Origin of the sequence: Bordetella petrii, assembly GCF_017356245.1 — a bacterium.
Classification (GTDB): Bacteria; Pseudomonadota; Gammaproteobacteria; order Burkholderiales; family Burkholderiaceae_B; genus Bordetella_A; species Bordetella_A petrii_D.
On the sequence record NZ_JAFMZZ010000001.1, the window covers coordinates 949,168 to 1,003,999 of the forward strand.

Annotated in this window: 54 protein-coding genes, 2 tRNA genes, 3 rRNA genes and 1 other RNA gene (2 of these 60 running past the window's edge); 27 read left to right on the plus strand and 33 right to left on the minus strand. The window is 65.8% G+C overall.

All coding sequences use genetic code 11. The annotated features are described in order from the left end of the window. Together ubiU and J2P76_RS04510 are read right to left on the minus strand one after the other, a co-directional pair. Positions 1-995: the 5' portion of a ubiquinone anaerobic biosynthesis protein UbiU gene (ubiU, locus tag J2P76_RS04505; RefSeq protein ID WP_207404799.1), read on the minus strand. The gene continues 22 nt to the left of window position 1, outside the view; 995 of the gene's 1,017 nt are visible here — the first part of the coding sequence; the start codon lies at positions 993-995; its stop codon lies beyond the left edge, outside the window. Positions 996-1,095: 100 nt separating this feature from the next. After that, positions 1,096-2,028 carry a 2-hydroxyacid dehydrogenase gene (locus J2P76_RS04510; protein WP_207404801.1) on the minus strand — a complete coding sequence of 311 codons (933 nt, stop codon included), beginning with the start codon at positions 2,026-2,028 and terminating at the stop codon, positions 1,096-1,098. A gap of 137 nt (positions 2,029-2,165) precedes the next feature. Between J2P76_RS04510 and J2P76_RS04515 the strand changes: the two genes are divergently transcribed. Continuing rightward, on the plus strand, positions 2,166-3,530 hold the full coding sequence (locus tag J2P76_RS04515; RefSeq protein ID WP_207404803.1) for an aspartate aminotransferase family protein: 1,365 nt from the start codon (positions 2,166-2,168) through the stop codon (positions 3,528-3,530). On the opposite strand, the gene J2P76_RS04520 is transcribed toward J2P76_RS04515, so the two are convergent. After that, complete coding sequence (locus J2P76_RS04520) at positions 3,527-5,056, minus strand: helicase HerA-like domain-containing protein (protein WP_207404805.1); 1,530 nt, start codon at positions 5,054-5,056, stop codon at positions 3,527-3,529. The two genes, J2P76_RS04515 and J2P76_RS04520, sit on opposite strands and share 4 nt — an antisense overlap. Positions 5,057-5,201: 145 nt before the next feature. Here J2P76_RS04520 and J2P76_RS04525 point away from each other — a divergent pair, with 145 nt between their 5' ends. From J2P76_RS04525 to J2P76_RS04555, 7 genes are all read left to right on the plus strand, one after another. Beyond that, positions 5,202-5,933 carry a YebC/PmpR family DNA-binding transcriptional regulator gene (locus tag J2P76_RS04525; RefSeq protein WP_207404807.1) on the plus strand — a complete coding sequence of 244 codons (732 nt, stop codon included), beginning with the start codon at positions 5,202-5,204 and terminating at the stop codon, positions 5,931-5,933. Between the two features lie 90 nt (positions 5,934-6,023). Next, positions 6,024-7,331 (plus strand): phosphoribosylamine--glycine ligase, encoded by a 1,308-nt coding sequence (gene purD, locus J2P76_RS04530; RefSeq protein ID WP_207404809.1) that lies wholly within the window; start codon positions 6,024-6,026, stop codon positions 7,329-7,331. Positions 7,332-7,347: 16 nt separating this feature from the next. Continuing rightward, on the plus strand, positions 7,348-8,259 hold the full coding sequence (gene hemF / locus J2P76_RS04535) for an oxygen-dependent coproporphyrinogen oxidase (RefSeq protein WP_207404811.1): 912 nt from the start codon (positions 7,348-7,350) through the stop codon (positions 8,257-8,259). After that, the gene (nadD, locus tag J2P76_RS04540; protein ID WP_207404813.1) at positions 8,256-8,843 is read left to right on the plus strand and encodes a nicotinate (nicotinamide) nucleotide adenylyltransferase; all 588 of its coding nucleotides are present in this window, start codon (positions 8,256-8,258) and stop codon (positions 8,841-8,843) included. The genes hemF and nadD overlap by 4 nt, the downstream gene beginning before the upstream one ends. Before the next feature lie 52 nt (positions 8,844-8,895). Further along, positions 8,896-9,300 carry a ribosome silencing factor gene (gene rsfS / locus J2P76_RS04545; protein ID WP_207404815.1) on the plus strand — a complete coding sequence of 135 codons (405 nt, stop codon included), beginning with the start codon at positions 8,896-8,898 and terminating at the stop codon, positions 9,298-9,300. Positions 9,301-9,306: 6 nt separating this feature from the next. Continuing rightward, complete coding sequence (gene rlmH, locus J2P76_RS04550) at positions 9,307-9,777, plus strand: 23S rRNA (pseudouridine(1915)-N(3))-methyltransferase RlmH (RefSeq protein ID WP_207404817.1); 471 nt, start codon at positions 9,307-9,309, stop codon at positions 9,775-9,777. A 9-nt stretch (positions 9,778-9,786) separates the two neighbouring features. Continuing rightward, positions 9,787-10,410, plus strand: a complete 624-nt coding sequence (locus J2P76_RS04555; RefSeq protein WP_207404819.1) for a Maf family protein — start codon at positions 9,787-9,789, stop codon at positions 10,408-10,410. Here J2P76_RS04555 and J2P76_RS04560 read toward each other — a convergent pair. The 7 genes from J2P76_RS04560 to J2P76_RS04590 all read right to left on the minus strand — a co-directional run bounded on the left by J2P76_RS04560 (position 10,360) and on the right by J2P76_RS04590 (position 18,001). After that, positions 10,360-11,355 (minus strand): glycosyltransferase family 9 protein, encoded by a 996-nt coding sequence (locus J2P76_RS04560; RefSeq protein ID WP_207404821.1) that lies wholly within the window; start codon positions 11,353-11,355, stop codon positions 10,360-10,362. The genes J2P76_RS04555 and J2P76_RS04560 overlap by 51 nt on opposite strands. Before the next feature lie 218 nt (positions 11,356-11,573). Further along, positions 11,574-11,687, minus strand: a 5S ribosomal RNA gene (rrf, locus tag J2P76_RS04565). A gap of 166 nt (positions 11,688-11,853) precedes the next feature. After that, positions 11,854-14,738, minus strand: a 23S ribosomal RNA gene (locus tag J2P76_RS04570). Positions 14,739-15,019: 281 nt separating this feature from the next. Further along, positions 15,020-15,095 (minus strand) — tRNA-Ala (locus J2P76_RS04575). A 34-nt stretch (positions 15,096-15,129) separates the two neighbouring features. Further along, a tRNA-Ile gene (locus J2P76_RS04580) sits at positions 15,130-15,206 on the minus strand. Positions 15,207-15,345: 139 nt separating this feature from the next. Then, positions 15,346-16,876: ribosomal RNA gene (locus J2P76_RS04585) — 16S ribosomal RNA — on the minus strand. The 16S, 23S and 5S rRNA genes sit together here with 2 tRNA genes alongside, the layout of an rRNA operon. Positions 16,877-17,524: 648 nt before the next feature. After that, the gene (locus J2P76_RS04590; RefSeq protein WP_012247700.1) at positions 17,525-18,001 is read right to left on the minus strand and encodes an Lrp/AsnC family transcriptional regulator; all 477 of its coding nucleotides are present in this window, start codon (positions 17,999-18,001) and stop codon (positions 17,525-17,527) included. Between the two features lie 156 nt (positions 18,002-18,157). Between J2P76_RS04590 and hppD the strand changes: the two genes are divergently transcribed. Beyond that, positions 18,158-19,270 (plus strand): 4-hydroxyphenylpyruvate dioxygenase, encoded by a 1,113-nt coding sequence (gene hppD, locus J2P76_RS04595; RefSeq protein WP_207404823.1) that lies wholly within the window; start codon positions 18,158-18,160, stop codon positions 19,268-19,270. Between the two features lie 18 nt (positions 19,271-19,288). Here the strand turns inward: hppD and J2P76_RS04600 are convergent, their stop codons facing one another. The 6 genes from J2P76_RS04600 to ilvD all read right to left on the minus strand — a co-directional run bounded on the left by J2P76_RS04600 (position 19,289) and on the right by ilvD (position 23,773). Beyond that, the gene (locus tag J2P76_RS04600; RefSeq protein WP_207404825.1) at positions 19,289-19,717 is read right to left on the minus strand and encodes a c-type cytochrome; all 429 of its coding nucleotides are present in this window, start codon (positions 19,715-19,717) and stop codon (positions 19,289-19,291) included. Then, positions 19,714-20,289 carry a ferritin-like domain-containing protein gene (locus J2P76_RS04605; protein ID WP_207404827.1) on the minus strand — a complete coding sequence of 192 codons (576 nt, stop codon included), beginning with the start codon at positions 20,287-20,289 and terminating at the stop codon, positions 19,714-19,716. The genes J2P76_RS04600 and J2P76_RS04605 overlap by 4 nt, the downstream gene beginning before the upstream one ends. Positions 20,290-20,314: 25 nt before the next feature. Beyond that, complete coding sequence (locus J2P76_RS04610) at positions 20,315-21,022, minus strand: RNA polymerase sigma factor (protein WP_207404829.1); 708 nt, start codon at positions 21,020-21,022, stop codon at positions 20,315-20,317. Positions 21,023-21,145: 123 nt separating this feature from the next. Next, positions 21,146-21,703 carry a peptide-methionine (S)-S-oxide reductase MsrA gene (gene msrA / locus J2P76_RS04615; RefSeq protein WP_207404831.1) on the minus strand — a complete coding sequence of 186 codons (558 nt, stop codon included), beginning with the start codon at positions 21,701-21,703 and terminating at the stop codon, positions 21,146-21,148. A gap of 47 nt (positions 21,704-21,750) precedes the next feature. Continuing rightward, positions 21,751-22,104, minus strand: coding sequence for a c-type cytochrome (locus J2P76_RS04620; RefSeq protein ID WP_207404833.1), 354 nt, complete (start codon positions 22,102-22,104; stop codon positions 21,751-21,753). After that, the gene (gene ilvD / locus J2P76_RS04625) at positions 22,088-23,773 is read right to left on the minus strand and encodes a dihydroxy-acid dehydratase (protein WP_207404835.1); all 1,686 of its coding nucleotides are present in this window, start codon (positions 23,771-23,773) and stop codon (positions 22,088-22,090) included. Before ilvD ends, J2P76_RS04620 begins: the two co-directional genes overlap by 17 nt. Positions 23,774-23,883: 110 nt before the next feature. Between ilvD and lgt the strand changes: the two genes are divergently transcribed. Further along, positions 23,884-24,672, plus strand: a complete 789-nt coding sequence (gene lgt, locus J2P76_RS04630; RefSeq protein ID WP_207404837.1) for a prolipoprotein diacylglyceryl transferase — start codon at positions 23,884-23,886, stop codon at positions 24,670-24,672. Here lgt and J2P76_RS04635 read toward each other — a convergent pair. From J2P76_RS04635 to J2P76_RS04650, 4 genes are all read right to left on the minus strand, one after another. Then, a complete protein-coding gene (locus tag J2P76_RS04635) occupies positions 24,647-25,405 on the minus strand; it encodes an SIMPL domain-containing protein (protein WP_207409114.1) in 759 nt (252 codons plus the stop codon). The genes lgt and J2P76_RS04635 overlap by 26 nt on opposite strands. A gap of 77 nt (positions 25,406-25,482) precedes the next feature. Next, a non-coding RNA gene (gene ssrS / locus J2P76_RS04640) (6S RNA) lies at positions 25,483-25,668 on the minus strand. Between the two features lie 44 nt (positions 25,669-25,712). Further along, on the minus strand, positions 25,713-26,024 hold the full coding sequence (locus tag J2P76_RS04645; RefSeq protein ID WP_207404838.1) for a cell division protein ZapA: 312 nt from the start codon (positions 26,022-26,024) through the stop codon (positions 25,713-25,715). Then, entirely contained in the window at positions 26,024-26,470 is a 447-nt protein-coding gene (locus J2P76_RS04650; protein ID WP_242697291.1) for a hypothetical protein, read from the minus strand. Before J2P76_RS04650 ends, J2P76_RS04645 begins: the two co-directional genes overlap by 1 nt. A 410-nt stretch (positions 26,471-26,880) precedes the next feature. On the opposite strand from J2P76_RS04650, the gene J2P76_RS04655 reads away from it, so the two are divergent. The 3 genes from J2P76_RS04655 (at position 26,881) to J2P76_RS04665 (ending at position 29,955) form a co-directional block, all read left to right on the plus strand. Next, entirely contained in the window at positions 26,881-27,345 is a 465-nt protein-coding gene (locus J2P76_RS04655; RefSeq protein ID WP_207404840.1) for a tripartite tricarboxylate transporter TctB family protein, read from the plus strand. A 13-nt stretch (positions 27,346-27,358) separates the two neighbouring features. Next, positions 27,359-28,864, plus strand: coding sequence for a tripartite tricarboxylate transporter permease (locus J2P76_RS04660; RefSeq protein WP_207404842.1), 1,506 nt, complete (start codon positions 27,359-27,361; stop codon positions 28,862-28,864). A gap of 185 nt (positions 28,865-29,049) precedes the next feature. Further along, the gene (locus J2P76_RS04665; protein ID WP_207404844.1) at positions 29,050-29,955 is read left to right on the plus strand and encodes an NAD(P)-dependent oxidoreductase; all 906 of its coding nucleotides are present in this window, start codon (positions 29,050-29,052) and stop codon (positions 29,953-29,955) included. A 74-nt stretch (positions 29,956-30,029) separates the two neighbouring features. Here the strand turns inward: J2P76_RS04665 and J2P76_RS04670 are convergent, their stop codons facing one another. Further along, positions 30,030-30,656, minus strand: a complete 627-nt coding sequence (locus J2P76_RS04670; protein ID WP_207404846.1) for an FMN-dependent NADH-azoreductase — start codon at positions 30,654-30,656, stop codon at positions 30,030-30,032. Between the two features lie 130 nt (positions 30,657-30,786). On the opposite strand from J2P76_RS04670, the gene J2P76_RS04675 reads away from it, so the two are divergent. Continuing rightward, complete coding sequence (locus tag J2P76_RS04675; protein ID WP_207404848.1) at positions 30,787-31,710, plus strand: LysR family transcriptional regulator; 924 nt, start codon at positions 30,787-30,789, stop codon at positions 31,708-31,710. Positions 31,711-31,726: 16 nt separating this feature from the next. Here J2P76_RS04675 and J2P76_RS04680 read toward each other — a convergent pair whose 3' ends face one another. From J2P76_RS04680 to J2P76_RS04690, 3 genes are read right to left on the minus strand one after another with little or no spacing between them, the layout of a single operon-like run. Further along, the gene (locus J2P76_RS04680) at positions 31,727-33,265 is read right to left on the minus strand and encodes a sensor histidine kinase (RefSeq protein WP_431603377.1); all 1,539 of its coding nucleotides are present in this window, start codon (positions 33,263-33,265) and stop codon (positions 31,727-31,729) included. Beyond that, on the minus strand, positions 33,246-33,932 hold the full coding sequence (locus J2P76_RS04685) for a response regulator (protein ID WP_207404850.1): 687 nt from the start codon (positions 33,930-33,932) through the stop codon (positions 33,246-33,248). The genes J2P76_RS04680 and J2P76_RS04685 overlap by 20 nt, the downstream gene beginning before the upstream one ends. Next, positions 33,913-34,488 carry an RNA pyrophosphohydrolase gene (locus J2P76_RS04690; RefSeq protein ID WP_207404852.1) on the minus strand — a complete coding sequence of 192 codons (576 nt, stop codon included), beginning with the start codon at positions 34,486-34,488 and terminating at the stop codon, positions 33,913-33,915. The genes J2P76_RS04685 and J2P76_RS04690 overlap by 20 nt, the downstream gene beginning before the upstream one ends. Before the next feature lie 65 nt (positions 34,489-34,553). On the opposite strand from J2P76_RS04690, the gene J2P76_RS04695 reads away from it, so the two are divergent. The 8 genes from J2P76_RS04695 to ybgF all read left to right on the plus strand — a co-directional run bounded on the left by J2P76_RS04695 (position 34,554) and on the right by ybgF (position 41,718). Beyond that, the gene (locus tag J2P76_RS04695; RefSeq protein WP_207404854.1) at positions 34,554-36,284 is read left to right on the plus strand and encodes a proline--tRNA ligase; all 1,731 of its coding nucleotides are present in this window, start codon (positions 34,554-34,556) and stop codon (positions 36,282-36,284) included. Positions 36,285-36,330: 46 nt separating this feature from the next. Next, positions 36,331-36,753, plus strand: coding sequence for a tol-pal system-associated acyl-CoA thioesterase (gene ybgC, locus J2P76_RS04700; protein ID WP_207404856.1), 423 nt, complete (start codon positions 36,331-36,333; stop codon positions 36,751-36,753). Positions 36,754-36,756: 3 nt separating this feature from the next. Continuing rightward, a complete protein-coding gene (gene tolQ / locus J2P76_RS04705; protein ID WP_207404858.1) occupies positions 36,757-37,437 on the plus strand; it encodes a protein TolQ in 681 nt (226 codons plus the stop codon). Beyond that, positions 37,437-37,898 carry a protein TolR gene (tolR, locus tag J2P76_RS04710; protein ID WP_207404860.1) on the plus strand — a complete coding sequence of 154 codons (462 nt, stop codon included), beginning with the start codon at positions 37,437-37,439 and terminating at the stop codon, positions 37,896-37,898. The genes tolQ and tolR overlap by 1 nt, the downstream gene beginning before the upstream one ends. A 31-nt stretch (positions 37,899-37,929) precedes the next feature. Next, the gene (gene tolA, locus J2P76_RS04715) at positions 37,930-39,084 is read left to right on the plus strand and encodes a cell envelope integrity protein TolA (protein WP_207404862.1); all 1,155 of its coding nucleotides are present in this window, start codon (positions 37,930-37,932) and stop codon (positions 39,082-39,084) included. A 16-nt stretch (positions 39,085-39,100) separates the two neighbouring features. Continuing rightward, entirely contained in the window at positions 39,101-40,420 is a 1,320-nt protein-coding gene (tolB, locus tag J2P76_RS04720) for a Tol-Pal system beta propeller repeat protein TolB (protein ID WP_242697292.1), read from the plus strand. 32 nt (positions 40,421-40,452) lie between these two features. Next, the gene (gene pal / locus J2P76_RS04725) at positions 40,453-40,956 is read left to right on the plus strand and encodes a peptidoglycan-associated lipoprotein Pal (RefSeq protein ID WP_207404864.1); all 504 of its coding nucleotides are present in this window, start codon (positions 40,453-40,455) and stop codon (positions 40,954-40,956) included. Positions 40,957-41,040: 84 nt separating this feature from the next. Then, the gene (gene ybgF, locus J2P76_RS04730) at positions 41,041-41,718 is read left to right on the plus strand and encodes a tol-pal system protein YbgF (protein ID WP_207404866.1); all 678 of its coding nucleotides are present in this window, start codon (positions 41,041-41,043) and stop codon (positions 41,716-41,718) included. A gap of 42 nt (positions 41,719-41,760) precedes the next feature. Here ybgF and J2P76_RS04735 read toward each other — a convergent pair whose 3' ends face one another. Both J2P76_RS04735 and J2P76_RS04740 read right to left on the minus strand, forming a co-directional pair. Beyond that, positions 41,761-42,663, minus strand: coding sequence for a DMT family transporter (locus J2P76_RS04735; RefSeq protein ID WP_207404868.1), 903 nt, complete (start codon positions 42,661-42,663; stop codon positions 41,761-41,763). A 27-nt stretch (positions 42,664-42,690) separates the two neighbouring features. Beyond that, positions 42,691-43,188: a YbaK/EbsC family protein gene (locus tag J2P76_RS04740; RefSeq protein WP_207404869.1), complete on the minus strand. Its 498-nt coding sequence runs from the start codon at positions 43,186-43,188 to the stop codon at positions 42,691-42,693. Between the two features lie 124 nt (positions 43,189-43,312). Here J2P76_RS04740 and J2P76_RS04745 point away from each other — a divergent pair, with 124 nt between their 5' ends. Next, entirely contained in the window at positions 43,313-44,116 is an 804-nt protein-coding gene (locus J2P76_RS04745) for an alpha/beta fold hydrolase (RefSeq protein WP_207404871.1), read from the plus strand. Positions 44,117-44,122: 6 nt separating this feature from the next. On the opposite strand, the gene J2P76_RS04750 is transcribed toward J2P76_RS04745, so the two are convergent. The 5 genes from J2P76_RS04750 to J2P76_RS04770 form a co-directional block, all read right to left on the minus strand. Next, a complete protein-coding gene (locus J2P76_RS04750) occupies positions 44,123-44,875 on the minus strand; it encodes a TerC family protein (protein WP_207404873.1) in 753 nt (250 codons plus the stop codon). Positions 44,876-44,948: 73 nt separating this feature from the next. Next, the gene (gene fusA, locus J2P76_RS04755) at positions 44,949-47,063 is read right to left on the minus strand and encodes an elongation factor G (protein ID WP_207404875.1); all 2,115 of its coding nucleotides are present in this window, start codon (positions 47,061-47,063) and stop codon (positions 44,949-44,951) included. A gap of 164 nt (positions 47,064-47,227) precedes the next feature. Continuing rightward, positions 47,228-47,698 (minus strand): universal stress protein, encoded by a 471-nt coding sequence (locus J2P76_RS04760; RefSeq protein WP_207404877.1) that lies wholly within the window; start codon positions 47,696-47,698, stop codon positions 47,228-47,230. Positions 47,699-47,791: 93 nt separating this feature from the next. Next, positions 47,792-48,139, minus strand: coding sequence for a TIGR01244 family sulfur transferase (locus J2P76_RS04765; protein ID WP_207404879.1), 348 nt, complete (start codon positions 48,137-48,139; stop codon positions 47,792-47,794). A 68-nt stretch (positions 48,140-48,207) separates the two neighbouring features. After that, positions 48,208-49,620 carry an aminotransferase class I/II-fold pyridoxal phosphate-dependent enzyme gene (locus J2P76_RS04770; RefSeq protein WP_207409118.1) on the minus strand — a complete coding sequence of 471 codons (1,413 nt, stop codon included), beginning with the start codon at positions 49,618-49,620 and terminating at the stop codon, positions 48,208-48,210. 166 nt (positions 49,621-49,786) lie between these two features. Here J2P76_RS04770 and J2P76_RS04775 point away from each other — a divergent pair, with 166 nt between their 5' ends. The 3 genes from J2P76_RS04775 to J2P76_RS04785 all read left to right on the plus strand — a co-directional run bounded on the left by J2P76_RS04775 (position 49,787) and on the right by J2P76_RS04785 (position 52,426). Continuing rightward, positions 49,787-50,698 carry a DMT family transporter gene (locus J2P76_RS04775; protein WP_207404881.1) on the plus strand — a complete coding sequence of 304 codons (912 nt, stop codon included), beginning with the start codon at positions 49,787-49,789 and terminating at the stop codon, positions 50,696-50,698. Continuing rightward, positions 50,695-51,327 (plus strand): LysE family translocator, encoded by a 633-nt coding sequence (locus J2P76_RS04780; RefSeq protein WP_207404883.1) that lies wholly within the window; start codon positions 50,695-50,697, stop codon positions 51,325-51,327. The genes J2P76_RS04775 and J2P76_RS04780 overlap by 4 nt, the downstream gene beginning before the upstream one ends. Before the next feature lie 187 nt (positions 51,328-51,514). Continuing rightward, complete coding sequence (locus J2P76_RS04785; protein ID WP_207404885.1) at positions 51,515-52,426, plus strand: alpha/beta hydrolase; 912 nt, start codon at positions 51,515-51,517, stop codon at positions 52,424-52,426. 11 nt (positions 52,427-52,437) lie between these two features. Here J2P76_RS04785 and J2P76_RS04790 read toward each other — a convergent pair whose 3' ends face one another. Continuing rightward, positions 52,438-53,208 (minus strand): ChbG/HpnK family deacetylase, encoded by a 771-nt coding sequence (locus J2P76_RS04790; RefSeq protein ID WP_347565287.1) that lies wholly within the window; start codon positions 53,206-53,208, stop codon positions 52,438-52,440. Between the two features lie 60 nt (positions 53,209-53,268). Between J2P76_RS04790 and J2P76_RS04795 the strand changes: the two genes are divergently transcribed. Then, positions 53,269-53,664, plus strand: a complete 396-nt coding sequence (locus tag J2P76_RS04795; protein WP_242697294.1) for a GtrA family protein — start codon at positions 53,269-53,271, stop codon at positions 53,662-53,664. Here J2P76_RS04795 and J2P76_RS04800 read toward each other — a convergent pair. Further along, positions 53,588-54,832: the 3' portion of an ArnT family glycosyltransferase gene (locus J2P76_RS04800; protein WP_207404891.1), read on the minus strand. The gene runs 375 nt beyond the window's last position; only the last 1,245 of its 1,620 coding nucleotides appear in the window; the start codon falls outside the window, past its right edge — the gene reads right to left on this strand; its stop codon occupies positions 53,588-53,590. The genes J2P76_RS04795 and J2P76_RS04800 overlap by 77 nt on opposite strands.

The window sequence follows — 54,832 nt, forward strand, 5'->3', positions numbered from 1 at the left end:
GCGCCTTGCGTGACCTGGGCCCCTTCGGCATGGCGGGCCAACGCGGCCAGCCAGTCGGGCTTGACCGAATAGCGCGCCGCGTCGGCGTGCACGGCGTCCAGCGCCGCGCGCAAGGTGGCAACCACCTGGCCGACATACGCGGGGCTGCGCTGGCGCCCTTCGATCTTGACGGCCGACACGCCCATGGCGTGAATGGCCGGCAGCAGCCCCAGCGCATTGAGGCTGGCGGGCTCTTCGATGGCATAGTCGGCCTGGCCCCCGACTTCGAAACGGCCCTTGCACAAGGTGGGATAGGCGGCTGGCTCGCCCTGCACATAACGGTCGATCAGGATGCCGTTCAGGCGGGCGTCAAGGCCGCTTTCGGTTTCGTACCAGCGCACGGCATGGGCCGGCGAACATACGCCCTTGTTGTTGGGCGAATCGCCCGTGGCATATGACGACAGCAGGCAACGGCCTTCGGCCATGACGCACAGGCTGCCGAAACCGAAGACTTCGATCTCGACCGAAGTCTGGGCGCAGATTTTGCCGATTTCGGCCATGGTGAGCACCCGCGGCAGCACGACGCGGCTGATGCCGAACTGCTCGCGCATCAGTTCGATGGCATCGACATGGGTGGCCGAGCCCTGTACCGACATGTGCAGGCGCAGGCCCGGATAGCGGTCGCGCGTGTAGGCCATGAGACCGGGGTCGGCCATGATGACGGCGTCGGCCTGCAGGGCGTGGGCCGCGTCGACGGCGGCGCGCCATTCGTGGGTGCGGCCGGCCTGCGGGAAGGTGTTGATGGCGAACAGAACCCGGCGCCCCATGGCATGGGCCAGGTCGATGCCGGCGCGGACGTCGGTTTCGGTGAAGTTCAGGCCGGCGAAGTTGCGGGCGTTTGTGGCGTTTTTCAGGCCCAGGTATACGGCGTCGGCGCCGGCGTTCAGGGCAGCTTTCAGGGCGGCCAGGCTGCCGGCGGGAGCCACCAGGTCTAGAGCAGAGGTGCGCGTTTCCATGCGGCAGTGTAGGAGTCAGTCCTACTCTTTCGCCTTGTCACAGATCAAGGCCTGCCGGCCGGCTCCGCCACGCCGCGGCCGGCCGCGAACCCCGGCCTGCTCAATAGCCGCGATCGCGCGCGACCATGCCCGTCAGCGGCTCACCGCGCATGAAACGGCTGATCTTGTCGGCCACCTGGGCGATTGTTTCGCGCCGCAGGCTCAGGGCCGCCACGTGGGGCGTGATAGTGACGCGCGGATGACGCCAGAATGGATGATCGGCGGGCAGCGGCTCCTGGCGGAATACATCCAGAGTGGCCCCGTGCATATGGCCGGATTCGAGCAGGGCCAGCAGGTCTTCTTCCACCAGGTGCTGGCCGCGGCCCATGTTCACCAGATAGGACTGCGGCTGCAATTGCTGCAGGGTGTCGCGGCGCAGAATGTCGCGGGTCTCTTCGGTAAGGGGCAAGGTATTGATCAGCACGCGAGTGCGCGCCAGGAATTCCGGCAGCCGCTCGACCCCGGCAAAGCCCTGCACGCCAGCCGGCACCTTGCCGCTGCGCGACCACCCGGCCACCGGGTAGTCCAGCGCCGCCAGCGTCTGCGCAACGCGTGTGCCCATCACCCCGGTGCCCAGCACACCGATGGGCCACTGCGTGCGGTCGAGTTCAGGCAAGGGTTGCCACACCCCCGCCCGTTGCTGCGCGGCATAGTCGTCCAGCTGCCGGCTGGCGCGCACCACGGCCCAGACAGCATATTCGGCCATCTGCACGGCCATGCCGGCGTCTTCCAGCCGCACAATGGGCAGGTCGGCGGGCAGCGAAGGCAGCTTGAACAGGGCATCGACGCCCGCGCCCAGATTGAACACCGCGCGCAACTTTCGCTCGCGCTCGAACAACTCGGCCGGGGGGCCCCACACCACTGCGACGTCCGCCTCCTGCACCGGCAGATCAGGCCTCCACAGCACGACCTCGGCGCCGGGCAGCGCCGCGGCCAGCGGGTCGATCCATTCGTGCGGCGTGATTTCGTGGCTGGAGGCAAAGACGATTTTCATGGCGGATGATGTCGGGTCTGTAGGGGTGAATACGGCCGGGCGGCGGACGGGCGGCCGCCTGCCGCGCTCTGATGATGATATAACAGGCTCAATCGGCGGCCGGCGCACTGCCTCCGCCCACTTTCCAGGCCAGGCCCATGACCACACTGAACGATACCCAGCTGCGCGATGTGCAATACCAGCTGCATCCCTACACCAATGCCGTGGCGCACCAGCGCACCGGCCCGATCGTGATCGACCGCGGCGAAGGCGTGTATGTCTACGATGACCAGGGCCGCCAGTACCTGGAAGGCATGGCCGGCCTGTGGAGCGTGGCGGTCGGCTTCGGCGAGCAGCGGCTGGTCGACGCGGCCGCGCGCCAGCTGCAGAAGCTGCCGTACTACCACACCTTCACGCACAAATCGCATGCGCCGGCCATCGAACTGGCCGAACGCCTGGTAGGCTACACGGGCGGACGCATGGCCAAGGCCTTTTTCACCAACTCCGGCTCGGAAGCCAACGATACCGTCATCAAGCTGGTGTGGTACTACAACAATGCGCTGGGCCGTCCCGACAAGAAAAAGATTATTGCGCGCCAGCGCGGCTATCACGGCGTGACGGTGGCGTCGGCCAGCCTGACCGGCCTGGCCGGCAACCATAAAGATTTCGACCTGCCGCTGGCGCGCATCCTGCACACGGCATGCCCCCACCACTACCGCAACGGGCTGCCCGGCGAATCCGAGGAAGACTACGCCACCCGGCTGGCCGGCGAGCTCGAGGCCCTGATCCTGAACGAAGGGCCGGACACGATCGCCGCCTTCATCGGCGAGCCGGTCATGGGTGCCGGCGGCGTGATCGTGCCGCCGCACACCTATTGGCAGAAAATCCAGGCCGTGTGCCGCAAATATGATGTGCTGGTCATTGCCGACGAGGTCATCACCGGCTTCGGGCGCCTGGGCCAGCGATTCGGCAGCGACGTCCTGGGCATCGAGCCCGACATCATGGTGCTGTCCAAGCAGATCACCTCGTCATACCAGCCACTGGGCGCGGTGCTGCTGAACGCCAAGGTGGCCGATGCCGTGGCCGCCCACAGCGGCCGGCTGGGCACTTTCGGGCACGGTTATACCGCCAGCGGCCACCCCGTAGCCACCGCCGTGGCCCTGGAAAACCTGGCCATCATCGATGAGCGCGGCCTGATCGAGCACGCAGCCGAGATGGGACAGCTGCTGCAACAGGAACTGCGCGCCCTGGCGGATCACCCGCTGGTCGGCGAGGTACGCGGCCTGGGCCTGATTGCCGGCGTCGAACTGGTGGCAGACAAGGCCAGCCGCCGCCCGTTCGACCCGCTGGGCAAGGCCGGCGCGCATGCCTACGAACGGGCGCACGCGCACGGCCTGATCGTGCGCGGCATCCAGGATACGGTGGCATTCTGCCCGCCGCTGATCATCGAAGCCGCCCAAGTCCGCGACATGGTGCGGCGCTTCGCCGCGACACTGGACGACGTCAGTGCCTTCGTGGGCTAGCGCCGCCGCGATCCCAGCAGCGAACCGAGCACGCCCCGCACGAGCTGGCGCGCCAGCGTGCGAACCGTGCTCTTGGCCACCGACTGCACCACGCCGTCGCGCCGGCCGCCTCGCGGGCCGGTAGACCCGAACAGCACATCGTTCAGCTCGCCCATCAGGCCGCCGGATTCCTCGGCGCCGGCAGAACCCTTGGACGAACCGTCCGCGGTTTTCGAGCGGCCGGCGGGCGCCGCTGCATCCGGCGCGTCGGCGGAGGCGCGGGCGCTCAGCACCTCGTAGGCAGACTCGCGGTCCACCGTCTGGGCGTACTTGCCCACCATGGCGGCGTCCTGCAGCGCCTTGCGCTCGGCGTCCGTGGCGGGGCCGATGCGGCTGCCCGGCGGCAGTATCCAGGCCCGCTCGGTGGGGGCCGGCCGCCCCTTGGCATCCAGCAGCGACACCAGCGCCTCGCCCACGCCCAGCTCGGTGATGGCGCCCTCGATGTCCAGGCCCGGGTTCGGCCGCATGGTCTGCGCCGCGGTCTTGACGGCTTTCTGGTCGCGCGGGGTGAACGCCCGCAGCGCGTGCTGGACCCGGTTGCCCAACTGGCCCAGCACCGAATCCGGGATGTCCAGGGGGTTCTGGGTCACGAAGTACACCCCTACCCCCTTGGAACGCACCAGCCGCACCACCTGCTCGATCTTGTCCAGCAAGGCCTTGGGCGCGTCGTCGAACAGCAGATGCGCCTCGTCGAAGAAAAACACCAGCTTGGGCTGTTCGCGGTCGCCGACTTCCGGCAGTTTCTCGTACAGGTCGGCCAGCAGCCACAGCAGGAACACGCCATACAGCCGCGGCGACTGCATCAGCTTGTCGGCCGCCAGAATATTGACAATGCCCCGGCCCTGCGCATCGGTGCGCATCAGGTCGTTGACATCGAGCATCGGCTCACCGAAAAACTGCTGGGCCCCCTGGGATTCCAGGGTCAGCAGGCTGCGCTGGATGGCGCCGACGGACGCCGAGGACACATTGCCATAGCGGGTCTTGAGCTCGGCCGCCCGGTCGGCCACGTTCTGCAGCATGGCGCGCAGGTCTTTCAGGTCCAGCAGCAACTGGCCTTCGTCGTCGGCCACCCGGAACACCAGCGTCAGCACCCCTTCCTGGGTGTCGTTGAGCTCCAGCATGCGCGACAGCAGCAAGGGCCCCATGTCGGATACCGTGGCCCGCACGGGCAGCCCCTGCTCGCCGAACACGTCCCACAATACCGTCGGGCTGGCGCCCCAGGCCGGCTCGGGCAGGGCCAGGGTCTGCAGGCGCTCCTGCAGCTTGGGCGAGGCGGCCCCTGCCTGGGAAATACCGGTCAGGTCGCCCTTGACGTCGGCCATGAATACGGGGGTGCCGATGCGCGAAAATGCCTCGGCCAGCACTTGTAACGTGACGGTCTTGCCCGTGCCCGTGGCGCCGGTAATGCATCCGTGGCGGTTGGCCAGCGCGGGCAGCAGGGCCAGCTGGGCCTTGGCGTTCTGGGCGACGATGATGGGATCGGGCATGGCGGCTCTCCAGGCGGCGCGAAAAATGGTGCCACAAGTGTATTGCGTGCGCTGCCGGTTGTGGACACAAACCCGCACATCCGAAAACGTAGCCCGCCCAACCACGGTAAAATGCCCGTTTTGCGTATATCACTTCTGGGACATCATGGCCGGACACAGCAAATGGGCCAATATCCAGCACCGCAAGGGCCGCCAGGACGCCAAGCGGGGCAAGCTCTGGACCAAAATCATTCGTGAGATCACCGTGGCGGCGCGAGCCGGCGGCCCCGACCCGGACAGCAATCCGCGGCTGCGCATGGCCTGGGACAAGGCCACCGACGCCAACATGCCCAAAGACAACGTCCAGCGCGCCATCCAGCGCGGCGCCGGTGGCGCCGATGGCGCCAACTATGAAGAAGTCCGCTACGAAGGCTATGGCGTGGGCGGCGCGGCGGTCATCGTCGACTGCATGACCGACAACCGCACCCGTACCGTGGCCGAAGTCCGGCACGCATTCGCCAAGAACGGCGGCAACCTGGGGCAGGAAGGCTCGGTGGCCTTCATGTTCAAGCACTGCGGCCAATTCGTGTTCGCGCCCGGCACCGCCGAAGACGCCGTCATGGAGGCCGCCCTGGAAGCCGGCGCCGAAGACGTCGCCACCGACGACGAAGGCGTCATCGAAGTCATCTGCGCGCCGACCGACTACGCCGCGGTGCGGCAGGCATTCGAGGCGGCCGGCCTGAAGGCCGAGGTCGAGGGCATCATCATGAAGCCCCAGAACGAAACCGAACTCACCGGCGAAGACGCCGTGAAAATGCAGAAACTGCTCGACGCCCTGGAAGGCCTGGACGACGTACAGGAAGTCTATACCACGGTCGTCTTCGACGAAGCGCAATGACCCCAGCGGCACGGCGGGCTCGCCGTGCCGGCCCCTCGTGCCATGCCTGCGGCGATACGGCGCCATGGCTACTTTAAGAAGCAATAGAACATGAAACTCCTGGTAATCGGCTCCGGCGGCCGCGAACACGCCCTGGCCTGGCGCCTGGCCCGCTCCCCCCGCGTCCACAAGGTTTTCGTGGCGCCGGGCAACGGCGGCACCGAACAAGGCGACCTGCTGCAGAACGTGCCGCTCACCAGCCCCGAAGAACTGGCCGATTTCGTCCAGCGCGAAGGCGTTTCGCTGACAGTAGTCGGCCCCGAGGCGCCCCTGGCGGCCGGCGTGGTCGATGTCTTCCGCGCGCGCGACCTGAAAATCTTCGGCCCCACCAAGGCGGCCGCGCAACTCGAAAGCTCGAAAGACTACGCCAAGTCGTTCATGGTGCGCCACCGCATTCCCACCGCGCGCTACGAAACCTTCACCGACCCGGCCAAGGCACACGCCTACATCGACCAGCAAGGCGCGCCCATCGTCATCAAGGCTGACGGCCTGGCCGCCGGCAAGGGCGTCGTGGTGGCCGCCGATCTCGAGCAGGCTCACGCCGCGGTCGATACCATGCTCGGCGACGGCAGCCTGGGCCAGGCCGGCGCCCGCGTGGTCATCGAAGAATGCCTGGTCGGCGAAGAAGCCAGCTTCATCGTCATGGTCGACGGCCGCAATGTCCTGGCGCTGGCCACCAGCCAGGACCACAAGCGCCTGCAAGACGGCGACGCCGGCCCCAACACGGGCGGCATGGGCGCCTACTCTCCGGCCCCCATCATCACGCCTGAACTGCACCACCGCATCATGCGCGAGATCATCCTGCCCACGGTGCAAGGCATGGCGCGCGACGGCATTCCCTACACCGGTTTCCTCTACGCGGGGCTGATGATCGCGCCCGGCGACGATCCCGACCGCTCCATCAAGACGCTCGAATTCAACTGCCGCATGGGAGACCCGGAAACCCAGCCCATCATGATGCGGGTCAAGAGCGACCTGCTCGATGCGCTGGAGCACGCCGTCGACGGCACGCTCGACCAGGCCGACATCGTCTGGGACCGCCGCACGGCGCTGGGCGTGGTACTGGCCGCGCACAACTATCCCGGCACGCCCCGCAGCGGAGACATCATTGCTCCGCTGCCCGCCGACACCGAAGAATGCGCCATCTTCCACGCCGGCACCCGGCGCGAAGACGACCAGCTCAAGACCTCCGGCGGCCGCGTGCTGTGCGTCACCGCGCTGGGCGATTCGGTGCGCATGGCGCGTGAACGCGCCTATGCCGCGGTCGACGCGGTCCAGTTCGACGGGCGTCAGTACCGCACCGACATCGGCTGGCGGGCGCTCAAGCCTTCGCAACAAAAAGCCAAGCCGCAGGCTTGAAATCGCAGGCGGCCCAATGAGCGCAGTTCCGGTTTCCGACGTCCACGCCTATCTCACGGGCCTGCAGGCAAGCATTGTCCAGGCGCTGGAGCAGGCCGGCGGTGAATCCTTTCGCACCGATACCTGGCAGCGCCCCGAAGGCGGAGGCGGAGTATCGCGGCTGATCGAAGGCGGCCAGTTGCTCGAGCGCGCCGGCGTGCTGTTCAGCCACGTGCACGGCACGCGCCTGCCGCCCTCGGCCAGCGCTCATCGGCCCGAACTCGCGGGCCGATCGTGGCAGGCCATGGGGGTGTCGCTGGTCCTGCATCCGCGCAACCCTCATGTGCCCACCACGCACATGAATGTGCGCATGTTCGTGGCGGCGGCGCGCCCCGGCCATGACGAAAACGATGTCTTCTGGTTCGGCGGCGGGCTCGACCTTACCCCTTATTACGCCTTCGAAGACGACGCCCGCCACTTCCACCAAACCTGCCGCGCGGCGCTCGATCCGCACGGGCCTTCGTATTACCCGCAATACAAGCGCTGGTGCGATGAATACTTCTACCTGAAGCATCGGCAAGAAATGCGCGGTATCGGCGGCATTTTCTTCGACGACCTCAACGAGCCCGGTTTCGACGCCTCGTTCGCCCTGCTGCGTTCGGTGGGCAACGCCTTCCTGCCGGCCTATCTGCCCATCGTGCAGCGCCGCCGCGACACTCCCTATACACAGGCGCAGCGCGATTTCCAGGCCTATCGGCGCGGCCGGTACGTTGAATTCAACCTGGTTTTCGATCGCGGCACATTGTTCGGCCTGCAATCGGGCGGCCGCACCGAGTCCATCCTGCTGTCGATGCCGCCCATGGCGCAGTGGCGCTACGATTGGCAGCCCGCGCCCGGCACCCCGGAAGCCGCGCTGGCGGGCTTCCTGCAACCACGGGATTGGGCGTGAAGCGCATCGGCCTGCTGGGCGGCAGCTTTGACCCGGTGCACCTGGCGCACCTGGCGCTGGCCCGCGCGGCGCTCGACGAACTGCGCCTGGACGCCGTGCAGTTCATTCCGGCGGCCAACCCGTGGCAGCGCGCGCCCCTGCGGGCGGCCGCCGAACACCGCCTGCGCATGATCGAACTGGCCATCGACGGCCACCCCGGACTGTCGGCCAACCCCATCGAACTCGAGCGCGGCGGCGCCACCTATACCATCGACACCCTGCGCGCCCTGCCCGCCGATGCCCGTTATGCGTGGCTGCTGGGCGCGGACCAACTGGCCAATTTCTGCACCTGGCACCAATGGCAGGCCATCGCCGAACGCGTCGACCTGGCGGTGGCAACCCGCCCCGGCGCTCCGCTGGCGCCGCCGGCCGAGCTTGCCGCCTGGCTGGCGGCGCATCGCCGCGGTCTGGCCCAGCTGCCGTTCGCTCCCATGGCGATATCGGCCTCCGACATCCGCAGCCGGCTGGCGCGCGGCGCTTCCACCGCCGGCCTGCTGCCGCCGGCGGTTGCCCGCTATATCGCCCGGCACGGCCTGTACCGCTAGCATCCGCTCTCTGAGCCCAAGCCGCCCTTCCCGGCGGGTTATATTTGCGAACATGGATATACAGAAACTACAACGTGCCGTCATCGACGCCCTGGAAGACGTGAAGGCGCAGGACATCAAGGTCTTCAATACGACCCATCTCACCAGCCTGTTCGACCGCGTGGTCATCGCCAGCGCGACCTCCAACCGGCAGACCCGCGCCCTGGCCGCCAGCGTGGCCGACCGCGGCCGCGCGCTCAAGCTCAGCGGCATCAAGGTCGAAGGCGAAGACACCGGCGAATGGGTGGTAGTCGACCTGGGCGATATCGTGGTGCACATCATGCAGCCGGCCATCCGCCAGTACTACAACCTGGAAGAGATCTGGGGCGACAAGCCGGTGCGCGTCAAGCTGCTGCCGGGCTCGGGCTCGGCGCCCGCCACGGGCGCCCTGGCTGATACCGACGACCCCGACGCCTGATACCGCGTGAAGCTGATCATCATCGCCGTAGGCAATCGCATGCCCGTCTGGGTCGAGACGGCCTGGGACGATTACGCCAAGCGCCTGCCTCCCGACTGCGCGCTGGAGCTGCGGGAAGTGAAACCCGAGCCTCGCACCACCGGCAAAACCCCCGCGCAGATGATGGCCGCCGAAGCACGCCGCATCGAAGCGGCCATTCCCGCGGGCTCGCTGCGGCTGGCCCTGGATGAGCGCGGCCGCGACCTGACCACCATGGCGCTGTCGCAACGGCTGGAGCAATGGCGCGCGGGCGGGCGCGATGTCGTCTTCCTGGTGGGTGGACCCGACGGCCTGGACGATGCCCTGAAACACGCCTGCGACGGCCAGATCCGCCTGTCCTCGCTGACGCTGCCCCATCCGATGGTGCGGGTAGTGCTGGCCGAACAGCTGTACCGAGCCTGGGCCATCCTGGCCAACCATCCCTATCACCGCGCCTGAGTCCCGCCCATGGCCCCTGCCCCAGATCCCGCCGGCGCGCCGCGCCTGTACCTGGCTTCGGCCAGCCCGCGCCGCCGCGAGCTACTGGCCCAGATCGGGCTGGCGCACACGGTGCTGCAAGTGCCGGCGCCTCCGGGCGACGACGAACCGCAGCATGCAGGCGAGGCCGCGGCCGACTATGTACGCCGCACAGCACGGGACAAGGCCGAACGCGGCCGCCTGTGGATGGCCGCGCAGCAATTGCCTGCCTTGCCCGTACTGGCTGCTGACACCACGGTGATCCTGCGGGGCGAGGTACTGGGCAAGCCGGCCGACCGCGCCGACGCCACGCGCATGCTGGCCCGCCTGTCGGGCGCCCTGCACTCCGTGCACACGGCGGTGGCGCTGTGGCATGCCGGGCAGTTGCACGAAGCTGTCTCCGTATCCGAAGTCCGCATGCGCGAACTCACCGCAGCAGACATCGCACGCTACTGCGACAGCGGCGAGCCCTATGGCAAGGCCGGCGCATACGGCATCCAGGGCCTGGCGGGCACCTTCATCGCCCACCTGGCCGGCAGCTACAGCGGCGTCATGGGGCTGCCGCTATACGAGACGGCCGGCCTGCTGCGCCGCGTAGGCATCCTGCTGCCCTGAACGGGCGGGCACCGCCGCCTGCAGTACCTGGAAGCACGCCTGGGCAACATCGCCGGGTGGCACTGCCTGGATATCGTTGCACCCCGACGGCGGACAAACATTTGCAGAATACGGGCGGGCCCAGAACCATTCGGGATTCGATTCATTGAATACCCCCACATAGGGTACGCACGCCCCTTGCCCGATATGTGACGGCCCGCAGTCGTTGGCGACGATCAGGCGGGCGCCCAGCATCAGCGCTGCCAATTCAGGAATCGAACGGCCGCTGGCCAGCTGGAAGTCGGCACGCGCAAGCGCCTGCAACTCGGCCTGCTCGGCGGACTCGGCCGGCCCCAGCACGAAAGTAAAACGGGTCTGCTCGCCCAGGCGGGCTTTCAGCATATCCGCCAGGGCGACGAAGTTCCTGATGCCCCATCGCTTGAAATCGCCGTCTCCGCCGCCGGGAATCAGGACAATATCGGCAGCGGCCGGCGCCTCAGGCGCCAATGCCGCAATTTCTTCAAAGCAGCGGCGCACCATCGGCTCGGCCTGTACCGGCTGGTATGTATTCAGCAGATACAAATTAGCCAGGCCGATATATTCATTGATGTTTTTGCGCCAGGCGTGGGTCCAGGCAAAATCAAGCACCCGGCTGTTGCTGAAACCCAGCCTAGCCTTGGGCTGGCGCAACAGGCTGATCAAGCCATAGCGTTCGCTGCTGTGGTGCAGGCATACCACCATGTCGGCCCGCCAGGGCGTGGCGCGCAATGCGGCCGACAGGCTCTTGGCTTCGATGCAGTCATCCACCCAGGGCAGCAGCCGGTAATAAGCGGAAACCTCATGCTGAGCCACCACCCGCAGCCTCGCTTGCGGCCACCATTGCTTCAACTGATAGAGCGTAGGAAAAGAAACGATCTGGTCGCCGAATTTTGGCCGGCTGCGGATATGGACAACGATGTCTTGCATAGGCGCGGGCATATCCCCAGCGGGGCAGTCAGAACGAAGGCAATTCTAGCCTCCCGCCATGTCGAATTTCCGTTGAATATGAACAAACGGTTAGATTTCTGCACTAGCGCAAACCGTTGAACATGGACAAACCGTTAGATTTCCTGCGCCGCGGGCAATTCGTCCCCGCAAAGACAAAACCCCAGCACGGGTGGGTGCTGGGGTTTTGCGGGATAAGAGCCTGACGATGACCTACTTTCACAGACGGGAAGTCCACTATCATCGGCGCGAAGGCGTTTCACTGTCCTGTTCGGGATGGGAAGGAGTGGGTCCACCTTGCTATGGTCGTCAAGCGTAGCTGGCTGGGCGGGCTGCGAAGGGCAGCGCGCCCGGAATTGGAAGAAGCACATCGAGCTGGCCAGGCGCGTTGGCCTGGCAGCGATTGTGAAGGTATTTATCTATTGAACGGCACTCGAACGCTATCTCATACCAGGTCTTGTATAAAACCCGCAGAGTTATAGGATCAAGCCGCACGGGCAATTAGTATCGGTTAGCTCAACGCATTACTGCGCTTCCACACCCGACCTATCAACGTTCTGGTCTCGAACGACCCTTCAGGGGGGTCTAGCCCCCGGGATACCTAATCTTCAGACGAGTTTCCCGCTTAGATGCCTTCAGCGGTTATCTCTTCCGTACTTAGCTACCCGGCAATGCCATTGGCATGACAACCGGTACACCAGAGGTACGTCCACTCCGGTCCTCTCGTACTAGGAGCAGGCTCCGTCAAGTATCCAACGCCCACGGCAGATAGGGACCAAACTGTCTCACGACGTTTTAAACCCAGCTCACGTACCTCTTTAAATGGCGAACAGCCATACCCTTGGGACCGGCTACAGCCCCAGGATGAGATGAGCCGACATCGAGGTGCCAAACACCGCCGTCGATATGAACTCTTGGGCGGTATCAGCCTGTTATCCCCAGAGTACCTTTTATCCGTTGAGCGATGGCCCTTCCATTCAGAACCACCGGATCACTATGTCCTGCTTTCGCACCTGTTCGACTTGTCAGTCTCACAGTCAAGCACGCTTATGCCATTGCACTATCAGCACGATTTCCGACCGTACCTAGCGTACCTTCGAACTCCTCCGTTACGCTTTGGGAGGAGACCGCCCCAGTCAAACTGCCTACCATGCACTGTCCCCGATCCGGATAACGGACCAAGGTTAGAACCGCAAACAAACCAGGGTGGTATTTCAAGGTCGGCTCCACCGAATCTGGCGACTCGGTTTCCGCGCCTCCCACCTATCCTACACAGGCCGGTTCACAGTCCAATGCAAAGCTACAGTAAAGGTTCATGGGGTCTTTCCGTCTAGCCGCGGGTAGATTGCATCATCACAAACACTTCAACTTCGCTGAGTCTCAGGAGGAGACAGTGTGGCCATCGTTACGCCATTCGTGCAGGTCGGAACTTACCCGACAAGGAATTTCGCTACCTTAGGACCGTTATAGTTACGGCCGCCGTTTACCGGGGCTTCGATCAAGAGCTTGCACCCCATCACTTAACCTTCCGGCACCGGGCAGGCGTCACACCCTATACGTCGACTTTCGTCTTGGCAGAGTGCTGTGTTTTTAATAAACAGTCGCAGCCACCGATTCTCTGCGGCCCCTTCAAGCTCTGCGCGCAGGCGCATCACCCTACCGGGGCATACCTTCTCCCGAAGTTACGGTATCAATTTGCCGAGTTCCTTCTCCTGAGTTCTCTCAAGCGCCTTGGAATATTCATCCCGTCCACCTGTGTCGGTTTGCGGTACGGTCTCGTACAGCTGAAGCTTAGAGGCTTTTCTTGGAACCACTTCCAATCACTTCGATCCACATGGGATCTCGTGCCACACCCTTGAATTACGCGCCCGGATTTGCCTAAAGCGCCTTCTCCAATGCAGCAACAGGGACATCCAACACCCTGATGACCTTCCGCGATCCGTCCCCCCATCGCACTGTACGACGGTGCTGGAATATTAACCAGCTTCCCATCAGCTACGCATCTCTGCCTCGCCTTAGGGGCCGACTCACCCTGCGCCGATGAACGTTGCGCAGGAAACCTTGGACTTACGGCGAGGGGGCTTTTCACCCCCTTTATCGCTACTCATGTCAGCATTCGCACTTCTGATACCTCCAGCAGCCTTTACAAGCCACCTTCGCAGGCTTACAGAACGCTCTCCTACCGCGTGTACTAAAAGTACACACCCGCAGCTTCGGTTTATCGCTTGAGCCCCGTTACATCTTCCGCGCAGGACGACTCGATCAGTGAGCTATTACGCTTTCTTTAAAGGATGGCTGCTTCTAAGCCAACCTCCTGACTGTCTATGCCTTCCCACTTCGTTTCCCACTTAGCGATAATTCGGGACCTTAGCTGGCGGTCTGGGTTGTTTCCCTCTTGAGTCCGGACGTTAGCACCCGGTGCTCTGTCTCCCAAGCTGGACTTGCGGGTATTCGGAGTTTGCCATGGTTTGGTAAGTCGCCATGACCCCCTAGCCATAACAGTGCTCTACCCCCCGCAGTCATACTTGAGGCACTACCTAAATAGTTTTCGGAGAGAACCAGCTATTTCCAGATTTGTTTAGCCTTTCACCCCTATCCACAGCTCATCCCCTAGTTTTTCAACACTAGTGGGTTCGGTCCTCCAGCACGTGTTACCGTGCCTTCAACCTGGCCATGGGTAGATCATCTGGTTTCGGGTCTACACCCAGCGACTGATTCGCCCTATTCGGACTCGCTTTCGCTACGCCTTCCCTATTCGGTTAAGCTCGCCACTGAATGTAAGTCGCTGACCCATTATACAAAAGGTACGCCGTCACCCCATTAAGAGGCTCCGACTGTTTGTATGCATACGGTTTCAGGATCTATTTCACTCCCCTTCCGGGGTTCTTTTCGCCTTTCCCTCACGGTACTGGTTCACTATCGGTCGATCACGAGTATTTAGCCTTGGAGGATGGTCCCCCCATCTTCAGACAGGATTTCACGTGTCCCGCCCTACTTCTCTTACGCCTAGTTCCACAAACCAGATTTCGTCTACAGGGCTATCACCTGCTACGGCCGGACTTTCCATTCCGTTCGACTACCTGATCTGCTAAATCGTAAAGGCTCTTCCGATTTCGCTCGCCACTACTTTCGGAATCTCGGTTGATGTCTGTTCCTCGAGTTACTGAGATGTTTCAGTTCACCCGGTTCGCCTCCGCACACCTATGGATTCAGTGTGGGATACCGCTTACGCGGTGGGTTTCCCCATTCGGACATCTGCGGATCAAAGCTTGTTTGCCAGCTCCCCGCAGCTTTTCGCAGGCTACCACGTCCTTCATCGCCTGTGATCGCCAAGGCATCCACCATATGCACTTAGTCGCTTGATCCTATAACACTACCGTCTTATAGGACGCTGATATGTTTCGCGTTTGTGCCGTTCATAAGTTTCAAAGCAGCTCTGATCATCCTTCGATCAGACCTTGAGAACTTGGAACTAAATCTATGCAATCACAACCCGTGCTCATATTCACCAGGCGCACCCGGCTACTTCATGAACACACTTTCGTTGTGCTTCTTCCAAATTGTTAAAGAACTCGTATAGCTTCATTGGGCAAAACCCAACGCGTAAGACTGACTCGCAACCCTACGCGTTGGCCTCTGGGCTCAATGGTGGAGGTGAACGGGATCGAACCGATGACATCCTGCTTGCAAAGCAGGCGCTCTCCCAGCTGAGCTACACCCCCATACCCCAACACGGATCCTCCGCATCGCGATACCTGGTGGGTCTGGTTGGATTCGAACCAACGACCCCCGCCTTATCAAGACGGTGCTCTAACCGACTGAGCTACAGACCCAAAAAACCCTCTTCGGATCAGCAGTCAGGATTGCGGCTCAGGGAGGCATTCCCCTCTCACCCACGCTCACAACCGATCCCAGCTACACATACAAACAACCGATAAGCGTGGACGCTTCAAGCAATAACAGCCAGCTCTTAAAGGAGGTGATCCAGCCGCACCTTCCGATACGGCTACCTTGTTACGACTTCACCCCAGTCATGAATCCTACCGTGGTAATCGCCCCCCTTGCGGTTAGGCTAACTACTTCTGGTAAAACCCACTCCCATGGTGTGACGGGCGGTGTGTACAAGACCCGGGAACGTATTCACCGCGACATGCTGATCCGCGATTACTAGCGATTCCGACTTCACGCAGTCGAGTTGCAGACTGCGATCCGGACTACGATCGGGTTTCTGGGATTGGCTCCCCCTTGCGGGTTGGCAGCCCTCTGTCCCGACCATTGTATGACGTGTGAAGCCCTACCCATAAGGGCCATGAGGACTTGACGTCATCCCCACCTTCCTCCGGTTTGTCACCGGCAGTCTCATTAGAGTGCCCTTTCGTAGCAACTAATGACAAGGGTTGCGCTCGTTGCGGGACTTAACCCAACATCTCACGACACGAGCTGACGACAGCCATGCAGCACCTGTGTTCCGGTTCTCTTGCGAGCACTGCCAAATCTCTTCGGCATTCCAGACATGTCAAGGGTAGGTAAGGTTTTTCGCGTTGCATCGAATTAATCCACATCATCCACCGCTTGTGCGGGTCCCCGTCAATTCCTTTGAGTTTTAATCTTGCGACCGTACTCCCCAGGCGGTCAACTTCACGCGTTAGCTGCGCTACCAAGGCCCGAAGGCCCCAACAGCTAGTTGACATCGTTTAGGGCGTGGACTACCAGGGTATCTAATCCTGTTTGCTCCCCACGCTTTCGTGCATGAGCGTCAGTGTTATCCCAGGAGGCTGCCTTCGCCATCGGTGTTCCTCCGCATCTCTACGCATTTCACTGCTACACGCGGAATTCCACCTCCCTCTGACACACTCTAGCCCGGTAGTTAAAAATGCAGTTCCAAGGTTAAGCCCTGGGATTTCACATCTTTCTTTCCGAACCGCCTGCGCACGCTTTACGCCCAGTAATTCCGATTAACGCTTGCACCCTACGTATTACCGCGGCTGCTGGCACGTAGTTAGCCGGTGCTTATTCTGCAGGTACCGTCAGTTGCCCCAGGTATTAACCAGAGCCGTTTCTTTCCTGCCAAAAGTGCTTTACAACCCGAAGGCCTTCATCGCACACGCGGGATGGCTGGATCAGGGTTGCCCCCATTGTCCAAAATTCCCCACTGCTGCCTCCCGTAGGAGTCTGGGCCGTGTCTCAGTCCCAGTGTGGCTGGTCGTCCTCTCAAACCAGCTACGGATCGTCGCCTTGGTGAGCCTTTACCCCACCAACTAGCTAATCCGATATCGGCCGCTCCAATAGTGCGAGGCCCGAAGGTCCCCCGCTTTCCCCATAAGGGCGTATGCGGTATTAGCTACGCTTTCGCGTAGTTATCCCCCGCTACTGGGCACGTTCCGATACATTACTCACCCGTTCGCCACTCGCCGCCAGACCGAAGTCCGCGCTGCCGTTCGACTTGCATGTGTAAAGCATCCCGCTAGCGTTCAATCTGAGCCAGGATCAAACTCTTCAGTTCAATCTCTGTAGTTCGCGCACCACTGCCTCAGCAATGGCACTTCGCTCAAAGAAAATGAGGTTCCTTGAATGAGCCAACATCTCTGTTTGACATTCTTGGTACTTCACTTTCATGCGAGCGCCTGATTTCTCTTTGGCTTGCAGCACCCTTGTTGCCAAGCGCGCCGCGGGCCGCATCACTCAAGCGCCCACACTTATCGGTTGTTTCGTTGTTAAAGAACAGGTACCGCTTCGTGCCGAACCCCGCTTCGCAGTTCGTTCAGCACAGAAACGAGATTATGGGGCCTTTTTTGAACCCTGTCAAATCGGCTGCGCCGCTTCGACATCCTCGCTTCCTTCCTACCTTGCCTCGCCAGCCCGCAATTTGTAAGGGTTAACCCGAACTGTATTGCCAACTGCGAAGCCCGAAATATTAGCACGATTTTTGCAGCTTGTGCAACAACGCCCGAAGGCCCCGCACCCGCCGCCGCGCACCAACACCACGGCCCCCTACCTGGATAAACCCGCCATCCCGGCAGCGAAGGAGCGAGACTATAGCATAGATGACAGACGTGTGACGCCAGCTGCGACACTATTTTTTGAAACGTTCAAAATAAACGGGGACAGCACTGCCCCAAGACCCGCCCGGCCGCTTCTGTCGGGCCGCTTCTTATAGGCGCAACTCAGTGGTTTCCTTGATCTGCTGCAGGGCGAAGTAGGACTTCATGTCCACGACGGCGGGATGGCGCATCAGCGTATCCATGGCGAAGCTGGAGAAATGGGCCAGGTCGGCCACCTGCACCCGCAGCAGGTAGTCCATGTCGCCAGACATGGCATAGCACTCGACCACCTCGGGCCAGCGCTGCACGTCGCGGGCGAATTCGCCCATGGGCGCATGGCTGCCGCCCACATGCTTGTCCAGGCGGATGGACACGTAGGCCAGCAGGCCGAGCCCCACTTTTTCGGCATCGACCAGGGCGACATAACGCTTGATATAGCCGCGCTCTTCGAGCCGGCGCACGCGCCGCAGGCAGGGACTGGGCGACAGCGACACGCGGTCGGCCAGCTCCTGGTTGCTGAGGCGGCCGTCGCGCTGCAATTCGGCCAGAATTCTGCGATCTGTCCGATCCAGGTCTAGTTCGGCCATTTTTATTCCCAATCAAAATAAATCGAGCAATATTATTGCCCAACTTGTGCTTCATCAGGGCAGATTTGCAATCTCCTGCCGGCCTATGCTGCCTACAATCTCCGTCCTAGACTTGAATTTCCGAGTCACACGAACGACGAGACAAGGAGCGCCGCCATGAGCAACACTTTCCAGACTTGGGACAACCCCATGGGAACCGCCGGGTTCGAGTTCATCGAATACGCCGCGCCGGACCCGGCCGCGCTGCGCAAGGTGTTCGAAACGCTGGGCTTCAAGGCGATTGCCCGGCACCGCCACAAAGATGTGACGCTGTACCGGCAGGGCGGCGTGAATTTCCTGATCAACGCCGAGCCGGATTCGTTTGCGCAGCGCTTTGCCCGGCTGCACGGCCCGTCGATCTGCGCCATTGGCTTTCGCGTGCAGGACGCCGCCCGCGCCTACAAGCGCGCGCTGGAACTGGGCGCCTGGGGCTTCGACTCGCACAGCGGCCCCATGGAGCTGAACATTCCCGCCATCAAGGGTATCGGCGATTCGCTGATCTACCTGGTGGACCGCTGGCGCGGCAAGAACGGCCATGGCGGCATCGGCGACATCAGCATCTACGACGTGGACTTCGAGCCGCTGGACGTGCAGACCGCCGCCAGCGACCTGACGCACGCCGGCGCGGGCCTGACGCTGGTGGACCATCTGACCCACAACGTGCACAAGGGCCGCATGGCGGAATGGTCGGAATTCTATGAGCGCCTGTTCAATTTCCGCGAGATCCGCTATTTCGACATCGAAGGCAAGGTAACGGGCGTGAAGTCGAAGGCAATGACCTCGCCCTGCGGCAACATCCGCATCCCCATCAATGAAGAAGGCACTGAAGAAAAAGGCCAGATCCAGGAATACCTGGACCTGTACCGCGGCGAGGGCATCCAGCACATCGCCCTGGCCACCGAGGATATCTACGCCACGGTGGAAGCCCTGCGCCGCAGCGGGGTGAGCTTTCTGGACACGCCGGATACGTACTACGAGCTGCTGGACCGCCGCCTGCCCAACCATGGCGAAGACGTGGCGCGCCTGCAGCAAAACCGCATCCTGCTCGACGGCGCGCCCGGCGGCGGGCTGCTGCTGCAGATCTTCACCGAAAACCAGATCGGCCCGATTTTTTTCGAGATCATCCAGCGCAAGGGCAACGACGGCTTCGGCGAAGGCAACTTCAAGGCCCTGTTCGAATCCATCGAGCTGGACCAGATGCGGCGCGGCGTCGTCAAGACGGTCGAATGACGCCGCCGCGTGCGCGCCTCAGGGCGGGCACGCGGGCGCCTGCTTCAGATAGGCGATGAGATCCGCGCGTTCCTGGGCATCGGCAATGCCGGCATATCCCATGGATGTGCCGGGCACCGCCGCCAGCGGATTCTTCAGGAAAACATCCAGGGTCTGCTCGTTCCAGATGATGCCCGACTGCTTCATGGCGCTGGAATAGGCAAACCCCGGCACCGTGCCGGCGCGCCGCCCGAACAGCCCGCAGTGGCGCGGGCCTGTGCGGTCATAGGCCAGCGCGTGGCAAGCCAGGCAGCGGTCGTAGATCGATTGGCCGCGCCTGGCATCGCCGATGCGGGGGGTGGCGGCCGCCGCCGCGGGATCCGCGTCCGTCGCGGGGCCGGCCCATGCCGCGGCCCATGCCAGCGCCGCCCCCGCCAGGCAGCCTGCCGCGGCGATGCGCCTGTTCATGCCACGAAAGCCGCCGGCACCGGATCTTCACCCAGCGCGTGGCGCAGGACGGCCCAGTGCATGGCCTCGTCGCCCAGGATGCTGGCCGCCGCCTTGGCCAGATCGCGATTGCCGAACACCGGCACGGCTCCCAGGTAGGCGCTGACCGCGCCTTTTTCCAGGGTGGCGGCGAAGCGCAGCACGTCGGCCTGAGATTTCAGCGTGCTGGTGGGAAAAACGTACTTGTCTTTCGCGGCGACAGGCTTGCCGCCGAGCGAGGCGATGGTCTTGGCAAGTAGATCGGCATGGGCCTTGTGGTGCCCCTGGAACGACAGGGCCAGGCCCAGGGCGGGTTTCTGCAGCAGGCCGCTCTCGGCTCCTACCTGGTAGGCGGCGATCGCTTCGAGCTCGGCGCCCAGGGCGGTGTTCAGAATGCGCACATCGGACTCCTGCGCCGCCGAGCCCTTGGCCAGCGCATCGCGGCCGGCCAGCAGGGCAATGGCGGCGCCGGACAGCAGCAGCCCGCTCTGGCCCAGGAATGCGCGCCGGGCTCCGGGCGCGCGCGTACACGCTTCTATCGCAAGAAACGACATGATGAACCTCCGGTGGTGGGAAAAATCAGCGGTGGCCGGCCCCGGGGCCGAGCCGCGCCATGACGGCGGCGACGATGCGATCGCAGCGATCGCCGGCAAATGAGAATGCCCCGCCCAGGCCGGCGGCCATGTCGCGCTCGAGCGCCTTGCGCAGCAGCGCGCGGGCCCTGAAGTAGCGAGTGCGCACTGTGGCGCAGGGGATGTCCAGGCAGTCGGCGACTTCTTCGACCGTCATTTCTTCGACGGCCCGCAGCATGAACACCGTGCGGAATGTGTCGGGCAGCTGGTCGATCCGGGATTCGAGCAGCCTGCGCGTCTGCGCCTGCAGCACGATCTGCTCGGGCAGCGGCCCGCTGGCGGCTTCGTACATGCTGTTCTCCGGCAGATCCGGGCCGGCGGCCCGGAGATCGTCGAACGCGACCGGGCGCAGCCGGCGCTCGCGCTGGCGCAGGCGCTGTTTCGATTCGTTGATCACGATGCGCACCAGCCAGGTGGCCAGCGAGGCGTCGCCGCGGAACGTGCCCATGACGCGGTAGGCCTTGAAATAGGCTTCCTGTACCGCGTCTTCGGCATCGGCGTCATTGCGCAGAATGCTGCGGGCCGTGCGGTACAGGGTCTGGTTGCAGCGCCGCATCAGCACCTGCAGCGCCTCGCCGTCGCCGTGGGCAATGCGCGCGGCGAGCTCGGCGTCGGCCGACGCCGCGCCGGCGTGCTTCAGCAAGGTCAGTGACATGTCCGCAGCTCCTGCCCCGGATAATTCGAGGATATGCCGCATTAGATGCCGCGGCGACGCCTGGCGTTCCCGCCATTGCGCCGCCGCGCGGCCAAGGCCGCGCCGCTTGCCCGGAGCGCGGCGTCAGCGCGCCAGGCGGTCGCGGAACTGCTTGCGGAACTTGGCGACCTTGGGCGCGATGACGAACTGGCAATAGCCCTGCTCGGGATGCTGGGCGAAATAGTTGCGATGGTAGTCTTCGGCCGGCCAGAAGGTGGCCGGCTCGCGCAGCTGCGTGACCAGGGGCGCATCGTAGATGCGCTGCGCCTCTACCTCGGCCATGACGGCCTGGGCCTGCTGGCGCTGTGCGTCGTCTTGCCAGAATATGGTGGACTCGTACTGCGGGCCGACATCGTTGCCCTGGCGGCCCGGCGTGGTGGGGTCGTGGGTGGCGAAGAACACCCGCAGCAGTTCGCTGTACGAAAGCTCGGCCGGGTCGAACTCGACGCGGGCGACTTCAACGTGGCCGGTCTGCTTGCCGCACACCTGCTCGTAGGTGGGATGGTCGACATGGCCGCCGCTGTAGCCGGGCTGGACGCTGACGACCCCGCGCAAATCGGCCAGCACGGCCTCGACGCACCAGAAGCAGCCGCCGCCCAGCACGGCAACCTGATTGGCGTTCCTGGAAGATTGTTCCGGCATCTGTGTTCCTTGTTCAGGGGCGGCCCTGTGCCGGGCCGCCGGCATGGTTATTCGGATTTGGCGGGCGGCAGCGACAGGATCCATTGCGCCAGCTGCCGCGCCTCGTCTTCGCTGACCTGGGATTGCGCCGGCATGGGCACCGCGCCCCAGGCGCCGCGGCCCCCCGAACGGATCTTGCCCGCCAGGTACTGGACCATGGCGTCGCCCTGGCCCGCGTAGCGCTCGGCCACGCTGCGCAGCGGCGGGCCGACCCGCTTGCTGTCGACCTGGTGACAGGCCATGCAGGCCTTGCGCTGCGCCAGGGCCGCGCCGTCGACCTGTTCCTGGGCGCCAGCCTGCGCCGGCAAGGCGGCCCACAGGCCGCAGGCGGCCAGCGCCGCCAGACTACGCTTCAAATGCATCGGTAACTGCCCCACGGCTGGCGGTGCCGGCCAGCTTGCCGAATTTGGCGAGCACGCCGCGCGTGTACCGCGGCTGAGGCTGAACCCAGGCTTTGCGGCGCGCCGCCATTTCATCGTCAGAAATATTGAGCTGCAACAATAATTGGTGAGCGTCGATGGTAACCGAATCGCCTTCGCGGATCAGGGCAATGGGGCCGCCCACGTAGGCCTCGGGCGCGACATGGCCCACCACCATGCCCCAGGTGCCACCCGAGAAGCGGCCGTCGGTAATGAGGCCGACGCTTTCGCCCAGCCCCTGCCCCACCAGCGCCGAAGTGGGCGCCAGCATTTCGCGCATGCCGGGCCCGCCTTTGGGACCTTCGTAGCGGATGACCACGACGTCGCCGGCCTGGATGCGCTGTTCCATGATGGCGGCCATGGCGTCGTCTTCGGAATCGAACACGCGCGCCGGACCGGTGATGACGGGATTCTTCAGGCCGGTGATCTTGGCCACGCACCCTTCGGGCGACAGGTTGCCCTTGAGGATGGCCAGGTGGCCTTGCGGGTACAGGGCGCGGTCAATGGGCAGGATGATGTCCTGTCCGGCCGGTGGCGCGGCGGGCACGCCGGCCAGTGTCTCGGCGATGGTCTTGCCGGTGATGGTCATGCAGTGGCCATGCAGCAGGCCGGCATCGAGCAACAGCTTCATGACTTGCGGAATGCCGCCGGCCCGGTGCAGGTCGGTGGCCACGTAGCGGCCGGACGGCTTCAGGTCGCAGATGACCGGCACGCGGCGGCGGATGCGTTCGAAGTCGTCGATGGTCCATTCGACTTCGGCGGCATGGGCAATGGCCAGGAAATGCAGCACCGCGTTGGTGGAGCCGCCCGTGGCCATGATGACCGACACGGCGTTCTCGATGGATTCGCGCGTGATGATGTCGCGCGGGCGCACGCCGCGCCGCACCGCATCGACCAGCACGCGCGCGGATTCGGCGGCCGAGGCGACTTTTTCGTCGTCTTCATTGGCCATGGTGCTGGAATACGGCAGGCTCATGCCCATGGCCTCGAAGGCGGAGCTCATGGTGTTGGCGGTATACATGCCGCCGCATGAGCCCGAGCCGGGAATGGCGCATTTCTCGATCTGCCGGAAGTCTTCCTGGGGCATGCGGCCCATGGTGAACTCGCCGACGGCCTCGAACACCGACACGATAGTGAGATCCCGCCCCTGGTAGCGGCCCGGCTTGATGGTGCCGCCATAGACGTAGATGCCCGGCACGTTCATGCGGGCCAGGGCGATCATGCCGCCGGGCATGTTCTTGTCGCAGCCGCCGATGACCACCACACCGTCCATCCACTGGCCCTGCACGGCGGTCTCGATACAGTCGGCGATGACTTCGCGCGACACCAGCGAGTATTTCATGCCCTCGGTGCCCATGGACATGCCGTCGGAAATGGTGGGCGTGCCGAACACCTGCGGATTGGCGCGGGCCGCGCGCACGGCGTCGATGGCCGCGTCGGCCAGGCGCTGCAGGCCGCTGTTGCAAGGCGTAATGGTGGAATGGCCGTTGGCCACGCCGATCATGGGGTTGTCGAAATCGGCTTCCTGGTAGCCCAGCGCATAATACATGGCCCGGTTGGGCGCGCGGGCGACCCCGTGCGTGATGTGGCGTGAACGTTCGTTGTTCGGCATGGTCTGTCTCCGGAGTGTTGCGCGGCCTGCGCGGCGGCCGGCCGCCCGTCGCTGTGTGGCGACACGTTCGCCGGTTATTATCGACCCAATCTTTTTCTGCGTGGCGGAATATGCTGCACTATCCCGAATTCGATCCCATCGCCCTGCGCATCGGGCCCCTGGCCATCCACTGGTACGGGCTGATGTACCTGGTGGGTTTTGCGCTGGTCTATGCGCTGGGCCGCATGCGCCTGGCGCGCGGCCATACGCCGGCGCTGCAGCCGCGCGACCTGGAAGACCTGATTTTCTACAGCGTGCTGGGCGTGGTGCTGGGCGGACGGCTGGGCTATGTGCTGTTCTACAAGCCGGGCTATTACCTGGCGCACCCCCTGGAAATCCTGTACCTGTGGGAAGGCGGCATGTCGTTCCATGGCGGCCTGATCGGGGTGATCCTGGTGATGCTGCTGTTCGCGCGCAAGAAGGGGCTGTCTTTCTTCACCGTCAGCGACTTCATCGCGCCCTTGATTCCGCTGGGCCTGGGCGCGGGCCGGCTGGGCAATTTCATCAATGGCGAATTGTGGGGCCGCCCCACCGACGTGCCGTGGGCGATGGTGTTCCCGCAGTCGGGCGATGGGGTGCCGCGCCACCCGTCGCAGCTGTACGAGCTGGGGCTGGAAGGCATTGTGCTGTTTGCCCTGCTGTGGTGGTTTTCGGCCCGGCCGCGCCCCACGGGGCAAGTAAGCGCGCTGTTCCTGATCGGCTACGGCACGTTCCGCTTTCTGGTGGAGTTCACCCGCGAGCCGGACAACTTCCTGGGCCTGCTGGCCGGCGGCATGAGCATGGGACAGTGGCTGTCCCTGCCCATGGTGGCGCTGGGAATCGGCCTGTACGTGTTCAGTGCAAGGCGACCGTCCCGTTGACGGAAATACTGACGGTGACCTTGCCGGCTTCGAGGGGCACGTCGGCCGCTTCGGCCCTGCTGCTCTTGGCCATCATCTGCATGCCCATGGGGCGCGGCACCGGCGTGGGCGAACCGCCGCCGCTGAGTTCCAGGTTGCGCACGCGGTAGCCGCTGAAGCCGAACGCGGTGGCCGCGGCCAGGGCGCGGTCGCGGAAGGCCTGGGCGGCCTGGCTGAGCAGCTTGCGCTCTTCAGCTTCGCGGGCTTCGCGCGACAGCAGGAAGCTGATCTGGGCAATGGCGGTCTTGTCGGCCAGCCTGGACGCCAGCGCCGAGGCGGCGGCGAAGTCTTTGGATTCGAGGGTGATCTCGCCCCGGCCGCGCCAGTTCTGGATTTTGCCTTTCTCGTTGGTGTTGGGCCAGACGTTGTAGCCGCCCGTGCGCACTTCCACGCCCTTGGCGCCCTCGGCCCGCTTGACGGCCTCGTCGAGCGCCGCCGTGAGGGCCTTGCCGGCCGCGGCCTGCGAGGCGGCCTCGAGCTCGGCGGCCAGCGTGATGCGCACCGTGTCTTGCTGCACATCGGACGAGGCGGACGCCTGCAGCGTCAGCTCGGGCGCGTGCGCGCCGGCCTCTTCGGACTGCGGTGCCTGTGGCGGGTGCTGCTGCGCCAGCGCCGGCTGCGCCGCCGCCAGGGCCAATGCGGCGCAGCAGGCGGCCGCGATCCGGTTCAATGAAAGCACGGGATGGGAGTGCATCATGGCAAGCCTGTAGGGGGATGGGAAGGAGGGTAAGACATCCGGCGCGGACCTGCGCGAAGCAGGCCCGCCGGAAGAGATGCCCCACCTGTGCCGTCTAGGCCGGCATCTCGAACCGTGAGGTTCAAGGTGGTCGCGTTCCGTTGAGCGTCGGGTTCATCTGCGATGAGACAAGCGCTCCAGCTCACCATTCGCGCAACCAATATGCCATAAGACATAGGTTCAGAGAATGTATGGCCAAGTCACGAACACGGCAGGGACAAACTGAAAACCATCGCGTGATACCGACACGCCGGGGGCTTGCGCCCTACAACAATTTTTCCTGCCCCGACAGGGCATCGTCGAGCAGGGAATTCATGTCTTCAATTCTACGCTTGAAGTCGCCGACCGCCAAACCTCCCAGTGGTCCATCGGGCGCTTTCATGGCCAGCAGTTCGCTGGCCACCTGCAGCGCCGCCATGACGGCGATGCGTTCGTTGCTGGAAACCTTGCCCGAGCCCTGGATGCGCAGCATGAGCTGGTCGACGTGGCGCACGGCGGCCATCAGGGCGGGCTTTTCTTCGGTGGAGCAGGCGAGCGAGTAGTCGCGCCCCAGAATGGTGACATCGACGCGTTCCATCAGGGTTGCTCTCCGGTGGGTGCGCCGGGCAGGCGGGCCAGCACGGTATCGATGCGCTCGCGCGCGGCGGCCGCGGCCACGCGCAGGCGCTGCAGATCGGTGTCGCGGGCGTTGAGGCTGCCCTGCAATTCGGCTTCGCGGGCGCTGGCGCGGCTTTCGAGCGCCTGGCAATCGGCCGTGGCGCGGGCGAGCTGCTCGCGCAGGCCGGATTCGGTTTGGCGGGCCTCGGCGAGCATGCCGGTCACGGCGCCGTCGTGCTCTTGCAGCTTGGCCTGCAGGGCCTGGATTTCAGCCTGGTGTTCGGCGCAGCGCTGTTCGAGCGCGCGCTGGCCGGATTCGCTTTGGCTCAGGCGGACACGCAACGCGTCGCGCTCGGCATGGAGTTGCCGGGTGCGTTGCACCAGTTGCCCGATACGGGCGGCGAGTTGGTCGAGGTCTTGCAGCATGGGCGCTATCGTAAACCATCCGCGCGCTGGCCGGGCGGCCGCACGCAACGTGAGAAACACGGCAATATTCGGTAGGACTTGGCCGGACGCACGGAACAGCCAACCAGAAGAATAAATCGTCCGGCGCGCTTGTGGCGGCTTTCGCCCGTCTTTCTATTTACTTTCACTTTGCTTTCATTTCGGGCCGGTTCGAGCCCGGGGTTACAACTTGGACGCCCGTTCTAGGGAAAACCCCATCTGCGCGGCCGATGGCGCGGGTTTGCAGGCCCATGCCCCTTCGCTACCATGCGCGCTGCCCAAAAGGCGCCTCCTCGATTCCACAAGAACAAGCGGCATATCCAAGTGCCTTTTTTTGTGCCCGCCCGCAATGGGCCGAGCTTCAACTCACATGCTGTAAATAGGAGTAGACCATGCAGCTACGCAATCGGCAGGATTTCTGGTCGGGGGTGATGTTCATCGCCCTGGGCCTGGGATTCTCCTGGAAAGCGGCGAGCTACCAGATGGGTACCGCCGCCCGGATGGGACCGGGATATTTTCCCTTCGCGCTGGGACTGGTCCTGGCCATATTGGGCGCCATTGTGCTGCTCGGTTCGCTGTCGAAGAACGCGACCGAGACCCACGTGGAGAAATTCGATTGGCGCATCACCTTCCTGGTGATCGGCTCGGTCATTCTGTACGGCCTGATCCTGAAGCTGCTGGGCATCTACATCTCGGTCTTCGTGCTGGTGGTGGCAAGCAGCCTGGCCAGCCACGAGTTCAACTTCAAAGTCGCCGCCGCCAACGGGGTGTTCCTGGTGGTGTTCTCGTACCTGGCGTTCGTCAAGGGGCTGGGGCTGATTTTCCCGCTGTGGCCGTCGTTTCTGGGCTTGAACTGAGGAGTGAACGGCCATGGAATTGTTTGATCACCTGATGCTGGGTTTCTCGGTGGCGTTCACGCCCGAAAACCTGCTGTACGCCCTGCTGGGCTGCGTTCTGGGCACGCTGATCGGCGTGCTGCCGGGGATCGGCCCGGTTCCCACCATCGCGATGCTGCTGCCGATCACGTACGTGCTGCCCCCGGTGGCCGGCCTGATCATGCTGGCGGGTATTTATTACGGCGCGCAGTACGGCGGGTCTACCACCGCCATCCTGGTGGCGCTGCCGGGCGAGACCTCGGCCGTGGTGACCGTGCTGGACGGGCACCAGATGGCGCGCAACGGGCGGGCGGGCGCCGCGCTGGCCATCGCCGCGCTGGGTTCGTTCTTCGCCGGTTGCGTGGCCACGCTGCTGCTGGCCGGGTTTGCGCCCCCGCTGGCCGAAGTCGCGTTCAAGTTCGGCCCGGCCGAATACTTCTCGCTGATGACCCTGGGCCTGGTGGGCGCCGTGGTGCTGGCCTCGGGCTCGCTGCCCAAGGCGATCGCCATGATCATCCTGGGCCTGCTGCTGGGCATGGTGGGCACCGACGTCAACTCGGGCGTGGCCCGCTACGACTTCGGCATCCCCGAACTGCAGGACGGCATCGACTTCGCCATCGTGGCCATGGGCGTGTTCGGCTTCGCCGAAATCATGACCAACCTGGAGCAGAAAGAGAACCGCGTCGACATTACCGACAAGATCGGCTCGCTGTACCCCAACAAGCAGGAATTCCGCGAAGCGGCCCCGGCCGCGGTGCGCGGCACGATTCTGGGCTCGATGCTGGGCATCCTGCCGGGCGGCGGCGCGGTGCTGTCGTCGTTTGCGTCGTACACGCTGGAAAAGAAGATCTCGAAAAACCCCGAGCGCTTCGGCAAGGGCCATCCGGCCGGCCTGGGCGGCCCGGAATCGGCCAACAACGCGGCCGCGCAGACTTCGTTCATTCCGCTGCTTACCCTGGGCATCCCGGGCAACGCCGTGATGGCGCTGATGGTCGGCGCCATGACCATCCACAACATCCAGCCCGGCCCGCAGGTCATGACCAGCCACCCGGACCTGTTCTGGGGCCTGATCGCCTCGATGTGGATCGGCAACCTGATGCTGGTGGTGCTGAACCTGCCGCTGATCGGCCTGTGGGTCAAGCTGCTGAAGGTGCCTTACCGCATCCTGTTCCCGGCCATTCTGGTGTTCTGCACGATCGGCGTGTATTCGCTGAACTACAACACCTTCGACATCTTCACCACCGCCATCTTCGGCGTGGTGGGGTACGTGTGGTCGAAACTGAAGTGCGAAGGCGCCCCGCTGCTGCTGGGCCTGGTGCTGGGCCCCATGATGGAGGAAAACTTCCGGCGCGCCCTGCTGCTGTCGCGCGGCGACTTCTTCACCTTCGTCGACCGCCCCCTGTCGGCCTCGCTGCTGGCCGTGGCGGTGGGCCTGGTGGTGCTGGTGGCCCTGCCGTCGATCCGCAAGAAGCGCGAAGAGACATTCGTAGAGGAAGACTGACGCGCGGCGTCGGTACCGGGCGCCCTGCGGGAGCCTGGCACCGGCCCGCGAAACACCTTCGCGCAAAGTGCCCGACTCCCCCGGGGAGTCGGGCACTTTTCTTTTTCCGGGCACGGTTTTCACCGCGGCGCCGGGCGATTGCGGTAACGTTCAGGTTTCCCCACTGCTCAACCCGGAGACTCTGCATGGCATCCATCGGTTCCAGGGACTACGACAAGGTCGTGTCCCAGAAAGTCGCTTTCCTTGGCCTGGGCGTCATGGGCCTGCCCATGGCGGGCCACTTGGCGCGAGCCGGCCACGAGGTCACTGTCTACAACCGCACCCCCGCCAAGGCGCAGGCCTGGGCCGCCGAATTCGGCGGGAAAAGCGCGGCCACCCCGCGCGAGGCCGCGGCGGGCGCGCAGATCGTGTTTGCCTGCGTGGGCAACGATGACGATCTGCGCAGCGTCGTGCTGGGTGAAGATGGCGCGTTCGCCGGCATGGCGTCGGGCGCGATCTTCGTGGACCACACCACGGCATCGGCCGATGTGGCGCGCGAGCTGTACGCCCTGGCCCGCGAGCAGGGCCTGCAATTCGTCGACGCGCCGGTCTCGGGCGGCCAGGCCGGCGCGGTCAACGGCGTGCTGACGGTGATGTGCGGCGGCGAGCCGCAGGTCTTCGAGGCCGTCAAGCCGGTGGCCCAGGCCTATGGCCGCGCCGTGACTCGCGTGGGCGCGCCCGGCGCAGGCCAGCTGGCCAAGATGGTCAACCAGATCTGCATTGCCGGCATCGTGCAGGGGCTGTCCGAGGCCATTGCCTTCGGGCAGGCGGCCGAGCTGGACATGAAGCTGGTGCTGGACGTGATCAGCAAGGGGGCGGCCCAGAGCTGGCAGATGGAGAACCGCGGCAGCACCATGGTGGACGACAAGTTCGACTTCGGCTTCGCCGTGGACTGGATGCGCAAGGACCTGGGCCTGGTGCTGGCCGAAGCCCGCAACAACGGGGCCCGGCTGCCGTTGACGGCGCTGGTGGACCAGTTCTACGGCGACGTGCAGAAAATGGGCGGCGGGCGCTGGGATACGTCCAGCCTGATCGCCCGCCTGCGCGACTGAGCTGCCGGCCGGCCCGGCGCGGGCCGGCCCGGCGCGGGCCGGCCCCTATGCTGCCGCCGGGCCGCCGGGCGGCTTCAGGCCGCCAGTTGCCGCGGCGCGCCCGCCAGCAGCGCGTCGATGCGCTGCCTGGCCAGGGCCAGCCCCTCTTGGGCGGCCAGTTCGCCCAGCGCCATGCCTTCGGCGGAAATGAAAGCCACATCGACCAGCCCCACGAAGCCCAGCACCTGCGTCAGGTAGGGCGTCAGGGTGTCGGCCGGCGTGCCTTCGGCCTTGCCGCCGCGGGCGCTGAGCACCAGCACCTGCTTATTCTTGAGCAGGCCCTCGGGCACGCCCTGCTCTGTATAGCGGAACGTGACGCCGGCGCGGGCGATGTGGTCGATGTAGCTCTTGAACTGGGCCGGCAGGCTGAAGTTGTAGACCGGCACGGCAAACACAATGCGATCGGCATCGAACAGTTCGGCCACCAGGGTGTCGCTGCGGGCCGCGATGGCGGCCTGCTCGGCCGTGCGCTCGCTGGCGGGCGTGAACAGCGCGCCGGCAGTTGCGGCATCGAAATAGGGGACGGGATCGGCGCCCAGATCGCGCACCTTGATCGAGCCACCAGGCTCGGCCTGGCGCAGGCGCTGGATGAGGTGATCGGCCAGTTGCTTCGAATTGGAGCGGTCGCCGAGAATGGAAGAAAGAATGACGAGGGTTTTCATAGAGGGACTCCAGTTTCGCCCGGTGGGCGCGGTGGACATGCCTCACTGTAGTCAAGCCGATTAGAACTATAAACCCGGTTATGATGAACTACTCGTTCTAATAACAGAACAATAGCCGGAGCCATCCGCGATGCAAGACCTGAATGACTTGTTCTATTTTTCCCAGATCGTGGAGCACGGCGGCTTCAGCGCCGCGTCGCGGGCGCTCGATATCCCCAAGTCGCGCCTGTCGCGCCGGATTTCGCAGCTGGAAGAAACCCTGGGCGTGCGGCTGCTGCAGCGTACCACCCGCCGCCTGCGGTTGACCCTGGCGGGCGAGCGCTACCTGCACTACTGCCGCGAAATGACCGCTTCGGCGCGGGCCGCCCAGGACGCCATGCGCCAATTGCAGGAGCAGCCCGGCGGACCGGTAGTGGTGAGCTGCCCGATTGCCATTGCGCAGCAGATGCTGGCGCCCCTGCTGCCCGAGTTTCTGGACGCCTGGCCATCCATTTCGGTGCAGGTGCTGGCAACCAATCGGCGGGTGGATCTGATACGCGAAGGGGTGGACCTGGCGTTGCGGGTGCGCACCCGCCTGGACACGGATGCCGAGCTGGTGGTCAGGCACCTGGGCATGGCCAGCAGCAGCATCGTGGCCAGCCCGGCGTACCTGCAGCGCCACGGCACGCCCCAGACCCCGCAAGACCTGGCAGCGCACACGACGCTCAGCTTCAGCGACCCGCAGTCGGAAGTCCGCTGGCCGCTGCGCAACCGGCAGGATGAAGAGATACAGGTGGCGCTGCGCCCACAGCTGTGCTGCAACGATTTCATTGTGCTGACCGAGGCGGCGGTGCGCGGCCGCGGCATCGCCCTGCTGCCCACCGTGGCTACCTATGAAGAAGTGCGGCGCGGCCAGCTGGTGCAGATATTGCCCGACTGGCTGTCGCCCACCGGCATCGTGCACTGCATTTATCCGTCGCGGCGCGGCATGGCGCCGGCGGTGCGGGCTTTGCTGGACTTTATTTCGGACCGGCTGCCCAGCATGTACGCACGCATGGAGCACGGCGCCGCGTAACCGGCGCCGCGCAAGCTCAGGCCGGATTGGCGGAGGCGCCGGACGGGGCGGGCGTGCCGGAATCGGCCAGCGGCAGCCACAGCACGGCCGCCAGGCCCATGCCGCCCTGCTCGTTGGGCTCGCCGTCGCGCAGTTCGATATCGCCGTCGTTGCGGCGGGCGTAGGCGAGCGCGATGGACAGCCCCAGCCCCGAACCCGGCGACTCCGCGGCCCGGCCCGGCCCCAGGCGGTCGAAACGGGCGAATGCGCGGGCGCGCGCCACGGCGTCGATGCCCGGACCGTTGTCGGAAACGGCGACCTCGGCCCGGTCGCCGCGCCGCGCGACGGATACCGTGATGCGCGCCCCGGCGGGCGCATAGTGGATGGCGTTGTGCACCAGGTTGGACAGGGCCTCGTGCAGTTCGACCTCGCTGCCCACCACCGGCACCGCGGGGTGGCCGGCCGCCGCGCCGCCCTGGCAGGCGGCCGCCCAGCCCAGGTCTTGCTGCTTTTCGTGCGACAACGGCAGGTACTGCAGCACCACACTGCGCGCGACCTCGTTCAGGTCCAGCAGTTGGCGGGGAGTCGGGTCGGCCTGGCTGGCATGCGCCAGCGACAGCAGCTGTTCGGTCAGGCGGCGCGTGCGCCCCAGCTGATCGACAATGGCGCGCAAGCCTTCCCGGGCCCGCTGCGGATCGGGCTCGCGCAGGGCGTATTGGGCCTGGGTCAGCATGATGGCCAGCGGCGTGCGCAGCTGGTGCGAAGCGTCGGCCAGGAACTGGGACTGCTCGTCGAGCATGCGCCGGTGCCGCGCCACATGGTAATTGACAGCCTCGACCAGCGGGATGACTTCGCCGGGCACGCGCGTGGCGTCCAGCGGCGTGAGGTCGTCGGGCCGGCGCGCGCGGATGTCGTTGCGCAGCCGCGCCAGCGGCCGCAGCGACCAGGCCACGCCCCACCACACCAGGATGGCCACCAGCGCCAGCATGCGGGCATCGCGCAGCAGTTCCTGGCGGCGCGCGGCGGTTTCGGCCTGCAGGCGCCGCCCTATGCTTTCGGCCACCAGCACCAGCACCTGGCGATGCTGGCCGCGGTAATGCAGGTCGCGCAGCAACGCCACGACCCGCACCGGATCATTGCGGTAGACGCTGTTGAAAAACACCGGGTCGCCGCGCGCCGAGGGCCAGGCGGGCGGGCGCGGCAGTTCGGGCATGCCGGCCACAGTGCGGCCGGCCGGCGGCACCTGGGTGGCGCCCTCGGGCAACGGCGGGTCGATTTCTTCGATGCGGAAGTACTTGCGCAAGCCGGCCTTGGATTCGAGGATGACCTGGGCATAGACCGGCGTGGCCACGACCAGGTTGCCGTCGGGCGCGAACTCGATGCTGCTTTCCAGCACCCGGGCCGGTTCGAGCAGCGCGCTGTCGTAGGCTTCGTTGGTAATGCTGGCCAGGGTGCGGTAGTCGTTCCAACTGTCGATGACCAGCAGCAAAATGACGCCGGGCAGCAGCAGCGTGATCAGCAGGGTGCGGATGCCGACCAGCGGAAAGCGGAATCGCTCAGGTTCCGGCGGGTTCACTGGCACTGCTTTCCAGCATGTAGCCCAGGCCGCGCACCGTGACGATGCGCACGTCGCTGCCGGCCAGCTTCTTGCGCAGGCGGTGCAGCACGACTTCGATGGCGTCCGGGCTGGCCTCGCTGTCTTGGGTAAAGACCTTGTCGAACAGCTGGCCCTTGTCGACGGGGTAGCCGCTGCGCGTCAGCAGGGCGGCCAGGGCGGCATGTTCGCGCGGGGTCAGGAACAGCAGGTTGCCGTCGAGCGTGAACGCGCGGCTTTCGCCATCGTAGGCCAGCGATCCGCACTGCAGGCGCGGAAACTGCCGCCCCCGGCTGCGCCGCACCAGCGCGGCCACCCGCGCCTCGAGTTCTTCGAGCGCGAAGGGCTTGGTAAGGAAGTCGTCGGCGCCCAGGTTCAGGCCGCGCACGCGGTCTTGCAGGGCGCCCTGGGCGGTAAGCAGCAGCACGGGCGTGCGGTCGTCGCGGCCGCGCATGTCGCGCAGCACCACCAGCCCGTGCTTGTCGGGCAGGCGCAGATCCATGACGATGGCGTCGTATTCGTTGGCGGCCATCAGGGCTTCGGCGCTGCGGGCGTCCGGCGCGTGGTCGGGCGTGAAACCGCTTTGCGCCAGCGCCCGGACCAGCCACGACGCCATTTCGAGCTCGTCTTCAACCAGCAATATGCGCATGGCCGTCGGGTTCGGCGGGCAGGCCATCGGCCGCGCGGCCCTGGCCATGGACCCGCTGGCGCAGATACCGGGTTTCGTGCTGGCGCCGGAACAGGATGCCGGAAAGCTCGTTCAGCGCCAGGGTGTAGACCTCGCGCTTGAACTCGATGACCGCATCCAGCGGCACCCAGTATTGGCTCCAGCGCCAGGCGTCGAACTCCGGATGCTGCGTGGCGCGCAGGCATACGTCGCAGTCGCGGCCGACCAGGCGCAACAGGAACCAGATCTGTTTTTGGCCTTTATAGTGGCCGCGCCACTCGCGCCGGACGAAGTGATCAGGTACGTTATAGCGCAGCCAGTCGCGTGTGCGCCCCAAAATGCGGACATGTTCGGGCTTCAGGCCCACTTCTTCGTGGAGCTCGCGATACATGGCCTGCACCGGGCTTTCGCCGTACTTGATGCCGCCCTGCGGGAACTGCCATGCGTGTTCCCGGATACGCTTGCCCCAAAAGACCTCGTTTTTGCCGTTGACGAGAATAATGCCGACATTGGGACGGTAGCCTTCACGATCGAGCATGGGCCACCCCCACCGAATTCAATACAATTACGGTCGATTATACGTATCTGTAGCCACCTTTAAATATGCGCGCATCCACCTACCACCTGAACACCCTGAAAGAGGCCCCCGCCGAGGCCGAAGTCGCCAGCCACCGCCTGATGACCCGCGCCGGCATGATCCGCAAGCTGGCCGGCGGCATCTATACCTATATGCCGCTGGGCCTGAAAGTGATCCGCAAGATCGAGGCCATCGTGCGCGCCGAGATGAACGCCGCCGGCGCCATCGAATTGCTGATGCCGGTGGTGCAGCCGGCCGAGCTCTGGCAGGAATCGGGCCGCTGGGAGCAATACGGGGCCGAATTGCTGCGCATCAAAGACCGCCACCAGCGCGATTTCGTGCTGCAGCCGACCTCGGAAGAAGTCATCACCGACATCGCCCGCAACGAAATCCACAGCTACCGGCAGCTGCCGCTGAACTTCTATCACATCCAGACCAAGTTCCGCGACGAGCGCCGGCCGCGCTTCGGGCTGATGCGGGGCCGCGAATTCACCATGAAAGACGCCTATTCGTTCGACCGCGACGAGGCCGGCGCCCAGCAGAGCTACGACAAGATGTATGACGCCTACATGCGCATCTTCGGCCGGCTGGGGCTGCAGTTCCGCGCCGTGGCGGCCGACACCGGCTCGATCGGCGGCACGCGCAGCCATGAATTCCAGGTCATCGCCGATACCGGCGAAGACCTGCTGGTCTACAACCCCGACACCCAGTACGCCGCCAACATCGAGCTGGCCGAAGCGCCGGCGCTGCTGGCCGAACGCGCCCAGGCCTCGCAGCCGCTGGAAGCCGTGCCCACCCCCGGCGCGGCCAAGTGCGCCGATGTGGCCAGGCTGCTGGACCTGCCGCTGGAACGCACCCTGAAGTCCATCGTGCTGGCCACCGAGCCCGAGCCGGGCAAGGTGCAGGTGTGGCTGCTGCTGCTGCGCGGCGACCACGAACTGAACGAGATCAAGGCAGGCAAGCTGCCCGGCCTGGCCGGCTTCCGCTTTGCCACCGAAGACGAGATCGTGGCCCATTTCGGGTGCAAACCGGGCTACCTGGGCCCCATCGGCACCGCCCTGCCGGTGCGCGTGGTGGCCGACCGCACGGTGGCCAACATGGCCGACTTCGTCTGCGGGGCCAACCGCGAAGACTTCCACTACCAGGGCGCCAACTGGGGCCGCGACCTGCCCGAGCCCGAACTGGTGGCCGACCTGCGCAACGTGGTCGAGGGCGATCCCGCCCCCGATGGCGCCGGCCGGCTGGCGATCCAGCGCGGCATCGAAGTGGGGCACGTATTCTTCCTGGGCACCAAGTATTCCGATGCCCTGAAGGCCACCTTCCTGGACGAGACCGGCAAGCCCGCCCTGCTGCAGATGGGCTGCTACGGCATCGGCATCACCCGCATCGCGGGCGCGGCCATCGAGCAGAACCACGATGCCCGCGGCATCATCTGGCCGCGCGCCATCGCGCCCTTCGAAGTGGTGATTTGCCCGGTGGGCTGGGGTAAAAATGAAACTGTACGTAACGAAGCTGTAAAATTATATGACCAACTGCGTGCCCACGGCGTGGATGTCATTCTGGACGACCGCGACGCCCGGCCGGGCGTCATGTTCGCTGAATGGGAGCTGATAGGGGTGCCGCTTCGCGTAACAGTTGGAGAACGCGGCCTTAACGACGGTGTGGTGGAATTGCAGGCCCGTCGCGAAAGCGAGGCTGCGAAGATCCCCGCCGGGTCGGCCCTGGAGCAGGTGCTGGCCAAGCTGGAAACGCTGTAGACTGCCCGGCCATGCGCCGGGCAACCGAGAGGCTGCCATACCCATTGTGATCGAACCGAAGTCCGCCGAATCCGTCCTGAATGTCCGTGTCTACTATGAAGACACGGACGCGGGCGGCGTGGTGTTCTACGCCAACTACCTGAAATTCCTGGAGCGTGCCCGCACCGAGTGGCTGCGCGCCCTGGGAGTCGAGCAATCGGCCCTGGCCGAGCGCGAGGGGCGGCTGTTCGTCGTTCATTCACTGGACATGTCTTACCGCAAGCCGGCGCGGCTGGATGACTGCCTGACCATACGCAGCCGTGTTACACGAGTGGGCCGCGCTTCGATACACTTCGCGCAGCGCGCCGAACGCGACGGGGAACTGCTCGCGCAAGGCAATATCCAAGTCTGCTGTGTCGATGCCGTGCACCTGCGGCCGGCGGCCCTGCCCGCCGTCGTCCGTACCAAACTGGAATCCCTTCAGGAATAACCCATGCAAGTCACCAACGACATGTCGTTGCTTTCGCTGATCGCGCACGCCAGCGTCCCCGTCCAGCTCATCATGCTGCTGCTGCTGGGCATATCCATCCTGTCCTGGACATACATCTTCGCCAAGCGCCTGGCCATCAAGCGCGCCCACGCGCAGACGCGCCGCTTCGAAGACGATTTCTGGTCGGGCGGCGACCTGTCCATGCTGCAGCAGGCAGTGGCCAGCCGCCGCGACGAGCAAGGCGCCCTGGCGCGCATCTTCGACGCCGGCATGACCGAATTCCTGAAGGCGCGCCGCACCAATGCCAACGGCGACGTCAACACCCTGCTGGACGGTCCGCGCCGCGCCATGCGCGCGGCCTACCAGCGCGAAATGGACTCGCTCGAAGCGCACCTGAACTTCCTGGCCTCGGCCGGCTCGGTCAGCCCCTACATCGGCCTGCTGGGCACCGTGTGGGGCATCATGCACGCGTTCATCGGCCTGTCGAACATGCAGCAGGCCACGCTGGCCTCGGTGGCGCCCGGCATCGCCGAAGCCCTGATCGCCACCGCCATCGGCCTGTTCGCCGCGATCCCCGCCGTGGTGGCCTACAACCGCTACACCCACGACATCGACCGCCTGTCGATCCGGTTCGACAGCTTTGTCGATGAATTCCTGAACATCCTCCAACGCCAGGTCCGCTGATGCCTTCTGTCCGGTCGCACGGCCGCGCGGGCCGACGCATGAAGGCCGACATCAACGTCGTGCCTTATATCGACGTGATGCTGGTGCTGCTGGTGATCTTCATGGTTACCGCGCCCCTGATCACGCCCGGCCTGATCAACCTGCCTTCGGTGGGCCAGGCCTCCGAAGTACCGGCCACGCCGCTGGAAGTGCAGATTTCCGAAGACGGCCAGGTAGCCCTGCGCATGCGCGAGGCCGGCGCCACGCCGCAGGACATCGCCCGCGACCAGCTGGTCGACCAGGTGCGCCAGCGCATTACCGCCGAAACGCCGGTGGTGATCGCCGCCGACGGCAAAGTGCCGTACGAAACCGTGGTGAAGGTCATGGACGAACTGCGCAGCAATGGCGTGACCCGCCTGGGCCTGCTGGTCGACCAGGGCCAGGGCCAGGGCGCGGCCGCGCAGGAACCGAAGAAGCGCTGATGCGCCGCCGCCTGCCGCTACTGCAACGCCTATGACCCCGCCCATTTTCCGACACGACGGCACCAAACCGGTTACCCCCGCTGCGCAAGACAACCGCAAGGCGCTGGGGCTGGCCATCCTGGTGCATATCCTGCTGCTGATCGCCCTGGTGTTCGGCGTCAATTGGCGCTCGGAGAACCCCGGCCCGGTGCAAGTGGAATTGTGGGCCAACGGCGATACGCCCGACTCCCCGCCGCCGCAAGAGCAGCCGGACGAGCCCAAGCCCGAACCGCCCCAGCCGCAGCCCGAACCGGCGCCCCAGCCCGCCCCGGAGCCGCAACCCGAACCCGAGCCTGAGCCGCCGCCCGCGCCGCCGCCCGTTGAAACGCCGCAGCCGCCGCAGCCCGACCCGGAAATCGCGCTGGAAGAGGCGCGCAAGAAGCGCGAACAAGAAGAGAAGGCCCGCCAGGAAGCCGAGGCCGCCAAGGAAAAGGCGCGCCTCGAAGAAGAGCGCAAGCAGGCCGAACTGAAAGAAAAGCAGCGCCTGGAACAAGAACGCAAGGCGGCCGAGAAAGCCGCGGCTGAAAAGGCGGCAGCCGAGAAGAAAGCGGCTGCCGAGAAGGCCGCCGCCGACAAAGCCGCCGCCGAGAAGAAGGCTGCCGCAGAGAAAGCCGCGGCCGAGAAAGCTGCTGCCGAAAAGAAGGCGGCTGCCGAGAAGGCAGCGGCTGAAAAAGCCGCGGCCGAGAAAAAGGCGGCAGCCGAGAAAAAGGCCAAGGAAGAGGCCGCCAAGAAGGCGGCGGCCGAGAAAGCGGCGGCAGCAAAGAAAGCCGCCGCCGACAAGGCCCTGCGCGAAGCCTTCCGCAACGACGCCCTGGGCGCGGCCGGCATCCCCGGCGGCACCGCCGACCGCAACCAGCAGGGCGGCGGGCGCGACGACGGCTATGGCGCCAAGGTGCGCACTTGCGTGCGGCCCCACGTGGCCTATCCGACACCGCCGCGCAGCGGCTCGGACAACCCCACCGCGCAATACCGGGTACAGTTGAGTTCAGACGGCAAGGTTACCGGCGTGGACCTGACCCGCTCGTCGGGCAACGCCGGTTTTGACCGCGCAGTAGAAACCGGCATCCGCCGCTGCAATCCGTTCCCCAAACCCTCGACGGGCCGCTACGAGTCCGTCATCAACATCGTGTACCGAATGTATGACTGACAGGAGATTGCTGACCATGACTCCCGCCTCCAGCCGCCCCTTTCCACCGGGGCTCGCGCGCGCCTATGGCGCGCTGTTCACCCTGCTGACGGCAGCCGCCCTGCTGGTCTGGCAGCCGGCCCACGCGCAGTTGCGCGTCGACATCTCGGGCACCGGCGCCACGCAGTACCCGGTGGCGATCGCTGATTTTGCCGTCGATGACGTGCACGGCCGCGCCATTGCCGAAGTCATCCGCGCCGACCTGACCCGCACCGGCCAGTTCCGCCTGATCAGCGCCGCCGGGTCGGGCCTGAACATCGATTCGCCGGTAGCCTACGACGATTGGCGCACCAAGGGCGCCGACTTCCTGGCCTACGGCAGCATCACCCGCGGCGCCGACGGCCGCTACGACGTGCGCTACCGCCTGGCCGACACGGTCAAGAAAGGCCAGCTCGACGGCGTGGCATTCTCGGGCTCTGAACAAGAACTGCGCCGAGTGGCCCACCAGATCGCCGACCGCATCTACGAAAAAATCACCGGCGTGCGCGGCGTGTTCTCGACCCGCATCGCCTACGTGCTCAAGCGTGGCAATACCTACGAGCTGCAAGTTGCCGACGCCGACGGCCAGAACCCCCAGGTCGCCCTGCGCTCGCGCGAGCCGGTGATTTCGCCGGCCTGGTCGCCCGACGGCAGCAAGCTGGCGTATGTCAGCTTCGAATCGGGCAAGCCGGTGGTGTATGTACACACCCTGGCCACCAGCGCGCGCATCCCGGTCGCCAACTTCAAGGGCAACAACAGCGCGCCGGCCTGGTCGCCCGACGGCAGCAAGCTGGCGGTCGCCCTGACGCGCGATGGTTTGTCGCAAATTTACATCGTCGGAGCCGACGGAAGCTCGAATATGCGCCGCCTGACGCGTTCTCCGGGCATTGACACCGAACCCATCTTTACGCCCGATGGCCGTTCCATTATCTTTACCAGTGATCGCAGCGGTGGACCGCAAATCTATCAAACCAGCCTCGACGGAGGCGATGCCCGTCGGCTGACATTTAACGGTAGTTACAACATCTCACCCCGAATTTCCCCCGACGGTTCCACGCTGCTGTACGTTGCAAGACGCGACGGCGCGTTTCGCATCGCCTCACTCCAACTTGCCACCGGCAACGAAACCCTGCTGACCGACGGTCGCGACGACCAGGCGCCGAGTTTCGCGCCGAACGGCATGCAGATCCTGTATGCAGCGGTCCAGAACGGCCGCAGCGTACTGGCAGGCGTATCCAGCGATGGTCGCGTGCGGCAGACGCTCTCGGTACTGAATGGGGAAATACGTGAACCCACCTGGGGACCTTTTACCCGCTAAACACGTATGACCCTCTTTGCAAAGGAACAATCATGAAAATGCGCATTGCCAAAAGCCTCACTATCGCCGCCCTGGCAGCCGCCCTGGCCGCTTGCAGCTCCGTACCGCTCGACGACCAGGCCGGCCAGACGGGTTCCGGCACCGCCGGCCAAGGCACCGGCACCGGCCAGATCATGGACCCCTTCAACCCGCAGAGCGTCCTGGCGCAACAGCGCTCGGTGTACTTCGATTTCGACAGCTACACCGTGCCCGACCAGTACCGCAACCTGGTTGAAACCCATGCCCGCTACCTGGCTTCGCACCAGCAGCAGCGCGTGCAGATCCAGGGCAACACTGACGAACGCGGCGGCGCCGAATACAATCTGGCCCTGGGCCAGCGCCGTGCCGACGCTGTGCGCCGCATGATGACCCTGCTGGGCGTCAGCGACGCGCAAATCGAAACCATCAGCTTCGGCAAGGAAAAGCCCCGCGCCACCGGCACCAGTGAAGCCGATTTCGCGGAAAACCGCCGCGCCGATATCGAGTATCAGCGCTAAGCATTTCCCGCAACAGCACTGCCGCGCGTCGGGACGGTCCAAGCGGCCGTTCCGACGTTTTTGTTTTCAGATCTGGAATTTCTTATGCGCGCACAAGTCCTGTCCCTGCGAACCCTGGTCGTGACGGCCGCCCTGGCCGCGGCCGCTCCCGCCCACGCCTTTTCCGACGACGAGGCCCGCCGGGCCATTCTGGATCTGCGCCAGCAAGTGCAGCAGCAGAACGAGCAGAACCAGCGCGCGCGCCTGCAGCTGGCCGACCAGATGCAGTCGCTGCAGCAGGAGATCATGCAGCTGCGCGAGCAACTGGAGCTGGTGTCGCGCCAGCAGCCCAGCACCCAGCCGGGCCAGAGCGGCGCCAACAACCCGCCGGGCGCCACCGCCAGCGACCCGCGCGAACAGGCCGCCTACGATGGCGCCATCGACCAGTTCCGCAAGGGGCAGTACAAAGAAGCGGCCGAATCGCTGGCCGCCTTCGTGGCCCTGTACCCCAACAGCCAGCTGGCCCCCACCGCCAAGTTCTACCTGGGCAGCAGCCGCTATGCCGCCAAAGACTACAAGGGCGCCATCGACCAGCTGAACCAGCTGGTGCAGGAATCGCCCGACAATGCGCGCGCGCCCGACGCGTTGCTGGTGATTGCCGGCAGCCAGATCGAGCTGAACAACCGCGCTGGCGCCAAGGCCTCGCTGCAGCGCATTGTGAAAGACTACCCCAACACTCCGGCCGCCGAAACGGCCCAGAGCCGCCTGCAACTGCTGCAATAGCCGCCCGCGCGTGGCCGGGCCCGCCGCCGGCCGGCAGGCCGGCTAACCGGTTGACGCCAGCAACAGGCCCACCCCCAGCACGATCAGGGCGATGCCGGACAATTCACGCCGGCTGCCCGCATGCGAGAACAGGCGGCGCGACAGCAACTGCGCCACCAGCACCTCGACCAGCCCCAGCGTGCGCACGTTGGCGGCCGCCGTCAGCGCAAACCCCAGAAACCAGCATTGCGAAGCCGTCGCGCCCAGCAGGCCGCCCCAGATCGAGGCGCGCCATGCGGCCAGGCAAGCGGATAGCAGCGCGCGGTTGAACAGCGCCATCCAGAGCACCAGCAGCAGGGTCTGCACGCCCAATGACCAGGCCAGTGTCCAGGTCGCCCTGAGAACGAAGCCGCCGCTGTCCAGCGCCAGGATGGCGCCGCGAAAACCGATGGCCGACAGCGCGAAAAACGCGCCGGACACCAGCCCCAGCAAGGCCGGGCGCAGGCTGCCGCGGCCGGTGGCCGACGCCGGGTCGACCGACATCAGCACCACCCCCAGGGTGGCCAGCAGCACGGCCACCACCCCGAAGACAGACAGCGGGTCGCCCAGCACGGCAAAGCCGAACAGGGCAACCTGGATGGGTTCGGTCTTGGTCCATGCGGTAACCACCACGAACGAGCGCTCGCGCATGGCCGCCAGCATCATTGCGGTGGCGGTGATCTGGGCTACCGCCCCGCCCAGCACGAACCACATGAAGTCCGCCCCGCCGCGGGGCGCCGCCTCGCCGCCCACGGCCAGCACCACAGCCAGGAACAGCAGCGCGAACGGAAAACCGAACAGGAACCGCACTTGCGTGGCGCCCAATGTGCCCAGCGTGGCGGTCAGGCTGCGCTGCACCGCGTTGCGGCCCGCCTGGGCGGTGGCGGCGGCCAGCGTGGCGGGAATCCAGACCCAGGTCCAATCCATGGCGAAGCTCGCTTTGCCCCGGGGCGGTTATGCGCGCAGCGCGACGTCGGCGACCGGGGCGCCGGTCATGTCCACCAGCTGCCGCGGACTGAGCCGGAATACGGCGTGCGGATGGCCGGCTGCGGCCCACAGGGTGTCGTACTGGAGCAGGTCCTGGTCGATCAGCATGGCGGGCTTGACGGCGTGGCCGATGGGGCAGACGCCGCCGATGGCATAGCCGGTCATCTCGCGCACGTAGCGGGCGTCGGCCTTGGCCAGCTCGCCCACCAGCCCGGCCACCTTGGTTTCGTCGACGCGGTTGACGCCGCTGGCAATGACCAGCACCGGCACGTTGTCGGCGCGGCGCCGGAAAATGATCGACTTGGCGATCTGGGCCACCTGGCAGCCCAGGCCCTGCGCGGCTTCGGCGGAAGTCTTGCCGGTTTGCGGCAGGATGACGATAGCGTGCTCGTGGCCCAGGTCCTGCAACAGGCGGGCGACCCGCTGCGCCGATTCGGGCAGGGGTGTGGCGGATTCAGCGGACATCTCGACGGTTCCGTGCGATCGGACGCGGCGCGAACGCGCCGCGGAACAAGGCCACCGAGTGTAGCAGCAGCCCGCCGGGCCAGGGGCGCTAGAATCACGCGCTGGAATCCCCGCCTCTGCCGACATGCGCTCTGAACCCCAATTGCCCCTGCAAACCGCCAGCATCAATGGCTATGCCATGACCTACACCGAGTACGGCGCGGGCACGCCGCTGGTGCTGGTGCACGGCTCGCTGTGCGACTGCCGCTACTGGAAATCGCAAATGGGGCCGCTGGGACGCTCGTTCCGCGTGCTGGCTCCCAGCCTGCGCCATTATTGGCCGCAGCAATGGGACGGCAGCGAATTCTCGATGCGCCAGCATGTCGACGACCTGCTCGCCTTCATCGACGCCGTGGGCGAAGGCGCGGCTCACGTGGTGGGCCATTCTCGCGGGGCCCGCGTGGCGCTGGAAGCCGCCCTGCGCGAACCGGCGCGCGTGCGGTCGCTGACGCTGGCCGACCCGGGCCTCCCGCTGCCCGGGCGCGGCGACGACACGCGTGGCGGCTTCCGCCAGCACGCGCTGGCGCTGATCGAGGCCGGCGAGGTGGACGCCGGGCTGGCCCTGTTCGTCGACACGGTATCCGGCGCCGACACCTGGCGCCGCATGGTGCCCTGGTTCAAGGACATGGTGCGCGACAACGCCTCGACGCTGGGCGGCCAGGCCACCGAGCACCTGGCGCCGGTGACGCGCGAGCAGGTCGAGCGGCTGGCGCTGCCCGCCCTGCTGATCGGCGGCGCGCTCAGCCCCGCCCCCTACCCCGCCGTGCTGGACATGCTGGCCGAATGGCTGCCGGCGGCGCGCAAAGAGGTGATCGCGGGCTCGTCGCACGGCATGAACCTGGGCAACCCGCGCGCCTTCAATGCCGCCATCGAAGGTTTCCTGGCCTAGCCGCCGCTAGGCGCCGTCGCCCTGGCGGCGCCGCGCCTTGGCGCGCCGCGCCATCATGTTCAGGCCTTCGACCAGCGCCGAGAACGCCATGGCCGCATAGATGTAGCCCTTGGGCACATGGGCGCCGAAGCCCTCGGCGATAAGCGTCATGCCTATCATCAGCAGGAAGCCGAGGGCCAGCATGACCACGGTGGGATTGCGCTGGATGAACCGGGCCAGCGGGTTGGCGGCCAGCAGCATGACCGACACCGCCACGATGACGGCGATGAACATGATGGGGATGTGCTCGGTCATGCCGACCGCGGTGATGATGCTGTCGATGGAGAACACCAGGTCGAGCATCAGGATCTGCGCAATGGCGGCCGCGAAGCCGATAGTGGCGGACTTGCCGTCGAACATGTCGCCGTCGGGCAAGGGATCGACGTGGTGATGGATTTCTTTGGTGGCCTTCCATACCAGGAACAGGCCGCCGGCGATCAGGATGAGATCGCGCCATGAAAAGCTCTGGCCGAACAGCGTGAACACGGGCTGGGTAAGCTGGACGATGATCGCCACCGTTGTCAGCAGGCCCAGCCGCAGGATCAGCGCCAGGCCGATGCCGATGCGCCGCCCGCGCTCTTGCTGGTGCTCTGGCAGCTTGTTGGTAAGAATGGAAATGAAGATCAGGTTGTCGATGCCCAGCACGACTTCCATGACAATCAGGGTGGCCAGCGCCGCCCAGGCGGCGGGATCCTGGGCAAGCAATACGAGTTGGTCCATGTGGCTCTCCGGCTATGGCCTGTTGATCATAGCCGGATGCCCGGATGCTGCCTATCGTATTGTCGCCATGCGGCTAGCGGGCCGCCCCGCCATGGGCCGCGATGACCTGCTCGGCCACCTGGCTGGGCGCCTCGGCGTAATGCTTGAATTCCATGGTGTAGGTGGCCCGCCCCTGGGTCAGCGAGCGCAGCGAGGTGGAATAGCCGAACATCTCGGCCAGCGGCACCTCGGCGCGCACCAGCTTGCCGCCTCCGCCCGCGATGTCTTCCATGCCCTGCACCATGCCGCGCCGCGACGACAGGTCGCCCATGACATGGCCGGTGAAGTCTTCGGGGGTTTCGACCTCGACGTGCATCATGGGTTCGAGCAGCACCGGCCGCGCGCGCCGCATGCCTTCTTTGAAGGCCATGGAGCCGGCCATGCGGAAGGCGTTTTCGTTGGAATCGACGTCGTGGTACGAACCGAATATCAGCGTGACCTTGACATCGACCACCGGATAGCCGGCCAGCACGCCGGCATTGAGGCTTTCGCGCACGCCGCGCTCGACGGCGGGGATGAATTCGCGCGGCACCACGCCGCCCTTGATGGCATCGACGAATTCGAAGCCGCCCCCGGCCGGCTGGGGTTCGAGCTTGAGCACCGCGTGGCCGTACTGGCCACGCCCGCCCGACTGCTTGATGAACTTGCCCTCGACCTCGTCACAGGTCTTGCGGATGGTTTCGCGATACGCCACCTGCGGCTTGCCGACAGTGGCTTCGACATTGAATTCGCGCTTCATGCGGTCGACCAGGATTTCCAGGTGCAGCTCGCCCATGCCCGAGATGATGGTCTGGCCCGATTCTTCGTCGGTGCGCACGCGGAACGACGGGTCTTCCTGCGCCAGGCGGTTGAGCGCCAGGCTCATTTTTTCCTGGTCGGCCTTGGTCTTGGGCTCGACCGCCTGTGAAATGACCGGCTCGGGGAACGACATGCGCTCCAGGATGATGATGTGGTTCGGATCAGAAAGCGTGTCGCCGGTGGTGACGTCTTTGATGCCTACGGCGGCGGCGATGTCGCCGGCATAGACTTCGCTGATCTCGCGCCGCTCGTTGGCGTGCATCTGCAGCAGCCGGCCCAGGCGCTCTTTCTTGCCCTTGAGCGGGTTGAGCACCGAATCGCCCGACTTGACCACGCCCGAATACACCCGAAAGAACACCAGCTGGCCCACGAAAGGGTCGGTCATGATCTTGAAGGCCAGCGCCGAGAAAGGCTCGTTGTCGGCCGGATGGCGTTCGATTTCGTGGTCTTGCTGGTCGTGGCCCTTGATGGCGGGCACGTCGGCGGGCGACGGCAGGTAGTCGATGACCGCATCCAGCATGGCCTGCACGCCCTTGTTCTTGAAGGCGCTGCCGCACAGCATGGGCACGATCTCGTTGGCGATGGTGCGCAGGCGCAGGCCGCGCTTGATGTCGTCTTCGGACAGCGTCTCGCCCGACAGGTATTTTTCGAGCAGGGCCTCGTCGGCCTCGGCGGCCTTCTCGACCATGCGGTCGTGCCACTGGCGGGCTTCATCGGCCAGCTCGGCGGGGATATCGCGGTATTCGAAGCGCACGCCCTGGCTGGCGTCGTCCCAGATGATGGCTTTCATTTTGACCAGATCGACCACGCCCTGGAAGTTGTCTTCGGCGCCCACCGGAATCTGGATGGGCACGGCATCGCCCTTCAGGCGCTCGGCGATCTGCCTGTGCACGCGGAAGAAATCGGCGCCGACGCGGTCCATCTTGTTGACGAACGCCAGGCGCGGCACGCCGTACTTGTTGGCCTGCCGCCACACGGTTTCGGACTGCGGCTGCACGCCGCCCACGGCGTCGTACACCATGCAGGCGCCGTCGAGCACGCGCATCGAGCGTTCGACCTCGATGGTGAAATCGACGTGGCCCGGGGTGTCGATGATGTTGATGCGATGTTCGGGATAATTGCCCGCCATGCCGCGCCAGAAGGCGGTGGTGGCCGCCGACGTGATGGTGATGCCGCGCTCTTGCTCTTGTTCCATCCAGTCCATGGTGGCCGCGCCGTCATGGACCTCGCCCAGCTTGTGGGTGATGCCGGTATAGAAAAGAATGCGCTCGGTGGTGGTGGTTTTGCCCGCGTCGATATGGGCACTGATGCCGATATTGCGGTATTGCTCGATGCGCGTCTTGCGAGTCATGGCGGCCCCTGGTCAGGTGAATCCAGCTTGGCGGCGGCCCGTGGACCGCGCCATCGCAGATATTACGCGCGCCTGATCGCAGAACGCCAGATAGCCCTGCCCGTGCCACAGGTATGGCGGCGCCGGCGGCCCCGGGGGGGCGCCGGCGGGGCGGGCGTTTCAGGCTATTTTTTTTCTTTGTCTTCTTTGACGCGGTAGACCAGCACCGCGATGGTGGCCAGCGACAGCACCTTGGCGGTGACACTGCCCAGCAGCAGGCGCGACAGGCCGCTGCGGCCATGGCTGCCGATGAAGATGAGGTCGCAGCCGTTTTCGCTGGCGGCCTGCACGATGCCGTCGGCCACATTGAAATTGGACACGGCGCGCGACTGCGCCTTGACCCCGGCGGTATCGGCGCGGTCGAGGATTTGCTTCAGGTATTTTTCAGCCTGCTCGGCCGAGGCTTTTTCGTAGTCTTCGTCGGTGATGGCATAGGCGGCGGCCATGCCATCGAAACCGATGGTGGCGGCGAACGGCTGGGTAACGTGCAGGGAGACGACTTCGGCGCCCACCGACCGCGCGAAGCAAATGCCCGCGTTGGCGGCCTGGGCCGAAAGCGGCGAACCGTCGGTGGGAATCAGGATTTTCTTGAACATGTTGCCTGCTCCTGTCTGCTAGATGAGAAAACTCATGCTACCGGAAAACCCATGCTTGCCGCATTGCGGTCTTCCCGCAGCCGTTGAGAGCCATCAAGGCATCTGCTGCGATGCCACGAACAGATTAGTGCACCGGGTGCCGGTACGGCAATACGCCAGGACGGGGCTCGGCATGGTGCGCAGCAACTCGGCGAAACGGGCCACGTCGGCGGCGGTCATGGCGCTGCCGATGACGGGCTGGTATTCGACCTGCAGGCCGGCCTCGCGCGCCGCGCGGGACACGTCGGCGGCGGTGGGCTGGTCGGGGCCGCCTTCGAAATCGGGCCGGTTGATGATCACGCTTTTATAGCCGGCGGCGGCCACCCCGGCCATGTCTTGGGGCGCCAGCTGCGGCGCAACCGCGAAGTGTTCGGTGAGGGGCTTGATGGGGACGTCGGCCATGGCGGTTCCTTGGATGATGTAGCCTGATAGAGAAGAACAGTATATGTCTTCCGCCAGCCGCGGGCGCGTCAGCCGCCCGGCGCGGCCAGCACCCCCGCCACCGCCTGCCAGATGCCGGGCGTATCGACCATGGCCACCGAGAAGCGCATCATGGTCGAGGGCGCCTGGGTGGGCGAAAACAGGCTGCCGGGCGCCAGCAGCAGGCCGCGGTCGACCGCGGTGCGCGCCAGGCTTTCGGCGTCGCGGCCGCAATCTGCCCAGACGAACATGCCGGCATGCGGCTCGTGCGGCACCGCCAGCCCCAGGCCGGTAAGGGCCGACAGGCACTGCTGGCGGGCGGTATTGACGCGCGCGCGCACCCGCTCGATATGACGGCGGTACTGGCCCTCGACCAGCACCCGGTGCACCACGCGCTCGCCCAGTTCGGGGGTGGTGAGCCCGGCCAGCATTTTCAGGTCGGCCAGTTTCTGCAGCAGCCCGGCATTGGCCGCCAGGTAGCCGACACGCAGGCTGGCCGCCAGCATCTTGGAAAATCCGCCCGCCAGGATGACGCGGTTGAGGCGGTCGAGCGAGGCGAGCTTCATGGCCCCGCCGGGATGGAGTTCGCCGTAGGTGTCGTCTTCGACCACCAGGAAATCGTGCCGTTCGGCCAGGCGCAGGATGTCGTAGGCCACGCCGGCCGACAGCGTGTGCCCGGTGGGGTTGTGCACGGCGCCGTTGATGATGAACAGGCGCGGCTTATGCAGCGCGGCCAGCCGGTCGAGTTGTTCGAGATCGGGGCCGTCGGGCCCGCGCGGCACGCCGATGAGCCGGGCGCCGAACTCGGCCAGGCGGCCGAAGATCACGAACCAGGCGGGATCTTCGACCAGCACGGCATCGCCGGGCCGGACCAGGTGGCGGGCCACCAGGTCGAGCCCGTGCGTGACGCCGTTGGTGGTCAGCAGGTTGTGGTCGGGGTGGGCCGGTACGCCGTCGGCCTGCAGGCGCGAAGCCAGTTGCTGGCGCAGGGGCGCGTAGCCCAGCGGCGAGCCGTAGGCCACCAGGTGGCCCCGCACCGCCCGCCCCACCGCCCGCACCGCGGCCGACACCATGCCGGGGTCGAGCCAGTCGGCCGGCAGCAGGCCCGCGCCGCCCGGCATGGCCGAGGCTTCCGGTTCGCGGAACATGTTGCGCAGCAGCCAGGCCACGTCGATGCGCGCCGGCGCCGCCGGGGTTTCGCCGGCCGGCGCACTGCGAGCGGCCGCCATCAGGGGGCCGCGGCGCGCCCGTACGAAAAAGCCGGCGCCGCGCCGTGACTGCACCAGGCCGCGCGCCACCAGGCGATCGTAGGCTTCGACCACCGTAAAGCGGCTGACGCCGGCCTGTTCGGCCATTTTGCGGATGGACGGCAGGCGGGTGCCCGGGCGCAGGCCCTGGTCGTCGATACGGCGCGCGACATCGTCGGCGAGCTGAGCCACCAGGGTGGCATCGGCCTGGCGCACGGGCCGCCAGCCGGCGGCGGCTTCGGAAGCGGGGGTAACTGTCATGGTGGATTTACCAGGCCAGTAGTCAAGGTGATATGGAAAAGTGTACCGGTACTGTACTGACCAATTTGCGTAGAGTGGCAGGAATCCCGCTTGCCCGCAAGCCCTGCCCATGCCTGGAACCATGTCGCGCCCCACCGCCTACGCATCCCCCGCCCCCGCCGCCGCACCGCTCTGGGAGGGCTATGGCTACGGCCTGCTGGGCGTGCTGGTATTTTCACTGACCCTGCCCATGACCCGCGTGGCGGTCACCGAACTGTCGCCGGTGCTGATCGGGCTGGGCCGCGCCCTGCTGGCGGCCATCCCGGCCGCGCTGCTGCTGTGGCTGACGCGCAGCCGCCGCCCGAACCGCCACGAATGGCCCGGCGTGCTGCTGGCGGCCGCGGGCATTGTGGTGGGCTGGCCGCTGGCCTCGACGCTGGCGATGGCCACGGTGCCGGCCGCGCACGGCGCCGTATTCAACGGCCTGTTGCCGTTGTCCACGGCCGCATTCGCCGCCTGGCGCAGCGGCGAACGCCCATCGCCGGCCTTCTGGGCCTGGGCCGTGGCCGGCGCCGTGCTGGTCATGGGATATGCCGTGCGCCAGGGCCACGGCGCCCTGCAGACCGGCGACCTGTGGCTGCTGCTGGCGGTGCTGCTGGGCGGCATGGGCTACGCCGAGGGCGCGCGGGCCTCACGCACGCTGGGCGGCGCGCGCACCATCTGCTGGGCGCTGGCGGTCAGCGCGCCGGTGATCGCCGGCCCGGTGCTATGGATGGGCGCGCAAGCGCCCATGCCCAGCGCCACCGTGGCGGCCGCCTTCGCCTACCTGGCGTTCGGCTCGATGTTCCTGGGCTTTTTCGCGTGGTATCGTGGCCTGGCGGTGGGCGGCATCGCCCGCGTCGGCCAGGTGCAGCTGCTGCAACCCTTCCTGACTGTCGTGGCGGCCGCGCTGCTGTTCCACGAAGCCGTCGAACCGCTGACCTTCGTGTTCGCGCTGGCCGTCATCGCCATCATCGCGGGCGGGCGCCGCGCCATTGTCCGGAAAGCACCATGACGGCCGCCCCCTTCAATGAATCGACCCTGCTGCTGCTGGGCCCGCTGGCGCTGTTCGCGCTGGTCAGTTCGATCACGCCCGGGCCGAACAACATCATGCTGGCTTCGTCGGGCCTGACATTCGGCTTCCGGCGCACCATCCCCCACATGCTGGGCGTGAATCTGGGCTTTACCCTGATGCTGGTGCTGGTGGGGCTGGGCCTGGGAACGATGTTCCAGCAGTTTCCGTGGCTGTACACCCTGCTGAAGTACGCCGGGGCGCTGTACCTGTTGTACCTGGCCGTGAAAATCGCCCTGTCCGGCCCGATGGAAAGCGGCGCCCAGCGCGGCCGCCCCTTCACATTCCTGCAGGCCGCGCTGTTCCAGTGGGTAAACCCCAAGGCCTGGGTAATGGCGGTGGGCGTCATCGCCACCTACACGCCGCAGGCCGGCTTCTACTGGAACCTGGCCCTGGCCGCCGCCGTCTGCTGCGTGGTCAACCTGCCCAGCATCGGCGTCTGGACCGCCTTCGGCACCGCCCTGCAGAAAGTGCTGCATCGGCCGCTGGCGATACGGGCGTTCAACGTCGGAATGGGGCTGCTGCTGGTCGCTTCGCTGTATCCGGTGGCTCTGGATCTTGTGCGGAGTTGATTGTTCCGGGCTGTTGCCAGGTGTCCGGCTCCCGCAGGGTGTCGGACACAGTACGACTGGGACGGCTGCGGCGTACTGCGGTGTCAGGCACCTGGCGGAGCCTGACACCTGGGCCATACCCAGGCAAACGCCGTCTTCCGCCATCCCCGCAGGGGAACCTGCCCCCTGCGGCCCGGTCATATCCGACATGCCGCTGTTCCCCCGCTCTCCTCTGCGCCGCCTGCTGGGCGTCGGCCTGGTGGCTGCCGCCAGCGCGGTCGGCTGCACCCAGCTCGATGCCTGGCAGCGGCAGGCCATCTTTTCGCCCGAGTCCGATCAGCAGCGCTGGTGGCGCGAGCCGCCGGCCGGCACCGAAATCTTCGATCTGGCCCTGCCCGGCGGCGACACAGTCCATGCCTGGTACTGGCAGCACCCCCGCCCCAACGCCCCCGCCGTGCTGTACCTGCACGGGGCCCGCTGGAACCTGAACGGCAGCGCGTTCCGCATGGAAGGCTGGACCCGCATGGGCTACTCGGTGCTGGCCATCGACTATCGCGGGTTCGGCGAATCCACCGCCCTGCTGCCCTCGGAAGACACCGCCTTCGAAGACGCCGCGGCGGCCTTGCGCGAACTGGCGCGGCGCCAGCCCGATCCGGCGCGGCGTTTCGTGTACGGCCACAGCCTGGGCGGCGCCATCGCCATCGACCTGGCGGCGCGCGACGACATGCCGCCGTTCGCCGGCCTGATCATCGAGTCCAGCTTCACCAGCATCGCCGCCATGCTGGGCACCCTGAAATGGGGCAAGCTGCCGGGCGCCAGCCTGCTCGTCACCCAGCCATTCGCCTCGGTCGAGAAACTGGCCACGCTGACCACACCCATGCTGTTCCTGCACGGCACCGCCGACCGAGTGGTGCCCCACACCATGAGCGACGAACTGTTCGCCGCCGCGCTGAAAGTGCCGCCCGACCTGAAACGCCTGGTGAAACTCGACGGCGCCTCGCATTCAGGCTCGATCCGCAGCGGGCGGGCCTATGAAACCGCGGTGCGCGACTTCATCCGCGATGCCCGCCAGGCTTATCACCCGGTGGCGGCCAGCGCCGCCACCGCCGCGCCGCTGTAAGCCCCGGGCGGCTACGATGCCGCCGGCCGCGCCACACACACGCCATTCAGCCGCATCCAGTCGCCGAGTTCGGGGCGCGCCAGCACCTCGAACTCGGCCGCGCGCTGGCGCGCCAGCGCATCGCCGGCGCCCGGCAGGGCCGGATGGCACATCAGCAGGTCGCCGTCGCGCGCATTGTTCAGCCAGTGCTGCAGCAAACCGGCGTAGCGGCGCGCGCCGCCCTGCAGGCCGTATACGCCCAACAGCCGCCGATTGGTGCGCCAGCCGTCGCGGCGGGCCACCCGCGCCACCGCATCGGCGCCCAGCGCGCCTATCAGGCGCGCCTTGGCCGATTCGCGCAGGGGAATGCCTTCCTGCATGCCCGGCGCGGTATGGCGCAGCCATGGCGCCTGGCGGCCGTAACGGTGTTCCAGCAGCCGCAGCAGGCGCGGCAGCACGCCGGGCAGCTGGTGCACGTGCTGGTGCCCGTCGACATAATCGGGGGCTCGGCCCAGGATGTCTTCGAAGACATCGAACTGGCGCATCAGCTGGTCGTCGATCCAAGCCTCGTCCAGGCGGCCGGTGTAGGCGCGCGCGATGAGGGCCCGCAGCGGCATCACGGCCGCCTGGTCCGGGTGTCCCAGCGCTTCGGTCAGGTTCAGGTGCACGCCCAGGTCAAGGTCCAGGCTCTTCAGGCTGGCGGCGTGGGCCGCGAAGGTGGAACCCTGCGTCAGGCAACTGATGGCGCTGAGCCGGCCCAGCCCGGCCAGACGCAACATGCCCGCATCGATGCCCGCATTCATGCCAAAATCGTCGCCGCACACCACAATGCGTTTCCACCACTGGCCCATCCCCGACTTGCCATGCGCGCCCTGCTCAAACAAATTGGCTGGTTCATCGCCGTAGGCTGCGCGGCCGCGGCCACGCACTGGCTGGCCGCCATCGGCTGCGTCGAACTGCTGGGCATGCCGCCACTGGCCGCCAACGCGGCCGGATGGCTGGTTGCATTCGTCGTATCGTTCACCGGTCATTATCGACTTACCTTCCGCCACCTGGCGTCACACTGGACCATAGCCGGGCGGCGTTTCTTCTTGATTTCAGCGTGCGGTTTCGCATTGAACGAGGCGGCCTACGCATGGCTGCTGCATGTAACACGCGTACGCTACGATGTCCTGTTGGCGCTCATCCTGCTGGGCCTGGCCGTGCTGACTTTCCTGGCAAGCCGGCTGTGGGCGTTTCGCCACAAATCCGCTGCCTGAACGCCGCGTCTACATCCACCCGCCACACGCGATAGTGCGCGTCGGCAAACGGCGCCTGCATGCCATGCAGTATCCGGAAGCGCGCGCCGTCGTCAACGCCGCCCCATACCCAGAACCTGCTGCCCGGCGCCGCCGCGCACAGTCGCGCGGCCAGTTCGCCGTGCTGCACCAGCACGCGGCGGGCCACCTGCGGCTGGAACCGGCCCGCGTCGTAGAGCTCTTTGCGCCAGTTGTCGCGCAGCGCGATCTCGGGGTTGTTCCAGTCGTCGACCACCCAGCCCGGCTGCCGCGCGCCGGTGTAGAAACCCAGATCGAAGGGGTACGAGTGCAGCGTCACCAGCGTGTCGGCCGGGCCCATTTCGGCGGCGATCCGGCTGCCCAGCGCCTCGGCGCTGCGGCGCGGGTTGGCGGCGAACACGCCCACCAGCACAATGCAGATAGCGGCCGACGCGGCGCCGCACCCCCAGGCCATGCGGCGCACGCGCTCGGGGTCGCCGCCCCGCAGGGCCTGCTGCACGACCTCGGCCAGCAGCACCGCCAGGGGCGGCAGCGCGGGAAGCACGTAGCCGATCAGTTTTGAGCTGGGCACCGAGAAAAATACCAGCACCACCGCCGCCCATACCGCCATCAGGCTGCGCAGCCCGGACGCATCGGCCCCTACCCAGAAAACCTTGCGCAGCGCGCCGCCGCCCCACAGCGACCATGGTAGGGCCAGGCCGACCACCACGGGCACATAGAACCAGAACGGCTGCACATTGTTGAAGCCGGATTGCGCGAAGCGCTCGAAGTGCTGGTAGACGAAGAAGTAGTGGAAGAACCCGGGAAAGCGCTGCTGCATGAGCCAGAACCACGGCACAGCCACCAGCGCGAACGCGGCCACGGCGGGCGGCCACAACAGCACCATGAAACCGCGCCAGCGCCGCGTGAACAGCAGCCACAGGCACAAGGCGGCGCCCGGCAGCACCAGGCCGATCAGGCCCTTGGCCAGTATGGCCAGCGCCGCCGACACCGCCGCGGCCAGCGACAGCAGCCGGTACCGCCCGCCCGCCTCGGCGCGCAGCACCGCGTCGGCGCCCGCCAGCACGGCCAGTGTCACCAGGCCGGCCACCAGCATGTCGGTATTGGCGAACTGCGCCGCGCCGTAATAGAACGGCATGGTGGCCAGAAT

What these genes read in the sequence shown, in the direction of transcription:
- lgt (WP_207404837.1), top strand. Translation starts at nt 23,884, where the DNA reads ATGCTGCACTATCCCGAATTCGATCCCATCGCCCTGCGCATCGGGCCC.
- msrA (WP_207404831.1), bottom strand. Translation starts at nt 21,703, where the DNA reads ATGCCGGAACAATCTTCCAGGAACGCCAATCAGGTTGCCGTGCTGGGC.
- J2P76_RS04685 (WP_207404850.1), bottom strand. Translation starts at nt 33,932, where the DNA reads ATGCGCATATTGCTGGTTGAAGACGAGCTCGAAATGGCGTCGTGGCTG.
- ilvD (WP_207404835.1), bottom strand. Translation starts at nt 23,773, where the DNA reads ATGCCGAACAACGAACGTTCACGCCACATCACGCACGGGGTCGCCCGC.
- J2P76_RS04760 (WP_207404877.1), bottom strand. Translation starts at nt 47,698, where the DNA reads ATGTTCAAGAAAATCCTGATTCCCACCGACGGTTCGCCGCTTTCGGCC.
- J2P76_RS04510 (WP_207404801.1), bottom strand. Translation starts at nt 2,028, where the DNA reads ATGAAAATCGTCTTTGCCTCCAGCCACGAAATCACGCCGCACGAATGG.
- J2P76_RS04605 (WP_207404827.1), bottom strand. Translation starts at nt 20,289, where the DNA reads ATGTCGTTTCTTGCGATAGAAGCGTGTACGCGCGCGCCCGGAGCCCGG.
- ybgF (WP_207404866.1), top strand. Translation starts at nt 41,041, where the DNA reads ATGCGCGCACAAGTCCTGTCCCTGCGAACCCTGGTCGTGACGGCCGCC.
- J2P76_RS04555 (WP_207404819.1), top strand. Translation starts at nt 9,787, where the DNA reads ATGGCCCCTGCCCCAGATCCCGCCGGCGCGCCGCGCCTGTACCTGGCT.
- J2P76_RS04650 (WP_242697291.1), bottom strand. Translation starts at nt 26,470, where the DNA reads ATGCTGCAAGACCTCGACCAACTCGCCGCCCGTATCGGGCAACTGGTG.
- J2P76_RS04735 (WP_207404868.1), bottom strand. Translation starts at nt 42,663, where the DNA reads ATGGATTGGACCTGGGTCTGGATTCCCGCCACGCTGGCCGCCGCCACC.
- hemF (WP_207404811.1), top strand. Translation starts at nt 7,348, where the DNA reads ATGAGCGCAGTTCCGGTTTCCGACGTCCACGCCTATCTCACGGGCCTG.
- tolR (WP_207404860.1), top strand. Translation starts at nt 37,437, where the DNA reads ATGCCTTCTGTCCGGTCGCACGGCCGCGCGGGCCGACGCATGAAGGCC.
- pal (WP_207404864.1), top strand. Translation starts at nt 40,453, where the DNA reads ATGAAAATGCGCATTGCCAAAAGCCTCACTATCGCCGCCCTGGCAGCC.
- J2P76_RS04795 (WP_242697294.1), top strand. Translation starts at nt 53,269, where the DNA reads ATGCGCGCCCTGCTCAAACAAATTGGCTGGTTCATCGCCGTAGGCTGC.
- J2P76_RS04775 (WP_207404881.1), top strand. Translation starts at nt 49,787, where the DNA reads ATGTCGCGCCCCACCGCCTACGCATCCCCCGCCCCCGCCGCCGCACCG.
- J2P76_RS04590 (WP_012247700.1), bottom strand. Translation starts at nt 18,001, where the DNA reads ATGGCCGAACTAGACCTGGATCGGACAGATCGCAGAATTCTGGCCGAA.
- J2P76_RS04780 (WP_207404883.1), top strand. Translation starts at nt 50,695, where the DNA reads ATGACGGCCGCCCCCTTCAATGAATCGACCCTGCTGCTGCTGGGCCCG.
- J2P76_RS04560 (WP_207404821.1), bottom strand. Translation starts at nt 11,355, where the DNA reads ATGCAAGACATCGTTGTCCATATCCGCAGCCGGCCAAAATTCGGCGAC.
- J2P76_RS04790 (WP_347565287.1), bottom strand. Translation starts at nt 53,208, where the DNA reads ATGAATGCGGGCATCGATGCGGGCATGTTGCGTCTGGCCGGGCTGGGC.
- J2P76_RS04645 (WP_207404838.1), bottom strand. Translation starts at nt 26,024, where the DNA reads ATGGAACGCGTCGATGTCACCATTCTGGGGCGCGACTACTCGCTCGCC.
- J2P76_RS04520 (WP_207404805.1), bottom strand. Translation starts at nt 5,056, where the DNA reads ATGCCCGATCCCATCATCGTCGCCCAGAACGCCAAGGCCCAGCTGGCC.
- purD (WP_207404809.1), top strand. Translation starts at nt 6,024, where the DNA reads ATGAAACTCCTGGTAATCGGCTCCGGCGGCCGCGAACACGCCCTGGCC.
- J2P76_RS04660 (WP_207404842.1), top strand. Translation starts at nt 27,359, where the DNA reads ATGGAATTGTTTGATCACCTGATGCTGGGTTTCTCGGTGGCGTTCACG.
- J2P76_RS04525 (WP_207404807.1), top strand. Translation starts at nt 5,202, where the DNA reads ATGGCCGGACACAGCAAATGGGCCAATATCCAGCACCGCAAGGGCCGC.
- J2P76_RS04610 (WP_207404829.1), bottom strand. Translation starts at nt 21,022, where the DNA reads ATGTCACTGACCTTGCTGAAGCACGCCGGCGCGGCGTCGGCCGACGCC.
- J2P76_RS04750 (WP_207404873.1), bottom strand. Translation starts at nt 44,875, where the DNA reads ATGGACCAACTCGTATTGCTTGCCCAGGATCCCGCCGCCTGGGCGGCG.
- J2P76_RS04635 (WP_207409114.1), bottom strand. Translation starts at nt 25,405, where the DNA reads ATGCACTCCCATCCCGTGCTTTCATTGAACCGGATCGCGGCCGCCTGC.
- J2P76_RS04670 (WP_207404846.1), bottom strand. Translation starts at nt 30,656, where the DNA reads ATGAAAACCCTCGTCATTCTTTCTTCCATTCTCGGCGACCGCTCCAAT.
- tolQ (WP_207404858.1), top strand. Translation starts at nt 36,757, where the DNA reads ATGCAAGTCACCAACGACATGTCGTTGCTTTCGCTGATCGCGCACGCC.
- J2P76_RS04765 (WP_207404879.1), bottom strand. Translation starts at nt 48,139, where the DNA reads ATGGCCGACGTCCCCATCAAGCCCCTCACCGAACACTTCGCGGTTGCG.
- hppD (WP_207404823.1), top strand. Translation starts at nt 18,158, where the DNA reads ATGAGCAACACTTTCCAGACTTGGGACAACCCCATGGGAACCGCCGGG.
- J2P76_RS04600 (WP_207404825.1), bottom strand. Translation starts at nt 19,717, where the DNA reads ATGAACAGGCGCATCGCCGCGGCAGGCTGCCTGGCGGGGGCGGCGCTG.
- rsfS (WP_207404815.1), top strand. Translation starts at nt 8,896, where the DNA reads ATGGATATACAGAAACTACAACGTGCCGTCATCGACGCCCTGGAAGAC.
- J2P76_RS04740 (WP_207404869.1), bottom strand. Translation starts at nt 43,188, where the DNA reads ATGTCCGCTGAATCCGCCACACCCCTGCCCGAATCGGCGCAGCGGGTC.
- J2P76_RS04675 (WP_207404848.1), top strand. Translation starts at nt 30,787, where the DNA reads ATGCAAGACCTGAATGACTTGTTCTATTTTTCCCAGATCGTGGAGCAC.
- J2P76_RS04665 (WP_207404844.1), top strand. Translation starts at nt 29,050, where the DNA reads ATGGCATCCATCGGTTCCAGGGACTACGACAAGGTCGTGTCCCAGAAA.
- J2P76_RS04620 (WP_207404833.1), bottom strand. Translation starts at nt 22,104, where the DNA reads ATGCATTTGAAGCGTAGTCTGGCGGCGCTGGCCGCCTGCGGCCTGTGG.
- J2P76_RS04745 (WP_207404871.1), top strand. Translation starts at nt 43,313, where the DNA reads ATGCGCTCTGAACCCCAATTGCCCCTGCAAACCGCCAGCATCAATGGC.
- J2P76_RS04695 (WP_207404854.1), top strand. Translation starts at nt 34,554, where the DNA reads ATGCGCGCATCCACCTACCACCTGAACACCCTGAAAGAGGCCCCCGCC.
- J2P76_RS04785 (WP_207404885.1), top strand. Translation starts at nt 51,515, where the DNA reads ATGCCGCTGTTCCCCCGCTCTCCTCTGCGCCGCCTGCTGGGCGTCGGC.
- J2P76_RS04515 (WP_207404803.1), top strand. Translation starts at nt 2,166, where the DNA reads ATGACCACACTGAACGATACCCAGCTGCGCGATGTGCAATACCAGCTG.
- tolA (WP_207404862.1), top strand. Translation starts at nt 37,930, where the DNA reads ATGACCCCGCCCATTTTCCGACACGACGGCACCAAACCGGTTACCCCC.
- J2P76_RS04655 (WP_207404840.1), top strand. Translation starts at nt 26,881, where the DNA reads ATGCAGCTACGCAATCGGCAGGATTTCTGGTCGGGGGTGATGTTCATC.
- fusA (WP_207404875.1), bottom strand. Translation starts at nt 47,063, where the DNA reads ATGACTCGCAAGACGCGCATCGAGCAATACCGCAATATCGGCATCAGT.
- J2P76_RS04690 (WP_207404852.1), bottom strand. Translation starts at nt 34,488, where the DNA reads ATGCTCGATCGTGAAGGCTACCGTCCCAATGTCGGCATTATTCTCGTC.
- tolB (WP_242697292.1), top strand. Translation starts at nt 39,101, where the DNA reads ATGACTCCCGCCTCCAGCCGCCCCTTTCCACCGGGGCTCGCGCGCGCC.